The following is a 56336-nucleotide window of genomic DNA, read 5'->3' as shown; positions in this document are numbered from 1 at the left end:
GGCATCCGGTCGAGGTGGAACTGGGGCTGGAGCGCGTCGCCGCGGTCCATGCGCGACTCGACTGCGGTCGACCGGCCACGCACGTCATCACCGTGGCCGGGACCAACGGCAAGGGCTCGACGGTCGCCTTGATCGAGGCCGCGGCACGCGCGGCCGGTTGGCGCGTGGGCGCCTACACCTCGCCGCACCTGCTGGCCTACAACGAGCGCGTGCGCATCGACGGCACCGATGCCGACGATGCCGCGCTGGTGGCGGCGTTCGAGGCGATCGAGGCGGTGCGCGGCGACACGCCGCTGACCTACTTCGAGACCGGCACGCTGGCCGCACTGTGGCTGTTCGCGCGCGCGAAGCTGGACCTGGCGATCCTCGAAGTCGGGCTCGGCGGTCGCTTGGATGCGGTCAACCTGGTCGATGCCGATGTTGCGGTCGTCACCACGGTCGATCTCGATCATCAGGACTGGCTGGGTCACGACCGCGAGGCGATCGGCCTGGAGAAGGCCGGCATCGCGCGCCCTTGGCGGCCCCTGGTGCTCGGCGATGACGACCCGCCGGCGAGCGTACTGCGGCATGCCTACCGGATCGGCGCGGTCGCGATCCGCGCCGGCAGCGATTTCCTGTTCGCGCCTGCGAGCGAAGGGCGCTGGACCTGGCGCGAGGTCGGCTATGAAATCGACCTGCCGTTGCCGGCGCTGGCCGCGCCCGTGCAACTGCGCAACGCTGCCGTCGCGGTGGCGGCCCTGCGCGCGCTCGACGCTGACGTGCCCGATGCCGCGCTCGCGGCGGGGATCGCCGATGCGCACATCGCCGCGCGCTTGCAACGGTTCGAGCAGGCTGGGGTCGAGCTCGTCGTCGATGTCGCGCACAACCCGCAGGCCGCCCAGGCGCTGGCGCAGTGGCTGGGCGGCGCGCCCGTCGAAGGCCGGACGTGGGCGGTCTATGCCGCACTGGCCGACAAGGATGCGACCGGCGTCGTCGCGGCGCTGGCGCCCGCGGTCGACGGCTGGTGGCTGGCAGGGCTTGCCGACGCCGGTGCGCGCAGCCAATCGGCCGAGGCGCTGCGTGCGCGGCTGGCAGGCACCGCCGCCGAGCACGCCACGGTGGCTGCCGATGTGGGCGGCGCGCTGGCGGCGGTGCTGGCGCAGGCGCGGCCGGGCGATCGGGTCCTGGTGTTCGGCTCGTTCCATACCGCTGCGGCCGCGCTCGCGCGGTTGCAGGGCCCGGGTTAAGGCCCCGATGGCCCCGGTGCGTATAATCGCCGCGTTCCCTCCGCCTGCGCCCTCTGCATGACGCCTGGACTCAAACAGCGCCTGATCGGTGCCGCCGTGTTGATCGCGTTGGCGGTGATCTTCCTGCCGATGCTGGTCAAGGGCCCGGCGCCCGCGAGCGGCCTGCCCGACATGCCGCTCGAGCTGCCGGACGCGCCGAACGGGCAGTACAAGACCGTCGACCTGCCGCTGGTCGCGCCGTCGCCGGCCCCGGCAGGCGGCGTGCTCGCCGAGGGCGCCCCGCGGACGCCTGCCGCGCCGGCGACAGTCGCCGCGCCGAGCCCGGGCGACGCGCTGCCGACCGTGGAGACTGGCGCGCAGACCGAACCGCTGCCGCCGACCACCGCCGGTGGCGGTTACGCCGTGCATTACGGCGCGTTCGCCACCGAGGCCGATGCCGAGGCGATCCTGCGCCAGCTCCGTCAGTCGTCGCTGACCGGTTATCGCGAAGCGTTCACGCTCAACGGGCGGCCGGCGCAACGCGTGCGGCTGGGGCCGTACGCAAGCCGCGCCGAAGCCGAGATCGTGCGGTTGCGCGCGGCGCAGGTGCGCGACGACGTCAACCCGCGCGTGGTCGCGCTCGATGCCGCCGCTGCGGCGCCGGCGCCGGCGCAGACGCAGCCGCCTGCATCGACGCCGTCGCCGGCGCGCCCGACGCCTGCGACGCCGCCGCCGGCCGAGCCGACGCGCACCGCGCAGACGCCGCCCCCGGCCGCGAAGCCGGCGCCTGCCGCGACGCCTGCGCCGGCACCGGCTCCGGCGCGTACGGCCGATGTGGGCTTCGTGGTGCAGCTTGGCGCCTTCAGCCAGGCCGCCGAGGCCGAGCGTCTGCGCGATCGCCTGCGCAGCGCCGGCATCACCGCGTTCACTGACAGCGTCACCACCGACAAGGGACGGCTGACCCGGGTCAAGGCCGGTCCGGTCGCCAGCCGCGGCGAGGCCGACCAGCTCAAGGCGCAGGTGCGCGCCAAGGTGGGGATCGACGGCCTGGTGCGGTCGCACCCCTGAGGCCAGGGCCAAACGGGATCTTTCCCCTCTTCTTTCAATGGCGCGCGCCGCGCGCCCAGCAGGACTGGAATCGCCATGTGCGGGATCGTCGGGATCGTCGGAACCTCCGAAGTCGCGGGTGCGCTGTATGACGGCCTGACCGTGCTGCAGCATCGCGGGCAGGATGCGGCAGGCATCGCCACTGCCAATGGCACCGCGCTGCGTGTGCACAAGGGCAATGGCCTGGTGCGCGACGTGTTCGATGCCAAGACGATGGCGCTGTTGCGCGGTCGTGTCGGCATCGCCCACTGCCGCTATCCGACCGCGGGCAGCGAAGGCAGCGACGAGGCGCAGCCGTTCTACGTCAACTCGCCGTTCGGCATCGCGCTTGCGCACAACGGCAACCTGGTCAACACCGACCAGTTGCGCCAGCAGGTGTTCGAGACCGACCGCCGCAACGTCAATACCGAGTCCGACTCGGAAGTGCTGCTCAACGTGTTCGCGCACGAGCTCGACCGCGAGAAGGCATTGACCCCCGAGGCCGCGTTCCGCGCGATCGAAGGCGTCAATCGACGTGCGCGTGGCGGCTACGCGGTCGTGGCGACCGTGCTGGGTCTGGGCCTGGTCGCGTTCCGCGATCCGCACGGCATCCGTCCGCTGGTGCTCGGCCGCCGACAGAGCGAGGAGGGCACCGAGTACGCGGTGGCGTCCGAATCGGTCGCGCTCGACATCCTCGGCTTCGAGCGGCTGCGCGACGTCGAGCCCGGCGAGGGCATCGTCGTCACCGCGCGCGGCGAGTTGCACCATCGCCAGTGCGCGCCGCAGCAGGCGCACGCGCCGTGCATCTTCGAGTACGTGTATTTCGCACGCCCCGACTCGATGATCGAGAACATCTCGGTGCACAAGGCGCGCATGCGCATGGGCGTGACCCTGGGCGAGAAGATCCTGCGGCTTCGCCCCGATCACGACATCGACACCGTGATCCCGATCCCCGATACCTCGCGCGACTCCGCGCTGGAGATCGCCAACGTGCTCGGCGTGAAGTACCGCGAGGGCTTCATCAAGAACCGCTACGTCGGCCGCACCTTCATCATGCCGGGGCAGGGCGAACGCGCGAAGTCGGTCAAGCGCAAGCTCAACCCGATCCCGCTCGAATTCCGCAACCGCGTCGTGCTGCTGGTCGACGATTCGATCGTGCGCGGCACCACGTCCAAGCAGATCGTGCAGATGGCGCGCGATGCCGGCGCCAAGAAGGTCTACCTGGCCTCTGCGGCGCCGCCGGTCCGTTATCCCAACATCTACGGCATCGACATGCCGTCGGTCGACGAACTGGTCGCGCACAACCGCACTGAGGCCGAGATCGAGGCGTTCCTGGGCTGCGACTGGCTGATCTACCAGGATCTGGCCGATCTCGAGGCCGCCGTCGCCGGGCCCAAGTTCCCCGACTTGCGCTTCGACAGCTCGTGCTTCAGCGGCGAGTACGTCACCGGTATCGAGCCGGGCTATTTCGAGCGACTGCGCCAGCTGCGCTCCGACGAGGCCAAGAACAAGCGCCGCGCGTGAGCGCGGCGGTGTCCGATGCGCCCGACCTGCTGGCCGCAGCGCGCCAATGTCTGGACGCGTGTGATCCCGATACGAAGGTCGCGCTGACCCGGCACCATGCCGCGCGGCAGCGTGCCGGGCGATTGCCGCTGCCCGCCTCACCGCCGCCGCCCGAGCCGATCCGCATGCCCGGCCGGCCGCCGCGTCCGCGTCTGGTGCATCCGCGCGAATTGCCGCGGCGTGGGCTGGGCAGCGACGAGGGGCGCGCGGCGTTTGTCCATGCGATCGCGCACATCGAGCTCAACGCGATCGACCTGGCCTGGGATGCGGTCTACCGCTTCCGCGGCCTGCCCGTTGCGTTCTATGCCGACTGGGTGGCGATTGCCGACGACGAGGCCCGGCATTTCGTGCTGCTGCGCGACCGCTTGCGGGCGTTCGGCCGCGACTACGGCGATTTCGACGCGCACAACGGACTGTGGGAGATGTGCGAGAAGACCGCGCACGACGGTCTGGCGCGCATGGCGCTGGTGCCGCGCGTGCTCGAAGCCCGCGGCCTCGACGTGACCCCCGGCATGATCGTCAAGCTGCGCGCACTCGGCGACGATGCGACCGCCGACATCCTCGAGATCATCCTGCGCGAGGAGATCCCGCATGTCGCAGCCGGCAGCCGGTGGTTTCGCTGGTACTGCGCGCGCGACGGCATCGACCCCGAACCCAGATTCCGCGAACTGCTGACCGACTACGCGCGCAGCGTGCTGCATGGTCCGTTCAATCTCGACGCCCGCGCCGCCGCCGGATTCAGCGCCGAGGAGCTCGCGGCCTTGCAGGCGGTCGCGCAAGGCTAGGGCAGCACCGGCTGTCTACAGCGCCGAAAGCTCGAAGCGGCCGTCGGCGCTTGCGCGCAGCACCGAGCCCTGTTCGAACCAGTCGCCGAGGACGATGCGGCGGCAGGCGCGCTCGGCCACCTGGAGCTCGTGGATCGCGGGGCGGTGGGTGTGGCCGTGGATCATCGTGTCGATGCCGTAGCGGACGAACCATTCGGCGACCGTGGCCGGCGCGACGTCGGTGATGCTCTCCATCGTGCCGGCCTCGCGCAGCGCGGCCGCGCGGGCCTGACTGGCATTGCGCGCCTGCTGCGCGAAGGCCAGCCGCGCGGCCAGCGGCTGGGCCAGCATCTGCGCCTGCCAGCGGGGGTCGCGGGTCTGGGCACGGATCGCCTGGTACTCGACATCGTCGGTGCACAGCAGGTCGCCGTGGGTCAGCAGCACCGGGCGGTCGTACAGCAGGATCACCGCCGGGTCGGGCAGGATCCGCAGGCCCGCGCGCTGCGCCCAGGCGTCGCCGACGAGGAAGTCGCGATTGCCATGCATGAAGGCCACCGGCACGCCGGCGTCCGACAGCGCGCGCAGGCGATCGGCGACCAGCGCGCCGGCTTCGGACGGATCGTCGTCGCCGACCCACGACTCGAACAGATCACCGAGTACGTACAGCGCCTGTGCCTGTCGCGCCTCGCCGTCGAGGAACGCGGCAAACAGCTCGGTGATCGCCGGACGCGCCGGGTCGAGGTGGAGGTCGGACAGGAAGTAGGTCGTCATCGCGCCATTGTAGAAGCCCGCCCGCCCCGCGGCGCGTCCCGGCGGCGGGGGCGGCACGGGTAGAATGCGCGGTTTCCCCGTTTCGAGCGTTCCGCATGAGCTGCCGTACCCGCTTCGCGCCCAGTCCCACCGGCTATCTGCACATCGGCGGCGCCCGCACCGCGCTGTATTGCTGGCTGGAAGCGCGCCGCCGCGGCGGGCAGTTCGTGCTCCGCATCGAGGACACCGACCGCGAACGCAGCACGCAGGCCGCGATCGACGCGATCCTGGAGGCAATGGACTGGCTCGGCCTGGACTACGACGAAGGCCCGATCTACCAGACCCATCGCCTCGACCGCTATCGCGAGGTCGCCGAGCAACTCGTCGCCGACGACAAGGCCTACTACGCCTACGAGTCGAAGGACGAGCTCGATGCCATGCGCGAGGCAGCGATGGCCCGCGGCGACAAGCCGCGCTACGACGGTGCCTATCGCGAGCGCGGTGAGCCGCGGCGCGAGGACCCGAACCGGGTGATCCGCCTGAAGAATCCGCTCGAAGGCACGGTCGTCTGGGACGACAAGGTCAAGGGGCGAATCGAGATCGCCAACAGCGAGCTCGACGATCTGGTGCTGTTCCGTCCGGACGGCTACGCGACTTACAACTTCGCCGTCGTGGTCGATGACCTCGATATGGGCATCACTGATGTCGTACGCGGCGACGACCACGTCAACAACACCCCACGGCAGATCAATATCTATCGCGCGCTCGGCGCGCAGCCACCGGCGTTCTCGCACCTGCCGATGATCCTCGACGAGCAGGGTGCCAAGCTTTCCAAGCGCACCGGCGCGGCCGATGTCATGCAGTACCGCGATGCCGGCTACCTGCCGCATGCGCTGCTCAACTACCTGGTGCGGCTGGGCTGGTCGCATGGCGATCAGGAGATCTTCTCGATCGACGAGATGCGCGCGCTGTTCGACCTCAAGGACGTGAACGCCAAGGCCTCGCGTCTGGATCCGGCCAAGCTCGGCTGGCTCAACCAGCAGTACCTGAAGTCCGACGAGCCGGCCGCGGTCGCCGCGCATCTGGACTGGCACCTGCGCCGCGATGGCTACGACCTGTCGATGGGTCCCGCGCCGGCCGATGTGGTGGTCGCGCTGCGCGACCGGGTGCAGACGCTCAAGGAAATGTCCGAGCGCGCGGCGGTCTGGTACCGCCCGTTGACCGAGTACGATGACAAGGCCGTGGCCAAGCACCTCAAGGCCGACGCGCGGGCGCCGCTGACCGACGCGCGTGCGCGCCTGGTGGCGTTGCCGGACTGGACGGCCGAAGCGATTGGCGCGGCCTTGCACGAGACCGCCGAGGCGCTCGGCTTAGGCATGGGCAAGGTCGCCCAGCCGATGCGAGTGGCGATCACCGGCACCCAGGTCAGCCCCGACATCGGGCACACGGTGTATCTGGCCGGCCGCGATGAGGCCCTGCGCCGCATCGAGGCCGCGATTGCGATGACCCCCGACGCCTGAGGGCGTCGAGGCACTCATCACGAAGCTGCACGCAAGGCGAATCGCGTGCCAATGCGCGACGGGGGCCGCGCCATCGCTCCCCGCGCGCCCGACTTGAGTCCGCGTCGCGGCACCGCCATCATCTACCGATGGGACAGATCAACGCCTGCACGGATCCGCATCATCACGTTGACGACGCCGCCGGTTTCGTCCGTGCCGTCGAACGCGCCTGCAATGAGCGGGGGCTGCGGCTGACGCCGATCCGGGGCCACGTGCTGGGCCTGATCGCCAAGGCCGGCAAGCCGCTGAAGGCTTACGACCTGCTCGATCAGGTCCGTGATGGCGGGGGGCCGGGCGCCGCGGCGCCGCCGACCGTGTATCGCGCGTTGGATTTCCTGCTGGCCAACGGCTTCATCCATAAGCTGCAGTCGGTCAATGCCTTCGTCGCCTGCCACCATCCGAGCACCGCGCAGCATTCGGTGCCGTTTCTGATCTGCGACCAGTGCCACAGTGCGGTGGAACTGGAGGACGAAGCGGTGGTCGCCTCGCTCGATGCGCGTGCCCGCACGCTGGGTTTCATGCCGCAGGCGCAGACGCTGGAGGTGCACGGTCTGTGCGCCCAGTGCGTGAACGGCGGCGCCCACTGAGCCACGACGGCCGATAGGCTGCCTGCCTGCATGCGCGGGCGCGATGCAGGACTGGATGGGCTGCAGCGCGCCGACTTGATGTCCCGCCCCGGCGAGCCGGGACGGGATCTGGGCACACGGTGCCGAGTGGGTCAGGACCGCGTCAGAAGTACACGCGGATGCCGCCGGCGATCGTGCGGCCGGGGAGCGGGGCGTAGTCGCGCAATAGCGAGGTGTGCGCACGCGCTTCCTGGTCGGTCAGGTTGCGACCGTCGAGGAACAGCTCCCACTGCGTCCCGTCGGCCTCGCCGACGCGCCAGGCGACGCCGGCGTTGACCAGGGTGTAGCCCGGGCTCGGATCCTCCAGTGCGGCCACGCGATCCTGCTTCTGATAGCGCACCGCGCCGACATTCGCGCGCCAGCCGCCAAGGCTCCAGTTGAGGTCGGCACCGATGCGCGCCGGTGCGATGCGCGGCAGGTTGCCGCCGAGCGGGATGTCGGCGTGGTAGTGGTGCGCATGGTCGCCGTGGGGCACATCGAAGTGCACGTGCCGGGTCCCGCTGCCGTCCAGCTCGGCGCGCACGACATCACCGAACACACGCAGGTCGAAGTCGCCCGCGTCCGATTCGACCAGGTGGAATTTCGCCTCGGCTTCGGCGCCGCGGAACGTCGCATCGCCCTGGGTCCACAGGCGCACCGGGAAGCCCTGCTCGGCGACGCCGGTGTCGGCCAGATAGGTGTAGCGGTCGAACCGCGTCTGGTAGACCGCGGCCTTGAGCTCGACCCCGCCGGTATGCGCATGCAGGCCCACCTCCAGACGCTGCCCGCGCTCGGTGCCCAGGTCCGCATCGCCGATCTCGATCGACCGGGTGGCGATATGCGGGCCGGCGGCGAACAGTTCCTCGTTGGTGGGCGCGCGTTCGGACATGTCGGCGCCCAGGCGCAGGTCGAAGACCTCCGACAGGTGCCAGATCGCCGCGCCCGACAGGCTGCTGGCGTCGAACTTGCGCGATGTCCCTGCCGCAGGGTCGATCTCGACCCGTTCGTGGCGGCCGCCGAACTCGAGCTTCACCGGCCCGAACTCCTTCTCCTGCACGACGAACAGCCCGAGTGTGTCGGTGACGCTCGGCGGCACGAATGCCTCTTCGCCGACGGCGCCGAAATCGACGTGGCCGACCTGGAGCCCGAATGCACCACGCCAGCCGGCGATCTCGTTCTGCACCGCTTCCAGCCGGGCCTCGGTGCCCTTGTTGGTGAAGCGCGTGGCCGCCAGGCCGCCCTCGAGCTCGACGTGTTCGTAATCGTTGTAGGCCGCGCGCAGGTTCACTGCGCTCAGGAACGGCAGCGGATCGTAGATGCCGCCCTTCAGGTCGAGACGGTTCTGCACCATGTCGATGCGCACCGAGCCGTGGTCGTGGCCTTCTTCGCCGTGGTCGTGATCGTGGTCGTCATGACCATGGTCGTGGTCGTGGCCATCGTCGTCGTGCCCATGCCCATGGTCGTCCTCGGCATGCACGTGCGCGCCGTCAGGCAGCCCGTAGTTGGTGCGATAGGTGCTGACCGCGAGCCCCAGATGGCCGCGCGTGCCGAACCAGGTCGCGCCGAGCGCGCCGGCGCGCGTGCGGATCGAGCTGTTGGGCAGGCGCCCGTAGGCGTTCTCGGCCTCGTGGTCGTGATCATGGTCGTCGTGGTCGCCGTGATCGTGGTCGCCCGGCACCTGCGCGTAGCCCGGGATGTCGAAGTCGCCGGTGTTGCGGACCAGGCCGTCGACATGCAGCACCAGGTTGTCGCCGTTGACGCCGTCGAGCCGGAACATGCCGCTGCGCTCGCCATTGCCGCTGGCCGCGCGCAGTTCCGCCCGGCCGCTGACCGGCCGGTCGGGCACCGCGCGGGCGATGCGGCCGTCGACGACATTGACCGCGCCGCCGACCGCGCCGCTGCCGTAGAGCAGGTTGGCCGGCCCCTTGAGCACCTCGATCTGGTCGGCGAGGAAGGGCTCGATGCTGACCGCATGGTCGGCGCTGACGGTCGAGGCATCCATGCTGCCGATGCCGCCGGACAGGATCTGCACGCGCGGGCCTTCCTGGCCGCGGATGATCGGGCGGCCGACACCGGTGCCGAAGAAGCCGCTCTGCACGCCGGGCAGGGCGGACACGGTGTCGCCCAGGTTGCCGGCCTTGCGGTCGTCCAGCGCGTCGCCATACAACACTTCAATGGGGTGCGCGAGATCCTCGGCGTCGCCGCCGAGCGGGGTTGCGGTGACCTGGACACGGTCAAGCGTGGTCGGGTGGGCATGGGTCTGGTTCTGCGCGAACGCCGCGGTGGCGGGCAGCAACAGGGCGATCGCGACGGTCAGACGGGCGCGGCGGGGCAGGCGGGGCGAGATGGGGAGGTCGTTCATGCGGATGGGGTACACTGGTGGCCAAGACACGGATGTTATAATGTTACATCGTCCTTCGTATCCCCCAAAAGACATGCCTGCACACGATTCCGCCCTGCGACGGGCCGACCGCGTCGGTTTCGCTGCCTCGTTCCTCTGCGCAATCCATTGCGCCTTGTTGCCGCTGGCGCTTGCGTTGCTGCCTGCGCTGGGTTTGAACCTGGGCGGCTGGGTGGACATCGACCAGGCGTTCGTCGTGTTCGCGACGCTGCTGGGCCTGACCACGCTGACACTGGGGTATCGCCGGCATCGCGTGTTCCGCGCCTGGTTCCTGCTGCTGCCGGGCCTGGCGCTGGTGTGGGCGGGTGCGTTCACCCACCTGCACGACCACACGTTCACCCATGCGGTGGTGATGACGATCGGTGGGCTGCTGCTGGCCGGCGCGCACCTGCTGAACCTGCGGCTGACCCATCTTCACGGCGCGCGCTGACGCGTCGCCGCAGCGTCGGCCGCGTGCTAGAATCCGCGGTCTTGTGCGCCCGTCGGGCGCACATTCGCGTCTACCGCATTCAATACTCGCAGGACATCAGGAGCAGATTCATGGGCAAGGGCGATCGCAGAACCCTCAAGGGCAAGCGCTACAACGCGAGCTACGGCAATTCCCGTTCGAAGGGCGTCGTCAAGGCCGCTGGCACCGCGACCGCACCGGTCGCGAAGAAGACCGGCACCAAGACCGTGGCCAAGGCCCCGGCCAAGAAGGCCGTCGCCAAGAAGGCCTCCTGACGTCGGGCCCCAGGTCCGGCGCTTGGCGCCCGGACCGGGCCGACTGCAGGACGCGACCGGCGGCGACGCCGGTCATGCCGAAAGCCCCGCCCAGGCGGGGCTTTCGCGTGTCACGGGCCGGGCTGCCGCTTCAGCGGCCGGCGCCGGCCTCGACCTCGGTCCAGACCCGCAGCAGGTTGCCGCCGAGGATCTTGCGGATGTCGGCGTCGGTATAGCCGCGCGCCTGTAGGCCGGCCACGAGGTTGGGGAAGTCGGACACGTCGCGCAGGCCCTGCGCCAGCGCACCGTCTACGCCATCGAAGTCCGAGCCCAGGCCCACATGGTCGACGCCGAGCAGGCGTACGCCATGGTCGATCTGCTGCAGCACAGATTCGAGCGGCGTCTGGCGCGTGGGATGCGCGGCGGCCCAGTCGTGCTGGAACTGGGCGGCATCGAGCGCCGGTTGTCCGGCAGCGACGCGCTTGGCGTTGTCCGCGTCGAAGGCCGCGACCGCATCGAACCAGGCCTGGGTGTCGGCGGCGGTCTGCGCATCGACGAACGCGGTGCCGAACGGGATCTGTACCACACCGCCCTTGGCGGCGATGGCGCGGGCGAGCGCATCGCTGATGTTGCGCTCGAAGCCCGGCGTGAAGTGCCGGAATGCCGAGTGGCTGGCGATCACCGGCACCGTGCTCAGCGCGATCGCCTGCTCGGCCGCCGCGTCGGAGACATGCGAGACATCGACCATGATCCCGAGCCGGTTCATCTCGGCGACGACTTGGCGCCCGAATGGGCTCAGCCCGTTCCAGCGGCGCGCTTTGCCGTAGGACGAATCGGCGACCCGGTTGGCCGCACTGTGCGCGAGCGTGATGTAGCGCACGCCGCGGTCGAAGAAGGTCGTGAGCTGCGCCAGGTCGTCGCCGATCGGCGCGGCGTTCTCCATCCCCAACGGCAGCAGCACGCGTTGGCTGCCGTCCGCTGCGGTGCGCAGGCGGTCGACATCGCGGGGCGAGCGCAGGATCGCGAAGCGGTCGGGATGGCGCGCGGTCAGTGCCTCGACCGCGTCGATCTGCCGGTGGGCGATCTCGCGTGCGGTGCCGGCAGCGTCCTGCCCGGCCGAGGTATAGATCGACATGAAGGCCACATCCAGACCGCCGGCGCGTGCGCGTGGGTAGTCGAACTCGCGGTCGGGCGCGGCCTCGCCGAGGTCGGCCCAGCGCTCGAGCAGCACACCGGGTGCGTCGATGTGGGTGTCGACGATGATCGCGTCCTGGGCCAGCCGGCGTGCGGCCTCATCGGCCTGGGCATGCGCCTGGGCAGCGGCCACGGTCAGCAGCGGGGCCAGGGCGAGGGCGAGTGGAAGCAGGCGCATACGGATGGGTCCTTGAGGTGGGTCAGGGCAGACGGCGGCCGGCGGCGAAGGCCATCTCGAGCATCGGGCCGCCGAGCCAATAGACGAGTTCGGCTGGCTGCGCGAGGCGCCAGCAGGCGAAGTCTGCGCGCAGGCCCGGCACCAGGCGTCCGCGATCGGACAGTCCCAGCGCACGCGCCGCGTGCACGGTCGCCCCGCGCAGGGCTTCTTCGGGGGTGAGCCGGAAGTGGGTGACCGCCAACTGCATGGCCTGGCGCAGCGACAGCAGCGGCGAGGTGCCGGGATTGCAGTCGGTCGCCACGGCCATCGGCACGCCGGCGGCGCGGAATGCATCGAGCGGCGGCAGCCGGGTTTCGCGCAGCACGTGGAACGCGCCGGGCAACAGCACCGCGACCGTGCCGGCAGCCGCCATCGCCTCGACGCCGGCCTGCGAGGTGTGCTCGACATGGTCGGCCGACAGACCGCCGAACGCGGCCACCAGCGCGGCGCCGTCGCCGTCGCTGAGCTGGTCGGCGTGCAGTTTGACCGGCACGCCGAGCGCGCGCGCGACCTCGAACACCCGGCGCGTCTGCGCCGCATCGAAGGCGATGCGCTCGGCGAACGCATCGACCGCGTCCACCAGGCCCTCCTGGTGCAGGCGCGGCAGCCACGCGCAGACCGCGTCGATGTAGGCGTCGCCGCGCCCGGCGTACTCAGGCGGCAGGGCATGCGCGCCGAGGAACGTCGTGCGTACGGTGATGCCCAGCGCCTGGCCGATGCGCCGGGCGGCGCGCAGCATCTTGCGTTCGTGGTCGAAGTCCAGGCCATAGCCCGACTTGATCTCCAGCGTCGTTGCGCCGTCGGCGAGCAGCGCACGCGCACGCGGCAACGACTGCACGAGCAGCGCATCCTCGTCGGCGGCGCGGGTTGCGCGCACGGTGGAGACGATGCCCCCGCCGCTGCGCGCGATGGCTTCGTAACTCACGCCCTGCAGCCGTTGCTCGAACTCCGCAGCGCGGTCGCCGCCGAACACCAGGTGGGTGTGGCAGTCGACGAGCCCCGGGGTCAGCAGGCCCTCGGCCTCGATCACCCGCTCGGCCAACTGCGCCGCCGGCGCGGGCAGCGCGGCGCGCGGGCCGACGTGCACGATCGTGCCGTCGTGCCAACCCAGCGCGCCGTCCTCGATCAACCCATAGCCGGCGTCGTCGGCCAGCGTGACCAGCGTCGGCCCGACGATCAGCCCATCCCAGCGTTCAGTCGCCCCCATCGTCGCCTCCGTCGTTGTCGTCGCGCCCGTCGAAGCCATCGCCGTTGTCCAAGCCGCCACCGCCGCGTTGCTTGTGGCGCCGGGCGCGCCTGCGCGACCACCACGAGAACGTGCCGTATGCGGCGAGCACCCGCAGCAGAACACCCCACGCGTCGGGCACGCGATGCTCCCCCCGGGCAGACAGGCTAGCCTAGCGCACTCGCTTCCGGAGTCGCCCCGATGTCACACCTTCCGCCGGTCCCGATCCAGCGCACGTCCGCAGGCTGGCGCCTGCCGGGCATCGCCAATCTGCACTCGCATGCGTTCCAGCGCGCGATGGCGGGCCTGGCCGAGGTCCAGACCGATCCGGCCGATTCGTTCTGGACCTGGCGCGAGACGATGTACCGGATGGCCGCGCGCTTCGATCCCGACACACTGCGCGCAGTCGCCACCCAGCTCTACGTGGAGATGCTCGAAGCCGGCTATACCACGGTCTGCGAGTTCCACTATGTGCACCATGCGCCCGACGGCCGACCGTATGCGCCGGCATCGGCGATGGCCGATGCGCTGATCGAGGCGGCCGAGACGACCGGCATCCGGCTGACACTGTTGCCGGTGCTGTACATGACGGGCGGTTTCGACGGGCGGCCGCTGGGTCCGCGTCAGCAGCGCTTCGGCCACGATGTCGATGGCTATCTGCGGTTGTTCGCCGATCTGCATGCACGCCAGGGCGCGGGCCTGCGCGTGGGCTGCGCGCTGCACAGCCTGCGTGCGGTCCCGCGCGATGCGATGACGGCGGTGCTGGCGGCACTACCGCCGGAGGCGCGCGTGCACATCCATATCGCCGAGCAGACCGCCGAGGTCGACGACTGCATCGCGGTGCGCGGGGCGCGTCCTGTGGCCTGGCTGCTCGACCATGCGCCAGTCGATGCACGCTGGACGCTGGTCCATGCGACCCACCTGGACGCGGACGAGATCGCCGGCATCGCGCGCAGCGGTGCGACCGTCGCGCTGTGTCCGACGACCGAGGCCAATCTCGGCGACGGCCTGTTCCCGCTGCGCGCCTATTTCGATGCGGGCGGTGCCTGGGGCATCGGTTCGGACTCCCATATCTCGGTGTCGCCGGTCGAGGAACTGCGTTGGCTGGAGTATGGCCAGCGCCTGGTCGGGCGTCGGCGCAACATCGCGGTCGGGCCGGCCTCGGCAAGCGTCGGTGCGACCCTGCTCGCCGGCGTGGCCGCCAGCGCCTCGTCCGCGACCGGGTTCGCGCAGCGCGACGATGCCGTCGTGCTCGATGCCGATACGCCGCTGCTCGCCGGTGCGACGCCGGCCGACGTCGCCGATCGCTGGCTGTTTGCCGGCAACCGGCCGCTGGTACGCGAGGTCGAGGTCGCCGGTCAGCGGCTGGTCGTCGACGGACGCCACCGGCTGCATGCGCAAGCGGCGCAGGGTTACGCCGAAGCGATGCGCCGGCTGCTGGCGCAGTGACAGCGAGGTGCCGCCTCGCAGCTTGATTCAGGTCAACGCGGGGCGCTGGCCGGCGTCGGTATCCTGCCGGCATTGTTCGTTGCTGGAGTTGTGCGCATGCAGGTCGATATCGCCATCGTCGGAGCCGGGCCGGCCGGCTTGTGCTTCGCCCGCGCGCTGGCCGGTACGGGGCTGAAGATCGCGCTGATCGAGCGCCAGTCGCGCGAGGCGATCGCCAAGCCTGCATTCGATGGCCGCGAGATCGCGTTGACCCATGGCTCCCGCCGGATCATGGAGACCCTGGGGCTGTGGGCCCGGCTCGATCCGGCGCAGATCTTCGACCTGCGCGATGCCCGCATCCTCAACGGCGACGCCGACACCGGCCTGACGATCACTGCCGGCGACGGCAACGGCCGCCAGCTCGGCTGGCTGGTGCCCAATCACCAGATCCGGCAGGCGGCGTTCGATGCGGTCGACGGCCTGGCGAATGTGGAATTGATCTGCGACACCGCGGTGCGCGGCGTCACCCACCGCAGCGACAGCGTCGAGCTCGCCCTCGATGGCGGCAAGACCGTGGCGGCGCGCCTGCTGGTCGCCGCCGACAGCCGGTTCTCGGACGTGCGCCGCATGCTCGGCATCGGCGCGCGCATGCGCGACTTCGGCAAGCGCATGCTGGTGTGCCGCGTCGCGCACGAACGCCCGCACGACCACGTTGCCTGGGAATGGTTCGGGCATGGCCAGACGATGGCGCTGCTGCCGCTCGATGCGGGCAAGGCGTCGGTGGTGCTGACCCTGCCGCCGGAGGCGATGGCGCAGGTCGAAGCGATGGACGATGCCGCGTTCGCGGCCGACATCCAGCGCCGGTTCCTCGACCGGCTGGGCACGATGACCACGGTCGGCACGCGCCATGTCTATCCGCTGGTCGGCGTTTATGCCGATCGCTTCGTCGCCGAGCGCGCGGCGTTGATCGGCGATGCCGCCGTCGGCATGCATCCGGTCACCGCGCACGGCTTCAACCTCGGCCTGCAGGGCGCCGAACGCCTGGCCGACGGTATCCGCCGGGCGCAGGACGCCGGGCGCGACATCGCCGGACGCGCGGTGCTCGCACGCTTCCAGCGCCAGCATCGGGTGGCGACGTGGCCACTGTTCGCCGCGACCGGCATCGTCGCCAGCCTCTACACCGACGACCGCGCGCCGGCGCGCCTGGTCCGCAGCGCCACGCTGCGCATCGCGCAGCAGCTCACCCCGTTCCGGCGTCTGATTGCCGCGCACCTCACCCAGGAACGGCCGGCGCTGCGCTGAGACGCGTGCGGCCGCGGGCCCGCGATCGTCGCGCGCAGCGCTGGGTCGATTCCAGGCAGGCCGGTTACGCGGCCGGCGCTGTCGCTTGCGCGGCGAACAGACCTTCGGCGGTCGGTAGCGCACCTTCGAGCTCGAGCAGGAACTGTTTCGTCGGCACGCCGCCGGCGAAGCCGGTCAGCGCACCACTGGCGCCGATCACCCGGTGGCAGGGCACGACGATCGGGATCGGATTGCGCCCGTTCGCGGCGCCGACCGCACGACTGGCGGTCGGCCGGCCGAGCTCGCGTGCCAGTCCCACGTAGCTGGTCGTGGTGCCGTAGGGGATGCGCGCGAGCGCCTGCCAGACCTCGCGCTGGAACGCGGTGCCGTCGGCGGCCAGCGGCAGATCGAAGCGCCGCAGCCGCCTGGCGAAGTAGGCGCGCAGTTGTGCCGCCGTCTCGCGCAGCAGCGCGTGGTCGCCGGCCTGCCAGTGCGCGCGCCCGCGCAGCGGCGGCCGTGATTGCGGGAAGTCGATCGCGTGCAGGCCGGCATCGGAGGCGGCGAGCTGCAACGGACCGATCGGGGTGTCGAGCACGGTGGTGAAGACGGGCGGGATGGTCATCGGGGGCTCCGGGAGCGGGTGGCGGCGGGCGGGGCCGACAGCGCGGCATCGCGCCACAGGTGGAAGACCGCGTAGCCGCGCCAGGGCCGCCAGGCCTGTGCGCGTGCCTGCAGTGCGCGCGCGTCGAGCCGGCTGCCATCGGTGGGTACGGCCTTCTGCAGCACGAGATCCTGTGCGGGAAACGCGTCGGGATGGCCGAGCGCGCGCAGCGCGATGTACTGCGCCGTCCAGGGGCCGATACCGGGCAGCGCAGTCCAGCGGGCGACGGTCTCGTCGAGCGTGCGCGCCGGGTCGAAATCCACGCGGCCGTCGAGCAGCGCCGCGGCGATCGCGCGGATCGTCGCGATGCGGCTGCCGATCAGGCCGAGGCCGTCGAAATCGCCATCGACCAGTGCCTCGGGCGTCGGGAACAGATGGGCGAATCCCTGGGCGGCCAGCATCTCGGGCAGGGGGTGGCCGAAGCGCTGCGACAGCCGTGCGGTCAGCGTGCGCGCGGCGGCCACGCTGACCTGCTGGCCGATCACCGAACGGACCGCGATCTCGAACCCGTCCCAGCCGCTGGGCAGGCGCAGGCCCGGCCGGGCGCGCAGCAGCGGCGCCAGCCGGGGATCCTGCGCCAGGTGCGCGGCGATTGCAGTCGGCTCGGCATCGAGATCGAACATCCGCCGCACGCGCCGCACGGTGTCCTGCAGCCGCGTCGGCGCGATGCCGTGCAGTTCGAGCCGCAAGGCATGCGCCGGGCCGGCCGCCGTGGCCGGCCAGTGCGACACGCGCAGCCAACCTGCCGCCGCCGCGTCGCCGACGACCCGGGTGTAGCGGGCCTCGTCGATGCGCTCGATGCCGGGCAGCGCGCGGCTGCGCAGGAAGTCCAGCATCGCGGCGAAGTTGTACGGCGGCCGGTAGCCGAGCCGGAGCACCAGTCCGTCGCTCGCAGCGGCCACCCCGGGCTGCCGGCGCAGATCGCGCGGCGCCATGCGATAGGCCTCGCGGAATGCGGTGTTGAACCGGCGCAGGCTGGCAAAGCCGGCGGCCAGCGCGACTTCGGTGACCGGCAAGGCGGTCTCGGTCAGTAGTTGCTTGGCGAACAGCAGACGGCGCGTGCCGCGTACGCCGATCGGCGCTGCGCCCAGGCGCTCGACGAACAACCGCCGTAACTGGCGTTCGCCCAGGTGCAACTGCGCCGCCAGCGCCGCCAGCGGCGCGTCGTCGAGCACGCCGCGATCGATCAGCGCCAGTGCGCGCGCCACGACATCGTCGCCGCGGTGCCAATGCCCGTCGCCTGGTGCCAGTTCCGGGCGGCAGCGCAGACAGGGCCGGAAGCCATCGGCCTGGGCCGCGGCCGCATTGGCGTAATAGGTCACGTTCTCGGCCCGCGGCGGCGGCGCCGGACACACCGGGCGGCAGTAGATGCCGGTGGTGCGCACCGCGGTGAAGAACACCCCGTCGAAGCGCGCGTCGCGGCTCAGGCGCGCCTGTTCGCAGACGGCGGGATCGGGCAGGGGGGGAGGCGACGACATGCCCGCAGGCTAGCACTGCGCCCGACGCAGAACTGGCCGTTTTCGGACACGAATGTGGGGCGCGCGGCCCGCCCCAGCAGGAGGCGCCGCCGCCGCGTTCAGCGGGGATTGCCGGGCCGCAGCGCGGGCAGCAATGTCGCGGCGTTGCCATCGTGATCGGCCGGTGCCACGCCGATCAGCCGGGCCAACAACGGGTAGACGTCGACGTTGTCGAAGCCGTCCAGGACGACGCCGTCGCCGAATGCCGGGCCGTGCGCGATGAACACCGCGCGCATCGACGGCAGCGCCGGATCGAAGCCATGCGAGCCACGTGGCCCGGCATCGCGCGTGGCGACGGTCTCGCGCGGCAGCGCGTCCCAGCCCTCGTGCATCTGGCAGACGATGGGCGGCACGCGCGGATGGCGGCCGTAGGCCCAGCGCGCCGGCAACGCCTCCTTGCGCCAGCAGTCGTAGCGCGGGTGCACGCCGAGCAGGCGCGCGGCGACCGCGGCCTCGTGACCGGGAAGGGGCGCGATGCCCACGACCTGGCCGACCGAGACCACGCGCGCCTCCTCGGGCGCCACCATGTCCTCGACCGCGATGACGTGACCGGGCGCGACCTCGGCCATGCCGTGGTCGGAGACGACGACGATGTTCGTGCGATCGAACACGCCGTGCGCGCGCAGGCCGGCGACGAGCCGGCCGATCGCTGCGTCGACCTGGCGCAACGCCGCATGCGTCTGCGGGGCGTTGGGGCCGTCGTGGTGGCCGGCCGAGTCCACATGCTCGAAGTACAGCGTCGCCAGCCGTGGGCGGGTGGCATCGGGTTCGGACAGCCAACCGAGCACCGTGTCCACGCGCGTGTCGAGCGGGCGGGCCTTGTCGAACGGCAGCCAGCGTGTCGGTCGCACGCCACGTACCGGCGCCTCGCTGCCGGGCCACGACAGCGTGGCGGTCGCCAGCCCGGCGTTCTCGGCGGTCACCCACAGCGGCTCGCCCTCGTTCCACCAGGCCGCGTTCTCGACGGCGGTGCGGTCGGACAGCTTGAAGTCGCCCAACACGGCGTCATGCATCGAGTTGTGCACGATGCCATGGCGGTCGGGGCGCAGCCCGGTCACCAGCGTGTAATGGTTGGGGAAGGTCAGCGACGGATATGACGGCCGCATCCAGCCATGCACACCGCCGCGCGCGAGCGTGTCGAGATGCGGCGTCTCACCGCGCCCCAGATAGTCGGGGCGCACGCCGTCGAGCGAAATCAGCAGCAGCGTGGGCCGCGGATCTGCGGCAGCGGGCGACGCGGCGCGGGTCGCGCAGCCCACCAGCACGAGCACGCTGCAAAGCACCACGGAGACAAGAACAGACGGCGCCATCCGGCGCGCAAGCGCAACATCGATCATCCCCACAGGATACCGAGCCCAGATGACAGCCCAAAGCCAGAACCGGGGTCAGAGTGCAATTTCAGTGGGCACGCACTGGGATCCCGTTGGCTGGGAAATTGCACTCTGACTCCGGTTTTCGTGTTTCGGGGAAACTGAACGTTCAGCGGACGCAGACCACGCGGTGGGGCGGGGCGCGTATCGTGCGCAACAGGATCAGCAACCGGGAGTGCGCGATGAACAGCAAATGGTGGATGGCGGCGCTGTGCGCCGGTCTGGCGCTTGGTGCGGTGTCGCATGGCGCCCTGGCGCAGCAGCAGGAGGAAGAGGAAGAAGCGATGCGCGAGCGCGGTCAGCGTGCCAGCCCGTCGGATCGTTTCTGCGTGCGTGAGACCGGCTCGCGCGTGACCGCGGCGCGCAATGCGCGCTCCAAGCGCGCCGAGCAGGAATGCGTCGACGGTGGCGGTCGGGTCTATACGCGCAGCGACATCGAGCGCACCGGCTCGGTGGACGTCAAGGATGCCCTGCGCCGGCTGGACCCGTCGGTGTTCTGAGCGCCATCCAAGTGCGTGATCGCGAAACGCCCGGCATGTCCGGGCGTTTCCCTGTCCGGGCTCAGCAGGCGTCGGCCTGACCGGTCGTCCAGCGCAGCCCCTGCAGCAGATGCGCGCCGAATACCGGGTCGGCGTACAGCGCCGGGTCGTGGCCAAGCCCGGTGTACCAGGCGCGGCCACCGGCGCGCGTGTGACACCACGCGATGGGGTGGTCGTCGCCCATACCACCGCTCGCATGCGAGTGCGGGTCGATGGATGCAATCACCCGCACGTCCGCACGGGGATTGCGGCGGTAATCGTAGATCTCATCGACGACCTGCCAGTCGCGCAGGCCCAGGGGCGCAGGCGTCTGCTCGAACACCACGCGCACCGCCTGCAGTCCCTCGGGGTGGCGCGCGAACCAGGCGCCGACCAGGTCGCCGTACCACGGCCAGGTGTAGCCGCTGTCGGCGGCGGCATGGATGCCGAGGTAGCCGCCGCCGTGGCCGACATAGCGTTCGAAGGCCGCCTGCTGGTCCGCATCGAGCACCTCGCCCGTGGTGTGCGCGAACACGACTGCGCGGTAGCCGGCCAGCGTCGCGTCATCGAAATGCATCGGGTCCTCGCTCGCCTCGATCTCGACGCCGGCCTGCGCGCCGAGTGCGCGCAGGGTCGCGATCGTCGTGGGGATCGCCTCGTGGCGATAGCCCGCAGTGCGGGTGAACACCAGCACGCGCGGGACGTCGGTCTTGGCGGGAGACGCCGCGGGGGCAGGCAAGGGCGACGCGTCGACGGTGGTGGACGCAGCAAGCACGGCGGCGATGGCGAGCGAGACGGGGCGCATGCGCGCGAGCATAGCGGCCGACGGCCGCGGCGTTCACGCCGCAGCGCGTCAGGCCGTCCGGTGTGCCGGTGCGATAATCGCGCCATCGCCCTATCGAGTGCCGCCATGACCGACGCCTCGCGCCACGACCCCTCCCGCACGATCCGCGCGCCCCGCGGCAGCGCCCTGACCTGCCGTTCGTGGCTGACCGAAGCGCCGTTCCGCATGCTGCAGAACAATCTCGATCCCGAGGTCGCCGAACGCCCGGAGGATCTTGTGGTCTACGGCGGCATCGGCCGTGCCGCGCGCGACTGGGCCTGCTTCGATGCGATTCTCGAGACGCTCAAGACGCTCGAGGACGACCAGACCCTGCTGGTGCAGTCGGGCAAGCCGGTCGGTGTGTTCCGCACCCATGTCGATGCGCCGCGCGTGCTGATCGCCAATTCCAATCTCGTGCCGCACTGGGCGACGTGGGAACACTTCCACGAACTCGACCGCAAGGGCCTGGCGATGTACGGCCAGATGACCGCCGGCAGCTGGATCTACATCGGCAGCCAGGGCATCGTGCAGGGCACGTACGAGACCTTCGTCGAGATGGGCCGCCAGCACTACGGCGGCGACCTGACCGGCAGGTGGATCCTGACCGCGGGCCTGGGCGGCATGGGCGGGGCGCAGCCGCTGGCTGCGAGCTTGGCCGGCGCGTGCTCGCTGACGATCGAGTGCCAGCAGAGCCGGATCGACTTCCGACTCAAGACCCGCTACGTCGACGAGCAGGCCACCGACCTCGACGACGCGCTGGCGCGCATCGCGCGCTATACCCAGGCAGGCGAGGCGAAATCGATCGCGCTGCTCGGCAATGCCGCCGAGGTCCTGCCCGAACTGGTGCGGCGCGGCGTGCGTCCAGATTGCGTGACCGACCAGACCAGTGCGCACGACCCGGTGCACGGCTATCTGCCGATCGGCTGGACGGTCGAGCGCTGGATGGCTGAGCAGGCCGCCCATCCCGACGCGGTGCGCGACGCGGCCAAGGCCTCCATGCGCGTCCATGTCGAGGCGATGCTGGCCTTCCACGCGCAGGGCATCCCGACCGTCGACTACGGCAACAACATCCGTCAGATGGCCAAGGACGAGGGGCTGGACAACGCCTTCGATTTCCCCGGCTTCGTGCCGGCCTACGTGCGTCCGCTGTTCTGCCGCGGGATCGGCCCGTTCCGCTGGGTCGCGCTGAGCGGCGATCCGGAGGACATCGCCAGGACCGACGCCAAGGTCAAGGCGTTGATCCCCGACGACCCGCACCTGCATCGCTGGCTGGACATGGCCGCCGAGCGCATCGCCTTCCAGGGCCTGCCGGCGCGAATCTGCTGGGTCGGGCTGGGCCTGCGCCACAAGCTGGGCCTGGCGTTCAACGAGATGGTGCGCAATGGCGAACTCAAGGCGCCGATCGTGATCGGCCGCGATCACCTCGATTCGGGCTCGGTGGCCTCCCCGAACCGCGAGACCGAGGCGATGCGCGATGGCAGCGACGCGGTCAGCGACTGGCCGCTGCTCAATGCGATGCTCAACGTCGCCGGCGGCGCGACCTGGGTGTCGCTGCACCACGGCGGCGGCGTCGGTATGGGCTACTCGCAGCATTCGGGTGTGGTGATCGTCTGCGACGGCAGCGAGGCCGCCGACCGGCGCATCGAGCGCGTGCTGTGGAACGACCCGGCGACCGGCGTGATGCGGCATGCGGATGCCGGCTACGCCATCGCCGCCGATTGCGCGAAGGCGCAGGGTCTCGATCTGCCGATGCTCGGCTGACTGTGGCCCCCTGACGCGCGGCGCGCGCGGTCGGGCAGGGGCTGCGCCCGGATGGAAGGAAGCATGCGCCGGGCGTATCGTGCGTGCGGCGGCTCTGAACACCAGGTCAGAGGCAAGGTCCGACAATGGGGAGCGCGGCAATGAAGCGAATCGAGTGTCTGGCCGCATGCGCGGTGTGGCTCGTGGGCGTGGTGCCGGTGGCCCTGGCGGCGCCGGTCGAACGCGGGACGGTCGTGCAGGTCTGCAATGCCGCCAGCCCCTACACCCACCTGCGCGACGGGCCGAGCGCACGCCAGTATCCGGCGACGGCACGGATGCCCAACGGGCAACGCCTGCGCGTCGAGGACACCACCACCACGCCGGAGGGGTATGGCTACCATCGCGTGAGTCTGCTGGACGCGCGCGGCGGCACGTTGCGCAGCGGCTATGTGCACGATCAGACGGTGCGTGCGCGATGTGACCTGCCGACAGCGCCGGATGCGGCGCTCGCGCGCCTCGCAGCCGCCCTGGCAGCCGACAATCCCGGCATCGCCGCCGCCGACATCATGGCGGTCAATGCCGGCTTCGACGGCAAGACGCTGGATCTGATGCAGCTGCCGCAGTTGCACGATCTGTCCGCGCTGGCGGCCCTGGACGGACTCGAGTCGATCGACCTCAGCCGGTCCGGCGTGGTCGATGTCGCGCCGCTGGCGGGCCTGCGCTCGCTCAAGACCCTCAGTCTGTACGAGACCGCGGTGCACGACATCGCGCCGCTCTCGGCGCTGCGCACCCTGGAAACGCTCAACCTCCATGGCACGCGGATCGGCGACCTGGACGCGCTGTCGGGTCTGCCCGCGCTGCGCACGCTGTACCTGACGAGCAGTCTGGTGCGCGACATCTCCGCACTCGGCACATTGCCCGATCTGCGGGTGCTGACGCTGTCGGAGACCGAAGTCCAGGATCTCTCGCCGATTGCCGCGCTCGGCGAACTGCGCCTGCTCAACCTCGCCAGCGCAGGTGTGCGCGATATCGGGTTCCTGCGCGGCAAGCCCGTGCTCAGGACGCTGGATCTGGGGAACAACGCGATCGATGACCTGTCGCCGATCGCTGGACTTCCCGCGCTCGAAAGCGCTTTGCTCAACAGCAATCCGTTTACTGACATCGCGCCGTTGGCGCGGCTCACGACGCTCAAGGTCTTGTCGCTGGCCAACAGCCAGGTCGTGGATTACCGGCCGCTGGCCGGACTGACGGGGCTGACCGAACTCGGGCTTGCCGGCAGCACGATCGCCGACCTGACGCCGCTGGCCGGCCTGCGGCAGCTCGAATGGCTGGCGCTGGGGTCGACCCGGGTCGCGCGCATCGATGTCGTCGCCGGGATGCCGGCCCTGCGGCTGTTGCATCTGCACGATACCCAGGTCGCCGCGCTCACGCCGGTCGCGGGCCTGCGCCGGCTCGAACGGCTGTCGCTGAGCAATGCACCGGTGCAGGACATCTCGGCGCTGACCGACCATGCCCACCTCATCGACCTGGGCCTGCGCGGAACGTCGGTGACCGACTTCTCGGTGATCGCGGAATTGACCGCGCTCCAGACCCTGGACCTGGCCGACACCACGTTCGACGACATGGCCGCGCTCGCCCCGTTGCGGCTGCTCGAAACGCTGGACCTGTCACGGACCCCCGTCGACGATGTCTCGGTGCTGGCCGGGCTGCCCAGCCTGCGCTGGCTGACGATGGAGGAGACGCGGGTGCGCGATGTGTCGCCGCTGCGCGCGATGCACGGCCTGCGCACATTGCGACTGGCGAAGTCGCCGGTCGAGGATGTCGGGGTGCTGACACCGCTGGTGGATGCAGGACTCGACCTGCGGACGAAGTAGCCAGCGCCATCTGGGAGCGCCAGGCGGCGGGAGGCGGGCTGGCCGGGGCTTGCAATGCGATCGGTGCATCGCCAGCTTGTGGAAGGTCGATCTCCATCGGAGCATGCCGTGTCCTCGTTTGATCTGCGTCCGCCCAGCGCCGCCGAGCGCACCGCCCTGGAAGCGGGCCTGTCCGCCGACGAGCGTCGCGTGCTGCTGCAACACGGCACCGAAGCGCCGTTCTGCGGCGTGTTTCTCGACAACAAGCGCGAAGGCACCTATTGCTGCCGGCTGTGCGGCCTGCCGCTGTTCCGCTCCAGCGCCAAGTTCGACTCGGGTACCGGCTGGCCCAGCTTCTTCGCGCCGATCGACGAAGCGCATATCGGCCGCATCCGCGACACCAGCCACGGCATGATCCGGGTCGAGGAGGTCTGCGCGCGCTGCGGTAGCCACCTGGGTCACGTGTTCCCCGACGGACCGCCGCCGACCTATGAGCGGCACTGCCTCAACTCGGTATCGCTGTCGTTCGTCGCGACCGGCGCGCCGCTGCCCGACCCGCTGGCGCGCGGCGGTGCGGAGGCAGCGCCGGCCTGATCGCCCACGTGTAGGCGAGGGCGGCTGCCGCCAGATCACGCGATTGCGTGGTCCACGGACGCGTCGCGTTTGCCGACATGGTCTTGCGGTCCGCGTTCCTATACTCGCCCGCCCCGACTCGGCGAGCCTGCCCCATGCGTGTGTCCAGCGATCCTGCGTCTTCCGCCGCGCCCAGCGCGACCCGTCCCGCCAGCCTGCGCCGGTCGGTGTCGAACACGCTCAAGGGCTCGGCCGGCAATCTTGTCGAATGGTTCGACGTCTACGTCTACTCGGTGTTCGCGGCGTACTTCGAGTCGCAGTTCTTCTCACCCGAGGACAAGAACGCCACGCTCTACGTCTGGGGCATCTTTGCGATGACCTTCCTGATGCGCCCGATCGGCGCTTGGTACTTCGGCCGCTTCGCCGACCGTTACGGCCGGCGCCTGGCGCTGACGGTTTCGGTGTCGATGATGGCGGGCTGTTCGTTCGTCATCGCGATCACCCCGACCGTCGCCACGATCGGCATCGCCGCGCCCATCATCCTGCTGCTTGCGCGTCTGGTGCAGGGCTTCGCGACAGGCGGCGAGTACGGCGCCAGCGCGACCTACATGTCCGAGGCCGCGATTCCCGGCCGCCGCGGTTTCCTGTCCTCGTTCCACTACGTGACCCTGGTCGGCGGCCATGTGCTGGCGCAGGCCACGTTGCTGGCGATGCTGTTGCTGCTCGACACCTCGCAGATCTCCGAGTGGGGCTGGCGCCTGGCCTTCGCGCTGGGCGGCGTCGCGGCGATCGTGGTGTTCTGGCTGCGGCGCACGATGGACGAGTCGCTGGAGACCGAATCGATCGAGGCCGCCAAGACCGGCGGCGCGCGCGCCTCGGGGTCGCTGCGCGAGTTGTTCGTCAACCAGTGGCGTCCGCTGCTGCTGTGCTTCTTGATCACCGCCGGCGGCACGATCGCGTTCTACACGTATTCGGTCAACGGCCCGAAGATGATCCAAAGCGCGTTCGCCGGCGGCGATGCGATCACCGGCACCTGGATCAACCTGGCCCTGCTGGCCTTCCTGATGGTGCTCCAGCCGGTCGGCGGCTGGCTGTCGGATAGCATCGGTCGCAAGTCGCTGCTGGTGTTCTTCGGCATCGGTGGGGTGCTCTACACCGGCTACATGGTGACCGCGCTGCCGCAGCAGACCGATGCGCTGTCGGCGTTCCTGATCCTGGGCGTCGGCTTCGTGATCCTGACTGGCTATACGTCGATCAACGCGGTGGTGAAGGCCGAACTGTTCCCCATCCACGTGCGTGCGCTGGGGGTCGGCCTGGGTTACGCGCTGGCCAACTCGGCCTTCGGCGGGACCGCCCCGGTGCTCTACCAGGCTGCGCTCAAGTCTGACCAGGTCACCGCGTTCGTGATCTACGCCACGTCGGTGATCGCCGTGTCGCTGGTGGTCTACGTGTTCTTCCTCAAGAACAAGGGCGCGAACTGGCTCGACGACGCGCAGGCCATGCGCGAGCGCGGGCAGGGCGGGCGCTGAGCGCGATGCGCTGAGGCGATGGCACACCCCCGCCCCAGCCCTCCCCCGCAGGCGGGGAGGGTGCCAAGCCGGGGGGCGGGCGCATGACGAGGCGGCCGGCGCGCGCTCTGCTGCCGGATTCACATCGTCGGTTCTAGACTCGCCCTTCCTTCGTCTGGCGAGAGCCCACCCATGTTCAAGCGCATCGTTCCCGTCCTGCTCATCGCCCTGCTGGCTGCCTGCAGCGCGCCGGCCGAGCGCGACACCGTCCAGCCCAAGGCCGGTCCCGAGGTCGCATCGGTGACCAACGAGGCCGACTGCCTGCAACGCGGCGGCGAGTGGAAGCAACTGGGGCGGGCGCCGGTGCCGCAGTGCCTGCTGCAGACCGTCGATGCCGGCAAGGCGTGCACCGACAGCCAGCAGTGCCAGGGCCAGTGCCTGGCGCCGGAAGGCACCGTCGACAGCGCGCGAGTGCAGGGCCAGTGCAGCGTCGACACCAATCCGTTCGGCTGCCAGCAGCGGGTGCGCGACGGCGTGGCCTGGACGATCTGCGTCGACTGACCCGGCGCGGCCGGCGCGGCGCCATGTGACCAACGGGGACGGCGGACGCCGTCCCCGTTTGCATGCCAGGCCCCGAGACCGGGGAGGACGGCAGACTGTCGATCCGCACGTTCGGTCGGCCATGCGCTGCCTGCATGTCGCGCCGCCTGGCATGGAATGATCGGCGCCCACAGGACCCTTCGAGACGTGCGCGCCCTTTCCAGCAGCACGGCGCGCGTCGGGGGCAAGGCGCAGCGCGCGCCATCACCGCGGCCAGACCCGCCGCGCGCTAGCGTCCTGCGCACATCCCCTCACGGAGTGCCCCGATGCCGACCGCGACCTGCGTCGTTCGTCCTGCTGCCGCTGGAGGCCATGTGCGATGAGCGTGCTCGATCAAGTGCTCGATGCCGTGGCGCGCGAACTGGCGCTGCCTGATCCCGACACCTTGACCACCATCGTGGTGCGCGTGCTGGTGGCCGCGCTGCTGGGTGGCATGGTCGGCTGGGAGCGCGAACACAAGGGCCGCGCCGCGGGCTTGAAGACGCACATCCTGGTCTCGATCGGCTCGGCGCTGTTCGTCCTCGCGCCGCTGCTGTCGGATATCGACGGCGCCGAGGTGACCCGTGTGATGCAGGGCATCGTCTCGGGCATCGGCTTTCTCGGCGCGGGCGCGATCCTCAAGCTGGACAAGGGCGAGCGGATCGAGGGCCTGACGACGGCGGCCGGGGTGTGGATGACCGCGGCGATCGGCATGGCGGCTGGCATGGGCCAGGAGATGGTGGCGCTGGCGACCACGCTCGTCGCGTTGCTGGTGGTCGGCGCGCTGCCGCGGCTGCAGCGCCCGCGTGCTGGTGCGGGCCGACGCAATGTCGATATGGCCGGGCGCGACAGCTGAACGCAACGGGCGCGCATTCCCGATTTCGCCACGGCGGCTTCATCGCCCGACCCGCACGGTGCTTGTTCATTCGAGCAACGGAGCCAAGCACATGACCAAGCACGACGATATCCGCGATGGCGGACGCGATCTCAACCGCGATCCGATCACCAAGACGCCCGGCGCCCATCCGGTCGGCGTGGGTGTGGGCGGCACCGCGGGCGGCATGGCGGCCGGCGCCGCTACCGGAACCGTATTCGGGCCGGTCGGCACGTTGATCGGTGCGGCGGTCGGCGTGGTCGCCGGGGCGGCGATCGGCAAGGGCGTGGCCGAGCGGATCGATCCGACCGGCGAAGTGGAGTACTGGCGGCAGGCGCATCGCGACCGCCCTTACGTCAAGCCGGGGCATGACTACGACCGCGATTACGCGCCCGCCTACGGCTTCGGCCTGCAGGCCCGCGAGGCGGACCGGACCCGCGGTTGGGACGAATCGGAGGCACAGCTGCGCCGAGATTGGGAGTCGGCCAAGGCCGAGTCGAAGCTGGCGTGGGAAGACGCGCAGCCGGCCGTCCGCGATGCCTGGGAACGGACGGATCGGACCTACGATCTGTACCGGCGCAGCGACGACTACTACGCGAAGGCATTCGAGAACGCGCCGTATCGCAACGCCGACGACCGCTACGAGGATTACCAGCCGGCATATCGCTACGGTGCCTATGCGCGTTCGCGGCATGCCGATCGCGGCTGGGACGACACGCTTGCAGGCGAATTGGAACGCGACTGGGCGACACGTCGCGGCACGTCGCGCCTGGAATGGGACCGCGCCAAGGCCGCGGTGGAGGACGCCTACGTGTCGCATGACCGCTACACCAGCGGCGAGTACACCGGCAGCGGCCGCGACGACAACGATCGCTTCCGGGTCCGCTGACGTTCCAGCTCCCCCAAGCACCACCAGTTCCGCAGACACCAAGCAACGGGCGCATTCTTGGCGGAATGCGTCCGTTGTTTGTTGCAGAATCCGAGTCCGGGCCAGGGTATCGGCTTGGGGATGTCACACGATGTCATCGTCGCTCCGCCCGCAGGTGCGCGTCGCGGGCGGGTGCCAGCCTTAATGACGACAGCGACCTCCCGTGGCCGGAAACGCGTATTCACATCGCGCCGCGCGCGCCTCGTGGACCATCGCGTCATTCCAACGTGCAGGAGATGGCTTCATGAGTGGACAGGGTTCGGCCGGCAATGTCATCGCCGCCATCTGCAGTTTCATCGTGCCCGGCCTCGGGCAACTGGTTCAGGGCCGGCTGCTGTCGGCGGTGCTGTGGTTCCTGGCCGGCTGCATCGCATTCGCGATCACCTGGCTGCTGACGGTCTCGCTGCTGCCCTTTGGCTGGTTCATCGTCAGCGTGTTCTCGTGCATCAACGCGGCCCTGTATCGCCGACCTGGGATCTGACCACGCGCCATGCACGGTGCCCGGGGCCGAGGACGGCACCGGGCACACGTGCATTCACTTCGGCTCGCCGTTCTCCACGCCGGTATCGCTGCGGACGTCGTCGGCGAACGAATGACCGTCGGCATCGCGATCGCCGATCTGGTCGTCGAGTTCCGGGTCGAGCAAGTCGGCCTGGTCGTCGAGCCCGATGTTGTCGATCGCCGACTGTGAACGCGGGTCCTTCAGTGCCGGCCCACGCGTTGCAGGCAGATCTTCGCGGTCGCGCAGCGACGATTCCTCGCTCGGGGCATTGGGGCGGGTGGGGTTGGCCTTGCTCATGAGGGTCTCCGGTCTGCGGTGGAGACACTATCGACGCGACCACGTCATGCGCGCGGCAAGAGGGTGTGTGCGCCACGTGGTGACCGGTCTGTGGTGATCGGTCACGCCGGCATCGTGCGTGATCGCGTACCGCGACGCCTTGTCGTCGAGGCGATGCCGCGCAGGCATCAGACGGCGCGGCTGACCTGGCCGGTTGCGGATGTGCGACGACGTTCGCGACGCGGGCGCGCGTCGTGCGCATGCCAGGCCGCCTGCACGTCGGCGCGAACGTCGTGCCAGGCACGCAGGCGGCCATCGAACTCCCAGACCCGCCGCAGCACCGGCTCGATCTCTTCCCAGGGACGCTCGGGGTACGACGCGCGTCCATTGCGACCCAGCGAAAGCACGAGCATGTGATCGGATTCGGAACGGGCCATCTGCGTGTTGCCGGGAACTTGGGAGCGCGCAGGCTAAGGTGCGGATCGTCTGTTTTCCGTGAATCCAATGTTGGATTTCGATGACAGCGCGGACGCGTTCAGAACAGCCCCGCCAGCACCATCACCAACCCCACGATCGCGACCGTCCAGATGGCGCTGCGCAGGTAAGGAATGCCGATGCCGTAGACCGGCAGATAGGCCACGCGCGCCCACAGGTAGAGCTGCGCGCCCAGTGCGGTGGTGGCGTCGGCGCGACCGGCCAGCACCACCGCCAGCACCGCGGCCGCGAAGAACGGAAAGGTCTCGAAAAAGTTGCGGCTCGCGGCCGACAGCCGCTGCGCGGCGCCAGTCAGCGGCGGCACTGCGCCATCGCGGTTGCCTGCGTTCCAGGCCAGGCCGCGTTGCGCAGTCGAAAATCCGGCCGCGACCAGGACGTGAACCAGGCCGAGGACGATCGACCCGGCCAGCATCTGCAATTCGATCGTCATCGGCGTGGTCTCCAGCTTAGTGTTCAGAGCCGGGCGATCAGAGCCCGGCATTCAGGCATGGCCTCGAGGATCAGCCTGCGACGGCCTTGACGATCGCGGCGTTGAACGCCGGGATGTCGTCGGGCTTGCGGCTGGTGATCAGGTTGCCGTCGACGATGACCTCCGCGTCCTGCCAGTCCGCGCCGGCGTTGACCAGGTCGGTCTTGATCGACGCCCACGAGGTGACCTTGCGGCCCTTCGCCAGGCCGCTTTCGACCAGCAGCCAGGGGCCGTGGCAGATCGCGGCGACCGGCTTGCCGCTCTGGCCGAAATTGCGCACGAACGCGACCGCATCGGCGTCCTTGCGCAGGTTGTCGGGGTTGATCTGCCCGCCGGGCAGCACCAGCGCGTCGTAGCGGCCGGGATCGGCCTTGGACAGCGATACGTCGACATCGACGCTGCGGCCCCAGTCCTTCTGGTCCCAGCCCTTGATCGACTTGGCATCGCCGGGCGATACGACGTCGACGCGGGCGCCGGCCTCGCGCAACGCCTGCAGGGGTTTTTCGAGCTCCGACTGTTCGAAGCCGTCGGTAGCGAGAATGGCGATCGTCTTGCCGTCCAGGGTCTGCATCGGGGGTCTCCAACGGGGGATCAGGAGCGCCCGATGCTAGGGCGCGGGCGGTCCTGCGCCCGTGAACGGTGGGGCCTGCGGCCGCAGTCTCGCGTCGTGAGACGGGGCGCGGGCACGCTCGCGCCCCGCCTGCCGCCCGGAGCGTGCTGTCTGAACGCGATTCTCAAACCCGACACGCTGCCCGCGACCCCGGCCGGCACCGCGCCCGGCACGGCGCTTGCGACCAAGTTGTCGGCCAAATATCCCGGGCGCATCACCGGCAGCCTGTTGCTGCCCGGCCAACCGGGCCGCTACGCGCCAATGCCTGCCGACGTGCCTGAGGCGCTGGCGCGCGCGCTGCGCAGCCGTGGCATCGACCGGCTCTACAGTCACCAGGCCCAGGCCTGGGCCGCGACCCAGGCCGGCCGGCACGTCGTCGTCGCCACGCCAACCGCATCAGGCAAGTCGCTGTGCTACACGCTGCCGGTGCTGTCGGCGACGATCACCGCGCGCAGCAAGGCGCTGTACCTGTTCCCGACCAAGGCGCTGGCGCAGGACCAGGTTGCCGAACTGCTGGAACTCAATGCCGCCGGCGAGCTCGGCCTGCGCGCGGCGACCTTCGACGGCGACACGCCCGGGGACGCGCGCCAGGCGATCCGCATCAACGGCGACATCGTCGTCAGCAACCCCGACATGCTGCACCAGGCGATCCTGCCGCATCACACCAAGTGGGCGCAGTTCTTCGAGAACCTGCGCTATGTGGTGATCGACGAGATCCACACCTACCGCGGTGTGTTCGGTTCGCATGTGGCCAACGTGATCCGCCGGCTCAAGCGGGTGTGCGCGTTCTACGGCGTGACACCGCAGTTCATCCTGTGCTCGGCGACGATCGGCAATGCCCGCGAGCATGGGCGCGCGCTGATCGAGGTCGACGATGCACAGTTCGAGGCGATCGACGACGGCGGGGCGCCGCGCGGCGACAAGCACGTGCTGCTGTGGAACCCGCCGGTGGTCAATCCGGACCTGGGCCTGCGCGCGTCGGCGCGCTCGCAGTCCAACCGCATCGCGCGGCTGGCGATCCGCTCCGGCCTCAAGACGCTGGTGTTCTGTCAGACCCGGCTGATGGTCGAGGTGCTGACCAAGTACCTCAAGGAGGTCTTCGACCACGACCCGCGCAAGCCGCGCCGCATCCGCGCCTACCGCGGCGGCTACCTGCCGACCGAGCGCCGCGCGGCCGAGCGCGAGATGCGTGCCGGCAGCATCGACGGCATCGTCAGCACCTCGGCGCTGGAGCTGGGGGTCGATATCGGCAGCCTCGATGTGGTCGTGCTCAACGGGTATCCGGGCAGCATCTCGGCGACCTGGCAGCGCTTCGGTCGCGCCGGCCGGCGCCAGCAGCCTTCGGTTGGCGTGCTGGTCGCCAGTTCCGAGCCGATGGACCAGTACGTGGTGCGGCATCCGGAGTTCTTCGCGCAGGCCAATCCCGAGCACGCGCGCATCGAACCCGACCAGCCGCTGATCCTGCTCGACCACATCCGCTGCGCCGCGTTCGAGCTGCCGTTCGTCGACGGCGACATGTTCGGACCCGTCGCGCCGCTGCCGTGGCTGGAGGTGCTGGCCGAGTCGGGCGTGCTGCACCACGAGGGTGATCGCTGGGAATGGATCGCCGACAGCTATCCGGCGCAGGCGGTGAATCTGCGCTCGGTCGCCGACGGCAACTTCGTCGTCGTCGACCGCACCGACGGTCGGCAGACGATCATCGCCGAGGTCGATTACTCGGCCGCCGCGCTCACGCTCTACGAGGGCGCGATCCACATGATCCAGTCCGAGCCGTTCCAGGTCGAACGCCTGGACTGGGAAGGTCGCAAGGCCTATGTGCAGCGCACCCATGTCGACTACTACACCGACGCGATCGACTACACCAAGCTCAAGGTGCTCGACGATGCCGAGCAGGCCGAGGCCGGGCAGGGCAGCGCGCACCTGGGCGAGGTGCACGTGGTGCGGCGGGTGTCGGGCTACAAGAAGATCCGCTTCCACACCCACGAGAACATCGGCTACGGGCCGGTCAACCTGCCCGATCAGGAATTGCACACCAGCGCGGTGTGGTGGCAGTTGCCGCAGCGCGCGCTCGATGCGGCGTTCGACGCGCGCCACGAGGCGCTCGACGGCTTCCTCGGCGCTTCGTACGCGCTGCACCTGGTGGCCCAGGTCGCGGTGATGGCCGAGAGCCGCGACCTGCAGAAAGCCGTGGGCAGCGGCGACGGCACGTGGTTCGCGACCGCCGACCAGCGCGGGCGCGGGCAGTTGCGCGACGGCGAGGGCGCGGCGCTCGACATCGACCACATCGGCCGCTTCGCACCGACGCTGTACCTCTACGACAACTACCCCGGCGGTGTCGGCCTGTCCTCGCCGTTGTTCGAACGCCGCGACGAGCTGCTGGCGCAGGCCGCGGCGCTGATCGGCGGCTGCGGCTGTCGCGCCGGCTGCCCGGCCTGCGTCGGGCCGATCCTGGCGTCCGAAGAAGACGCCGAGCGCACGCCGCGGCAACTGGCCGCGCGTGTGCTCGACCTGCTGGTGGCCGCATGAGCGCGTGCCCATGAGCGCGCTGGCCAAGCGGCTGGGATTGCTGCGCAGCCAGGCCGGCACGGTGCTTCCGAGCGTCGCGCCGGCCCGGCCGATGGCGCCTGCGCTGCCGCCGCGCGCGCAGTGGCCACGCGCCGATGCGCAGCGTTCGCCGGAGGTCGTGGCCGAGCAACTGCGCAAGCTGATGAAGCTGCGTACGCCGGCGATGGCGCCGCGCCCAGCCGCGCCGGTCGATCGCGTGCTGCCGGGCGAGGAGATCGCGCCTGGCCTGCGCTATCTCGAGCAGGTCGCGGCCTGGCCGCACGACGATGCCGAGCTGGCGCTGCACGAGATCCGCCACGACACCGCACAGCGCGGCGACCTGCTCGCGTTCGACACCGAGACCACCGGCCTGGCTGGCGGCACCGGCACCCGCGCCTTCATGATCGGCGCGGCGGACTTCGTCGACGGCCGGCTGCGGATCCGCCAGCTGTGTATCACCACGCTCGGTGCCGAGCGCCAGATGCTGAAGGTCTTCGCCAGCTGGCTACGACCCGAGACCGTGCTGGTGAGCTACAACGGGCGCTGCTATGACCGTCCGCTGTTGACCACGCGCTACCGCCTGGCACGGATGCGCGACCCGCTGATCGACCTGCGTCACGTCGACCTGCTGCATCCGGTGCGGCGGCGCTATCGCGGCATCTGGGCGAACTGCCGGCTGGCGACCGTCGAGCGCGAACTGCTGGGCGTGCTGCGCGAGGACGACCTGCCGGGCAGCGAGGCGCCGGCGGCGTGGCTGGCCTATCTGCGCGGCGGCAGTGCCGACAAGCTGCGCCGCGTCGGCCTGCACAACGCGCAGGATCTGCGCAGCCTGTTCGGCGTGCTCGAGGCGATGCGCGACCGCTGACGCCACGCGCGCGGTTGGCGGCTCGCCCCCACCCCGGCCCTCCCCCGCAAGCGGGGGAGGGAGCGATGCGCGACCCGACTTGGAAGCGGTCCTCAGCCCGTCGCCGCAGTGCGCGAGTCTGCCGCCACAGTGCGTGTCGCGCGCCACAGGGCGCGGCGCCGCCGCCGTGCGCGGCTGCCTGTGCGTCGGATCGTGCGTCGCTCTTCGATGTGCACGCGGGCGTGCTGCGGACGCGTTCACATGCCTGCCATCACCACAGTGATTGAATCGGACGGCCCAGCAGTCCCGCGCCGTCGGCTTGCCGTCGGTGACCTTCCGTCACTCTGGACCCTCATGGACGCAAGCGAATGCCGGCCCGCGATGGCCGACCCTGCGCCCCCGCGTGCCACCTTGCGTGCGCGCGATGCGTTCGCGATCACGATCGGTATCGTCGTCGGCGCCGGCATCTTCCGGACCCCCTCGCTGGTGGCCGGCGCCTCCAGCAGCGAACTGATGCTGCTGCTCGCCTGGGTCGCCGGCGGTGCGCTGTCGGTCGTCGGTGCGCTGTGCTACGCCGAACTGGCCACCACCTACCCGCAGGCGGGCGGCGACTACGCCTACCTGCGCCGCGCCTTTGGGCCACGCATGGCCTTCCTGTTCGCCTGGGCGCGGATGGCGGTGATCCAGACCGGATCGATCGCGTTGCTGTGCTTCATCGTCGGCGACTACATGGCGCAGCTGTTCGACCTGGGCACCGGCGCATCGGCGCTGGTTGCGGCTGCGGCGGTGATCGCGCTGTCGGCGATCAACTGGATCGGCACGCGTCAGAGTGCGGCGGTGCAGACGTGGCTGACGATCGTCGAGATCGCCGGCGTGCTGGTGATCGTCGTGGCGGGGTTGGCGTTCGCGCCGACCGGCATCGCGCCGGTGCCCGGCAGCGGCGGCGACAGCGCGATCGGTCTGGTGCTGGTGTTCGTGCTGCTGACCTACGGCGGCTGGAACGAGGCGGTCTACATCACCGCCGAAGTCCGCGACGCGCGCCGCTGGATGCCGCGCGTGCTGGTGCTCAGCCTGATCGCGATCGCCGCGCTGTACGTGCTGGTCAACCTGGCCTATCTGCGCGTGCTCGGCCTGGGCGGCATGGCCGAGCACAACGCCGTCGCGGCCGAGGTGATGGGCCGGGTGTTCGGACCGAGCGGCGCGGCCTTGATGAGTGCGATCGTGGTTGCCGCGGCCCTGACCTCGGCCAACGCGACGCTGATCACCGGCGCGCGCAGCGTGTATGCGGTCGGGCGCGATTTCCCGGCGCTGGCCGTCATCGGCCGCTGGGATGCGCGCAGCGGCGCGCCGCGCGCGGCGATCCTGGTCCAGGGCGTGCTGGCACTGGCGCTGGTGGTGCTGGGCGCCTTTGCGCGCGATGGTTTCGAGGTCGCGGTGGAATACACAGCGCCGGTGTTCTGGCTGTTCTTCCTGCTGGTGGGCATCGCGCTGTTCGTGCTGCGCCGGCGCGACCCCGATCGCCCGCGCCCGTTCCGGGTGCCGCTGTATCCCGCGCTGCCGTTGCTGTTCTGCGCGACCAGCGCCTACCTGCTGTACGCGAGCCTGGCCTATACCGGGCGCGGCGCGCTGGTCGGCGTGGTCGTGCTCGCCATCGGCGGGCTGCTGTTGCGCCGGCTTCGACCGTCCACCTGTCCCGAGGAGACCTCGTCATGATCCGATCGACTCCATCCCGCGCCACGCTCGCACTGTGCGTGCTGGTGCCCGCCTTGATGACCGCCTGCGCGCAGGATCCGCAGCCGCCGCAGGTCAGCGCCGATACCGCGATGCCCGCAGCGGCGAGCGCAGACGGCGCGCCGACCGCGGTGCCGACGGTCACCGCGCAGATCGGCCCGGACTCGCCGTTCGCCGAAGGCGCGCCGCCGCCGTCGCGCGAGCCCGACGTGATCTATGTGCCGACGCCAGAGCCGGTGGTCGATGCGATGCTCAACCTGGCCAAGGTCGGCGAGGGCGACGTGCTCTACGACCTGGGTTCGGGCGATGGCCGCATCCCGATCGCGGCGGCGCAACGCTTCGGCGTGCGTGCGGTCGGCATCGACATCAACCCGGTGCGCGTGCGCGAGGCGAACGCCAATGCCGAGGCGGCCGGTGTCACCGACCTCGTCACATTCAAGGAGGCCGACCTGTTCCAGGAGGACATCAGTGAGGCCAGCGTGGTCACGCTGTATCTGCTGCAGAGCCTCAATGTGAAACTGCGCCCCAAGCTGCTCGCCGAGCTCAAGCCCGGCACGCGGATCGTCAGCCACGCCTTCGACATGGCCGACCAGTGGACGCCCGAGGTCACCCAGGAGGTCGACGGCACGCGCATCTACCTGTGGACGGTGCCCGCGCATTGAGCCGGTCGCACTGCCGGCAGCCGGTGGCATCATCGTCGACACACGCCCGTACGAGGTTTCCCATGCCGCGCCTGTGTTCGCTCGTCCTGTTGCTCGCCGCATTGTCGGCCGGGTCGGCCTGCGCATCGTCCGACGGCGGCGAGTTGCAGGGCTTGGAGTCCCCGTATCCACGCCAGGCGCATGCGCTGACCTCCCAGGGCCAGGCGCTGTCGATGGCCTACCTGGACGTGCGGCCGGCGGGCTCGGGCAACGGTCGCACGGCCGTGCTGCTGCACGGCAAGAACTTCTGCGCCGCGACCTGGGAAGACACGATCGCGGTGCTGGTCGCCGACGGCTGGCGAGTCGTCGCGCCCGACCAGATCGGGTTCTGCGCATCGAGCAAGCCGCGCGGCTACCAGTTCTCGTTCGCCCAGCTCGCCGCCAACACCCACGGGCTGCTGCAGGCACTGGGCGTCGAGCGCCCGGTGCTGATCGGCCATTCCATGGGCGGCATGCTGGCGACCCGCTACGCGCTGCAGTATCCCGATGCGGTCGCGCAGCTGGTGCTGGTCAATCCGATCGGGCTCGAGGACTGGCAGGCCGAGGGCGTGCCGTACGCGACCGTCGATCAGTTGATGGAAGGCGAGCGCAGGACCACCGCCGAGAGCATCCGCGCCTATCAGCGCAAGTTCTATTACGACGGCCACTGGGACCCGCGCTATGACCGCTGGGTCGAGATGCTGGCCGGCCTCTACGCCGGCCCCGACGGCGAGATCGTGGCCTGGAACCAGGCCCAGACCTCGGAGATGCTGTTCACGCAGCCGGTGGTGCACGAGTTCGCGACGCTGCGCGTGCCGACGCTGTTGATGATCGGCGGCAAGGACCGGACCGCGCCGGGCGCCCAACGCGCGCCGCCGCAGATCGCCGCGCGGCTGGGCGACTACCCGGCGCTCGGTCGGCGCGCGGCCCAGGTCATTCCCGATGCCGAACTGGTCGAGTTTCCGGCACTGGGGCACTCGCCGCAGGTCGAGGCGCCCGAGCAGTTCCACGCGGCGCTGCTGCCGCGGCTGGCCCGCTGAGCGTGCCCTGGGCGCCGGTGCTCCGGTTGCATTCACATCGCATTCGGACGGTCGTCGGCCAAGTCCCTACACTGGACGGATCATTTCGCGTCCCCTAGCCGGAGTCCGTTGCGTCCATGTCGTCCTGGCGTTCGTGCCTGCCGTTGATCCTGTGCCTGGCCGTGGTCGGCTGCCAGCGCGCGCCTGCGCCCGTCGACCAGGCGGTGGAGACCGTCGAGGTGTCCAGTCCGGAGGAGGGCGGCGCGGTCAGTACCGCGCCGCTCGCAACCGAGGACCTGCCCGAGGTGGCGCCACTGCCTGCCGAAACCGCCAATCCGGCCGAGGTCGACTGGTCGCCGATGACGCTCGAGGGTGCGACCGCGTCGCTGAGCTGCGAACTGGACTATGCCAATGCCGGCGACGGCGATGTGCTCAAGGCGTTCGACCGCGCAGCGCTGCGCGAGGCGATGGCGCCGTGCGCCGAGCGCGGGGTGTTCCGGCTGCGCTTCAAGGGCCGTGTGACCCAGGACTTCACCCGGCTGATGCAGCGCCTGGCCGCGGTCGCCGACGAGTTGAAGATCGACAAGCGGGTGCTCGATCTGGATTCGAGCGGCGGCATGGTCGAAGAAGCGATCCGCGCCGGCGACGTGATCGCCGAGTCGCGCTGGACGATCTGGGTGCGCGAAGGCGCGGCCTGCCACAGTTCCTGCGTGTTCCTGCTCGCCGGCGGCGACACCCGGCTGATCGGCGGGCGGGTCGGCATCCACCGGATCATCCGCATGAGCTCGAGCGCGTCGACGCGGGCCGAACTCAACCGTGAACTGCGGGCGGTCTACGGCCGGGTGCGCGATTACCTGGAGCGCAACGGCGCCGCCGTCGCGGTCGCCGATCTGATGATGGCCGTGCCCAACCGCAGCCTGCGCATCCTCACTCCCGAAGAGCTCAAGCTCTATGGCCTGGACGGGGTGAATCCAGCGCAGGACGATCTCGACCGGCTGCGGCTGATGCGCAAGTGCGGCCAGGACTTCGTTGCGCGCCGCGACTCCTACATCCGCGCCTTCGACGCGACCTGCAATGCACCCGACCGCGACGTCGAGGCGATGACCGCCTGCGGCCTGGAACTGCGCGGGCGCTTCGGCTTTCCGGACGCGCAGTGCCCGTCGGAGAGCCCGCTGTCGGAATTCGACCTCGTCGGGGAGATGACCGCGGCCGCTGGCATCGCCAGCCGGCTGCGCATTCTTGGCGTGCCCACCGGGACGGCCCGGCGCGCCGCCGAGCAGGCCCCCGCCGCGCCGGCGCCGCGCGATACGCGCACGCCGACCGCCCAGGGCGGCGACACGCCCGCCCGGCCGTCCGAGGCCTCGGCCGACGACAGCGAGGCGGCCGCGCCGACGGACGGCGCAGATCGCACCGAGATCCCGGCGCCGACGCCGGGTTGAGCGACGGGCACGGGCCCGTCGCGGCGTGAACTCAGGGCGCGTCGTCCTGCAGGAAACCGCCCGACTGCCGCCGCCATAGCTGCGCGTAGATGCCGTCGGCCGCGATCAGCGCCTCGTGCGTGCCCTGTTCGACGATCCGGCCACGCTCCATGACGATCAGCCGGTCCATCGCCGCGATCGTCGACAGTCGGTGCGCGATCGCGATCACCGTCTTGCCTTCCATCAGCCGGTACAGGTTCTCCTGGATCGCGGCCTCGGCCTCGGAGTCGAGCGCCGAGGTGGCCTCGTCGAGGACCAGGATCGGGGCGTTCTTCAGCAACACGCGCGCGATCGCGATGCGCTGGCGCTGGCCGCCCGACAGCTTGACGCCGCGTTCGCCGACCTGGGCGTCGTAACCGGTGCGGCCCTTGGCATCGCTGAGGCCGAGGATGAACTCGTGCGCCTCGGCGCGCCGCGCGGCCTCGATCATCTCCGCCTCGCTCGCGTCCGGGCGACCGTAGAGGATGTTCTCGCGCACCGAGCGGTGCAGCAGCGAGGTGTCCTGGGTCACCATGCCGATCTGCGCGCGCAGCGAATCCTGGGTGACGGTGGCGATGTCGACGCCGTCGATGCGGATCGTCCCGGCCTCACGGTCATAGAAGCGCAGCAACAGGTTGACCAGGGTCGACTTGCCCGCGCCCGAGCGTCCGACCAGGCCGATCTTCTCGCCGGGTCGCACGTGCAGGTCCAGGCCTTCGATGACGCTGCGCTCGGCCTGGCCGTAGTGGAAGTCGACGCCCTCGAAGCGGATGTCGCCGCGCACCGGCGGCAGCACCTGCGCGGCCGGCGCATCGTCGACGGTGGGCGCCAGCGAGATCGAGTTGATGCCGTCGCGCACCGTGCCGATGTTCTCGAACAGCGCCGAAAGCTCCCACATGATCCATTGCGACATGCCCAGCATGCGCAGCGCCAGTGCGATCGCCACTGCGATCGCGCCGGTGCTGATCGCACCGCCATGCCACAGCCACAGGCCGAGCCCGCCGACCGAGGCGACCAGCAGCATGTTGAGCACGTAGTTGCAGACGTTGATGATCGTCACCAGGCGCATCTGCCGATGCACGGTGTCGAGGAAGCCATCCATCGCCTCGTAGGCGTAGGACTGCTCGCGCGAGGAATGCGAGAACAGCTTGACCGTGGCGATGTTGGTGTAGCTGTCGACGATGCGCCCGGTCATTACCGCGCGCGCATCGGCCTGCTTTTCGGAGATCTTGCTCAGCCGCGGCACGAAGACGCGCATCAGCGCTGCGTAGCACAGCACCCAGCCCAGGAACGGCAGCATCATCCGCCAATCGGCCGAAGCGGCGACCACCAGCGCGCCGGTCAGGTAGACCAGCACGTAGTTGCCGACATCCAGCAGCTTGATGACCGTCTCGCGTACCGCCAGCGAGGTCTGCATCAGCTTGGTCGCGATGCGGCCGGCGAACTCTTCCTGGAAGTAGGTCATCGACTGCCGCAGCAGGTAGCGATGCACGTTCCAGCGGATCCGCATCGGGAAGTTGCCGAGCAGTGTCTGGTGGATGATCAGCGAGCTGAACAGCGTCATCACCGGCAGGCCGATGAGCACCAGTACCGCCATCGCCGCGAGCCGGCCGCCCTCGGCATCGAGGAACGAGGCCGGCGTGTGGGCGGCCAGGCGATCGACCAGCGAGCCGACGTAGGCGTAGAGCACGACCTCGGCGATGGCGATGGCCGCGGTGAACAGCGCCATCAGCAGCAGCCAGCGGCCGCTGCCGCGCACGTAGTGCATGCAGAACGCGAACAGCGTGCGTGGCGGCTGTTCGGGCGGGGCGGACGGGAACGGGGCGATGCGGTTTTCGAACCAGCGGAGCATGGGCGATCCAGTGCGGCGCGCGAGCGCGCGCGGGGCGTCGTCGGGGGAGAGGGGCATTGTCGGCGATGCGCCTGCGGCTGTCGCGGCGCACGCGGCTGCTTGCGTTCAGCCGGTGCGCGGCGGCCCGGGCGCGCCGCTAGGGAATGTCGAGCACGACACGGCCCAGGTGATGGGCGTTGAGTGCACGCTCGGCATCGGCGATCCGCGACAGCGGCAGGCGGGCGCCGACGTGCAGATGGAATGGCCCGCGCTCGATCGCGCGGCAGGCCGCCTGCACTGAAGTCGCGCCGGCATGCGCGCCGAAGCCGGTCGCGGCGATGTCCGCGCGCGCCGGCGGCGGCGTCACACCATGCGGCCAGGCGATCCGGCCGCCGGGCTGCAGGGCATCGACCACCCGCCGGGCCAGTGCGGCATCGCTCGCGGTCAGCAAGGCCGCGGTCGGGCGCTCGGGGGCGAAGATGCGCAGCGCCGCAGCGAGGTCGTGGCGCCGGCCATCGATCGCCATGTCCGCGCCGAGCCGCTCGGCCAGCGCGATGCCATCGGCGCCGGAGACCACCGCCAGCACCCGCGCGCCGCGTTGGCGGGCAAACTGCAGCGCCATGTGCCCGATGCCGCCGCTGGCGCCCAGCAGCACCAAGGTGTCGCCAGCGCCCAGACCCAGGACCTGGGCGACGGCGTGCATCGCCAGGCCGCCATCGACCGGCAGGGCGGCGGCATGTGGCAGCGGCAGGCGCGCGGGAATGCGCCAGACACGGTCGGCATCGACGAGTGCGAACTGGGCGTGGAAGCCGTGGCGCGGGGCGCCCGGCAGCGCCAGGCCGCAGACCCGATCGCCCTCGCGTAGCCGTTGCACGCCCGTGCCGACCTCGACCACGGTCCCGGCGCCTTCCGCGCCGCCGATCCAGGGCCCAGGTGTTCGCAATTTGGCACCGGGCAGGTGGCCGTCGCGTTCGAGGATGTCCCAGTGGCCGAAGCCTGCCGACAGCACGCGGATCAGCACCTGGTCGGGTCCGGGCAATGGAATCGGCGTCTCCACCGGCATCCAACTGCCGCGCGGGCCCGGTGCGCAGGCGATTGCCTGCATCGTCTCCTGCTCGGCTTGGGCCGGCGACCAGGCGCAGAGCGAACCTTGGATCGAGGGCGAGGCGAGAGTCTCGAGTGTCATGCGGGCTCCTGTCGGATTGCGGGGGCGATGCCGGGCAGGGTAAAACCTCAACAAATGTTGAGGTCAAGAGGGCGAGGCGATGGGACAGGACAGGATGGGGACGCACGAGACGCTGTCGGTCGGCGAACTGGCCGCGCGCAGCGGTGTGGCCGTCTCGGCGCTGCATTTCTACGAACGCCAGGGCTTGCTGTGCAGCTCGCGCAATGCTGGCAACCAGCGCCGTTATCGGCGCGACGCGTTGCGGCGGGTGGCGGTGATCCGGGTCGCGCAGCGGGCCGGGATCCCGCTGGCCGCGATCGGCGAGGCACTGGCGACCCTGCCCGATGGGCGGACGCCGACCCAGGCCGACTGGGCGCGCCTGTCGCGGCACTGGCGGGCCGACCTCGATGCCCGCATCGCCCAGCTCACGCGATTGCGCGACCAGCTCGATGGCTGCATCGGCTGCGGATGCCTGTCGCTGCGCGACTGTCCATTGCGCAACCCGGGTGATGTCGCCGGCGCGCGCGGCCCTGGGGCGCCGTATCTCGAACCGTGAACCGGTGGCCGGGGCGCGCTTTCCCTGCGTCGGACGCGCGGCCGGCAGGCGCCGCTGCGCTCAACGCGTTGCGTCGTCCTTGGCATCACGGCGACGCCGCTTGGTCCGGCGCGCGCCGCGCCTGCGCGCAGCGACGATGCGCCGCGCCAGGCCCTGGCCCACGGAGCGGCAGAAGCGCTCTAGGTCGGTGACGGTCACGCCGCGGTACCAGGGCAGACCGGCGACCGACGCGCTCGCGGCCGCAGGCCCGGCCGCTGCGACGAACCGGCGGGTCCAGGCCGCCTCGACGTCGAGCGCGACGGCGTAGGGCAACAGGTGCTCGTAGTGGTGGACATCGAGTGGCGGCGGCGCAGCCTCGCCCCCCAACGTTCCGGGGTCGCCGGCCAGATAGCGGCGCAGGCCCTGGATGTGCGCGAGCAGGCGCTCGCCCTCGGCCGTGAGCGAGCGCGCCCGGATTGCGCAGGCGACCAGGATCAGGCCCATCGCCGCGACGATTGCGAGCGTCGGCGCCCAGAGGCCGGCCTCGGCGGACAGCCACAGCGCGGTCGCCCCTGAAAGCAGGGCGATCGCGAGCGCTGCCAGCAGGCCGCCGCCCCGGACGCCGAACAACGCCGGCTGGAAGCGGCGGCGCAGCGCGCGCTCATGGGCCCGCCAGGTCGCAACGACGGCCTCGGCCTGCGCCGGCGCGAGCACGACCGCGTCCTGCGTGCCGGGGCCGGGCAGCAGTGCGGTCAGCAGCGCGCGCTGCTCCAGGGTGGGCAGGCGATGCGCGCCGGGGCGGGTGCGCAGCACGCGCCATTGCATGCCTTCGCTCGTGCGCTCGCGCAGCAGGTGGACATGGTCGTCGACCGCGGCGGCCAGCAGGTCCGACGACAGACAGCGCGCGTCGTAGCGCATGCGCAGCAGGTAGCGCAGCCCGCCCGGCGAGAACCCCGGTGGGGGCACATCGCGCAGCGTCGTGTCGTCGCGGGCATGGCCCTGGCGGTGCCGGCGTCTTTGCAGGACGTACAGCACGAGCAGGGCGACCAGTCCGGCGAGCGCGACCAGCGGGCCGCGGTGATCGTGCAGCCACCAGGCCAGGCGCTGCTGCCGGCTGGGCGGCGCGATCAGGCCCTTGGGAAAGGCCAGTGAGACCGTCCAGCCCGCCTCCGGCGGCAGTGGCCGCGCCAGCGTCCAGCGCGTGGTCCCGGCAGCCGACAGTGCCAGGTGGAAGTCCCGGCCCGGTGCGTCCACGGTGCCAGTGGCGCCATCGGCATGCAGCGTCTCGACCGGCACCGCGTCCGGCAGCGCGATGGCGATGCTGCCGCGCGCGATCTCCACATCCCGGGCAGGCGCGAACGCCGGCAGATACACCGCGTCGTGATCGTCGAAGAAGCCGAGTTGGCGCGTGGTCCGGTAGCGCAGGGTGTAGACCGGCGTGGATGGGGTCGGCAGGCGGCGGGCATCGCCGACGCGTACGCGCATGCGGTTGCCGCTGCGCTCGGCCGTCCAGGGCGCCGGTCGGCCGTCGCGCAGCACCTCGTACACGTCCAGGTCGACGACGACGCGGGTGCCCGTCGGATCGCGGTAGCGGACCGGAATGTCGCGCACGATGCCGTGGCGGAAGATCCGGCCTTCGGCACGGATCGCGATGCGTTCGGTGACGTCGAGACGGCCATCGGCGAGGACCCGGACCTCGATGTCGTCGGACAGGATGCGCTCCTGCGCCCAGGCCGTCGGCACCGCGAGCAACCACGCCAGCAGTTGCCATCGCAGCGCCCAGCCCCGTTTGCGCCTGCGTGGGCCAGTGGCAGGCCGTGCCCATCGCCGCGCAGATCCCACCGTCCGGTCGCCGGCGCAGGTCGCGTCCCGATGCGCGCGGACAGGCGGCATCGGGTCGTCGGCAGGGCACGGTCGGCGGGGGCTGCAGGGCATGGCGGGCCGGGTGGTCAAACCCCGAGCATACCCGCGCCGGGCGTCGCCCCGCCCAGTTGCCGGCCCCGGTCCGAGGCGTACACTCGAGCCCTTCGACCCGTCTGCCGCCTGGAGCGTCACGCCCATGAACAAGCTGCGCCTGTCCCTGTCGATCGCCATGCTCGCCGCGGCCGTGTCCGCCGCCCATGCCCAGCAGCCCGCCCCGGCGGCGCAGCCGGCAGCGGCGCAACAGCCCGCGCAGCAGCCGGCGCTCACCGCCGAGCAGCAGGCGCAGATCGCGCGGCAGGATGCCGAAATCAGCGCCGCCGCGCTGCAGATCATGCAGATGATCGATGCCAACCGCGCCGGCGAGGTCTGGGACGGCGCCTCGGCGACGATGAAGGGTCTGGTCTCGCGCGAGGACTTCGTGCGCCAGGTTGCCGCCGATCGCAGCCGGCTGGGCGCACCGGCCTCGCGCGACCGTCCGGTGGTGAGCCGGTCGAGGTTCGGTGCCGGCGAGTCCGTGCCCGAAGGGATCTATCTCAACGTCGCCTCGCCGACGAAGTTCGCCAACCATGCGCAGCCGATCCGCGAACTGGTGTCGTTCCGCTTCGACGATGACCGCACCTGGCGCGTGTCGGGCTACAGCGTGCGCTGAAGCCCCCGACCCGCGATGAGGCGGGCGGCTGCTTGAAACGCGGCGCCCGCTTGCTCGCCGACGGCGCGATCGAAGGCCGTCGGCGGTCGCGCGCCGCCGTTCGGTACCCGCGCCTGTCCCAGCTCGCACCGCCCGGTGGCGCGTCGATCCGCAGTGACGTTGCGCCCGCCTGGTCGCTGTGGCCGACGGTGTGCGTTCGGCCTCTTCGCTGCTCCGATCCAAGATCTGACTCGACCCAGTGACAAGGCTGTGAGCGCTATGGAACGTGCGTTCTGGAGTACCCCGTACCTCGCCAACCTGGATGCCGAGGTGCTCGCCATCGACGGACGCGAGGTGGTGATCAGCCCGACGATCTTCTTCGCCGAATCCGGCGGCCAGGAGTCGGACCGGGGCACCATCGGCGGCATCGAGGTCGAACAGGCGCGCATCGTCGACGACCGGATCGTCTATCGCCTCGCCGCCGAGCCGGATTTTTCAGTCGGCGACCAGGTCGCCGTGGCGATCGACTGGCCACGCCGCTACGCGCTGATGCGGCTGCATTTCGCCGCCGAGATCGTGCTCGAACTGTTCTACAAGAAGTTTCCGGCCATGGAGAAGGTCGGCGCCCACATCGGCCAGAGCAAGGCACGGATCGACTTTGCCTTCCAGGGCAACATCAGCCGCCACTTTCCCGAGATCGAGCGGGACGTGGCGCAACTGGTTGCCGCCGACCTGCCGATCGAAAGCCGGTTCACCGATGCGGCGCGTCTGCGTCGCTGCTGGTCCATCGCAGGCTTTGCCCAGGTGCCCTGTGGCGGTACGCATCTGCGCAGCACGGCCGAAGTCGGGCGGATCCGGCTCAAGCGCAACAACATCGGCGCCCACAAGGAGCGCGTCGAGATCTACTTGATGGATTGACGCGACCGCCCGGCCCAGGCAGCGCCCACGCAGCAGTTGGCCGCGTGCGTGCTGGCTGGCCAATGCGCTGGCGCGTTCTGCGGTCCTGTTATGCCTGGCCTGGTCCGCGTGCCGGCGGCTTGCGGCATCGCACGCTCAGGCGGCGACCACGCGGATCGTGTGATCGCCGACTTGCACCGTCTGGCCCGCGCGGATCTTGCAGGTCTTGCGCAGTTCGACCGCGCCATCCACGCGCACCGCACCGCTGGCGACCAGCACCTTGCCCGCGCCGCCGCTCTCGCACAGCCCCTCGAGCTTGAGCAACTGGTTGAGTTCGACATGCTCGCCTTCGAGCTGGAATTCGACGGGTGCGGGCATCGGGATCCTCCGGACGGGCGGTCATTATCGTCATGCGCGGGTGGCCATGCGAGCAGCGATTGCCGTGCGCGAGCGCCCATCGTCCGCGGCCGTCGACATCGGCTTGCACGGGCTGCGCTAGGGTGCCAGCAACGGAATGCTCGGGAGTCCTCGATGTTCGATTCTCTCGCCACTGTGGTCAGGATTGCGGCGGCATGATCCGCCCCGACCGGCCGGCGAACGAAGCCGAGCGCCAGGCCGCGCTCGACGCCTATCGCATCCTCGACACGCCGCGCGAGGCCGCCTACGACGACCTGGTGCGGATCGCCGCCGCGATCTGCAATGCCCCGATCGCCGCGATCACCCTGGTCGACCGCGACCGGCAGTGGGTCAAGGCGGTGACCGGCATCGAGGCAGTCGAGACGCCACGCGACGACTCGTTCTGCGCGCAGACGATCCTGACGCCCGATGAGACCCTGGTGGTGGAGGACGCGAGGCGCGATCCGCGGTTCCGCGACCTGCCGATGGTCACCGGGGCGCCGGGGGTGCGCTTCTATGCCGGCGCGCCCCTGCGCTCGGCCGACGGACATGCACTGGGGGCACTGTGCATCGTCGATGCCCATCCGCGCGCGCTCGATGCGCCCCAGCGCGAGGCGCTCGAGGCGCTGTCGCGCCAGGCCTCGCGCCTGATGGAACTGCACCGCGTCAGCGGCGCGCTGCATCTGCAACTCGAGGAGCGGGCCTGGTACGAGCAGCAGTTGCTGCAGTACCAGCAGGCGCTGGAGCTGCAGAACGCCGACCTCGCCGAGCAATCGGCCACCGATCCGCTCACTGGGCTGGCCAACCGGCGCGGCTTTGCCTGCACGCTCGAGCAGGCGATCGCGCAGGCGCATGCGCAGGGCGCGCCCTTGTCGATCGCGGTCGTGGACATCGACCACTTCAAGGCGATCAACGATGCCTACGGCCATGCCGAGGGCGACCGGGTGCTGCAACTGCTCGGCGGGCTGCTGCGGCAAACCGAGGCCGCGCGCGGTCGCATCGCTCGGCTCGGCGGCGAGGAGTTCGTTCGCCTGCTGCCCGGGTGCACTCTGGCGCAGGCGGTCGAGGTCTGTGACGCGATGCGTGTCTCGGTCGCGGCGATGCCATCGCCCTTCGCCCTGACGGTCAGCATCGGCGTGGCCGATCTCGCCGACGACGATAATGCGGCTGCGCTGCTGTCGCGCGCCGATGCCGCGCTGTATCAGGCCAAGCGCAGCGGCCGCAACCGGGTCTGCGCGCTGCCCAGCGGCGCGGCCGCGCTCAGCGGGTGATCGACTTCGCCTCGCCGGTGCCGATGTTCTCGGCATGCACGATCCGGCGCGGGCGCGCCAGCATCGGATACACCAGCACCGCTGCGAGGATGATCGCAACCCCGGCATAGAAGCCCGGTGCGAGCTCGCGCTGCTCGCCCAGCAGCACGATGGCCAGCGCGATCGCATAGACCGGTTCGAGATTGACCGCCAGTTGCGCGGCGAATGCGCTCATATGGCGCAGCGCGACCAGCGACAGCGCGAACGGCAACAGCGTGCAGGCAAACGCGAGCAGCAGCAGCCAGGCGCCGTCCTGGGCGCTGGGCAGGGTCAGCAGGCTGCCCGCGAACGCCGGGAACAGCAGCGGCATCAGCGGCGCGAGCAGGGTCAGCGTCAAGGTGCCAGCCCCCAGTTCAAGCGCGGTGACCGTGAGCGGGTCGGCGCGCTCGACCAGGCGCTTGTTCATCGCGCCGAAACACGCCACGAACAGCGCCGACAGGGCGCCAACCGCGATCCCCATCCGCATGCCGTCCGGCACGCCGCCCACGACCAGCGCCACGCCCGGCAGTACCGCCAGGCCCAGGGCCAGCTCGCGCCAGGAAAAGCGGCTGCGCGCGACCAGCGGCTCGATCAGCGCCACGAACACCGTCGCCAGCGCCATGCAGGTTGCCGCGACCGAGGCATTGGCCAGCTTGACCGCGCCGTAGAAGGTCAGCCAATGCAGCGCAACCAGCGCGCCGACCCCCGAATAGGCCAGCAGCAGACGACCAGGCAGCGCGCGCAGCCCGCGCCAGACGCGGGGCAGCAACAGCAAGGTGCCCGCCACCAGCAGCATCCGCCACCACACCAGCGGCAACGCGGGCAGGGTGATCAGCTTGCCGAGGATTGCAGTGAAGCCCCACAGCAGCACACACAGGTGGATCTGCCACTGGGCTCTGGCGGTGGGCGTCATCGGGGCATCTCGGCAGGGAGGCGCATTATCCGCAAGCGGACGGCGCCGGCGTCATCGTCTTGTGGCTAGCCGCGCAACCGTGCCGCGACACTGTCCCAACTGACGAGTTGCCAGAACGCGTCGAGGTAGCGCTGGCGGTTGTCGCGGTAATCGAGATACCAGGCGTGCTCCCACAGCGAGGCGGCCAGCAGCGGGGTGTCCTCGCCGGTGAGCGGCGTTGCCGCATTGGCGGTGACCGCCAGGCCCAGGCGGCCGTCGCGACGCTGCAGCAACCATGCCCAGCCGGCGCCGAAGTGGCGCTGGGCCAACGTGTCGAAGCGACTGCGCAGCGTGGCGACATCGCCGAAGTCGCGCGCGATCGCCTCCGCCAGCTTGCCCTTCGGCGCGCCGCCGCCGGCCGCCGCGGGCTTGAGCGAATGCCAATAGAAGGCGTTGTTCCAGGCCTGCGCGGCATGGTCGAACAGCTCACCATGCGCCTTGCGCACGATCGCCTCCAACGGCGCCTCGGCCAGATCGGTGCCCGCCACCAGCGCGTTGACGCGCTCGATGTGCGCGAGCTGATGCCGGCCGTGATGCTGGTCCAGCGTCTCGCCGGACAGGTGCGGTTCGAGCGCGGTGCGATCGTAGGGCAGGGCGGCGAATTCGACAGGCATGGGGCGCGGACAGCTCCGTGGGGCGATGGCGTCGGGTGCGACGCGATAGAATGGGCGGATTCTAACCCCGACCGTCGCCGCCACTGCTGGCGACGCGCCCCTTTCGGAGTCGCCTCGTGTCGATCCTCGAACGCATCCAGGCCGAAATCGACGGCCATGCCGTCGTGCTGTTCATGAAAGGGACCCCGCAGTTCCCGATGTGCGGCCATTCTGCGCGCACGGCCGACGCCCTGGCCGCGGCCGGGGCGCATGATTTCCGCACCGTCAACGTGCTCGAGGAGCCGGAGATCCGCGCCAATCTGCCCCGGTTCTCGAACTGGCCGACCTTCCCGCAGTTGTTCGTCCGCGGCGAGCTGATCGGCGGCTGCGACATCACGCTTGAGCTGCACGAATCGGGCGAGCTGGCCCGCATCCTGGCCGAGGTGCTCAAGCCGTGAGCGCGCCGGTGCTGGACATTCCCGTGCGCCCTGCCGCGCTCGCCGGGCGCACGATCCTGATCGTCGGCGCCCATGGCGGCCTGGGCGAGGCTGCGGCGATGGCGTGTGCCCAGGCCGGTGCCTCGCTGGTGCTGCTCGGCCGCAAGGTGCCGCGCCTGAACCGGCTGCACGACCGGCTGCAGGGGCACGGCCCGGCGCCGGCGCTGTATCCGCTCGATCTCGAAGGTGCGGGGCCCGACGACTACGCGCAGATGGCCGAGCGCATCGAGGCCGACACCGGCCGCCTGGACGGGGTGCTGCACGTGGCGGCCCAATTCTCCGGGCTGACCCCGCTCGAGCACACCGATCCGGCGGCGTTCGCGCGTGCGCTGCACGTCAACCTTACTGCGCGCTGGTGGCTGACCCAGGCTTGCCTGCCGTTGCTGCGCCGGGCGGCCGACAGCGCGGTGGTGTTCGCGATCGATTCGCCGGCCCGCACCGGCGGCGCCTACTGGGGCGGCTATGGCGTCGCCCAAGCGGGCCTGGAAACGCTGGTGCGCATGCTCCATGCCGAGCTCGCCAATTCGCCGGTGCGCGTGAGCGGCCTGTCTCCGCCGCCGATGCGCACTGGCTTGCGCAGCCGCGCGCATGTGGAAGAGGACGATCGGCTGGCGCAGGACCCGGCGCGCGTCGCGCCGCATTGCGTCACCTTGCTGTCGGCGGCCGGCGCCGCCCATCGCGGCCAGGTCTGGTCGCCCGACGGAGCTGCCGCATGACCGTCGCCTCGGCCGCACTGCTGCTGTTCCTGATCCTCGATCCGCTGGGCAACATCCCGGTGTTTCTGAGCATGCTGCGGCGACTCACGCCGCAGCGCCAGCGCGTGGTGCTCGCGCGCGAACTGCTGATCGCGCTGCTGGTGCTGATGCTGTTCCTGTGGGGCGGCAAGTACGCGCTGGAGATCATGCATCTGCGCCAGGAGTCGGTCGCGATCGCCGGTGGCATCGTGCTGTTCCTGATCGGCATCCGCATGATCTTTCCGCCGACCGGCGGGTTGATGGGCGAGATCCCCGACGGTGAACCTTTCATCGTGCCGATGGCGATCCCACTGGTCGCCGGCCCCTCGGGCATGGCCGCGGTGATGCTGATGGGCAGCAACGAGCCCGACCGGCTGGGCGAGTGGAGCCTGGCGCTGCTGATCGCCTGGGGCGCGACCGCCGCGATCCTGTTCTCGGCCACCTATCTCTACAAGCTGCTCGGCGCCCGCGCGCTGACCGCCCTGGAGCGGCTGATGGGCATGCTGCTGGTGGCGATCTCGGTGCAGATGCTGCTCGACGGCATCGTCGGCTTCCTGCGCGACGCACCCGCCGTCTGAAGCGCCTGCGATGTGACCGGATCGCGACGGGCGGTCCGGCCCGTCGCGCTGTATCCGGGAAAAGCCAACGGATTCAGCCGTTTGCGGGATCGGTCCAGTGTCATGGCACTGTCACTGAGCCCCGCTACCGTGTTAACCTGTTCTTAACCACTCGCGCGGTAGCGCGCGCCGTGGCAGGGGACCCCACTCGCTTACCGACCTGACCGTCGCCGCGCCGCAAGGCGCGCGCCGCTATCCACGCATCGAGGCTAACCACCCATGAAACACCCGAATCGCGCCCGACTTTCCAAATTGTCGCTGGGCCTGATCGTCGCACTCGCCGCCGCCCCTGCCTTCGCGCAGAGCACCTCCGCCGGCGTCGGCGGCCAGGTCACGGGCGCTGGCGGCCAGCCCGTCACGGGCGCCGAAGTGACCATCGTCCATACCGAGTCGGGCACGGTCAGCCGCGCCACCACCGATGCCAGCGGCCGCTACAACGCCCGCGGCCTGCGCGTGGGCGGTCCGTACACGATCACGATCACCAAGGCGGGCGAGGGCACCAAGACCGAAGAGAATGTCTACCTGTCGCTGAGCCAGATCAGCACAGTCAACGCCGCGCTGGACAACGACATGACGACGCTCGGTACCGTGGTCGCCACGGCGATCGGCGGCGGCTCGGAAGTCTTCAGCGCCACCAAGATGGGCACCGGCACCAACGTCAACCGCGACGTCATCGAGGCGCTGCCCTCGGTCGGCGGCAACATCCAGGACTACATCCGTCTCGATCCCCGCGTCGCCCAGGTCAACAAGGCGGACGGCCAGATCTCGGTGGGCGGTCAGAACCCGCGCTACAACGCGATCCGCGTCGACGGTGTGTCGGTCAGCGACACCTTCGGCCTGGAAGACAACAACCTGCCGACGCGCCGCCAGCCCGTCGCCATGGATGCGCTCGAAGCGATCAACGTCGACATCTCCAACTACGACGTGACCATCGCCGGCGCAACCGGCGCGGTGATCGATGCAGTCACCAAGTCGGGCACCAACGAGTTCAGCGGTTCGGTCTACGGCGCCTATCGCGACGGCGACTGGTTCGGCAAGGATCCCGAGGGCTTCGAGTTCGACGGCTTCGAGAAGGAGCAGACCTACGGCGTGACGTTCGGCGGCCCGATCCTGAAGGATCGCCTGTTCTTCTTCGCCAACTACGAGAAGCAGGAATGGAAGGCGCCGGGCTCGAGCCTGGCCGACAGCGCCGTGGGCACCGGTGCGATCTCGCAGGCGCAGGTCGACGAGGCGGTCCGGATCGCCCGTGACGTCCACGGCTTCGACGCCGGCGGCCTGGGCGACACCGACGGCAGCACGACGATGGAAGAGCGTGCGGTCAAGATCGACTGGAACATCACCGACAACCATCGCGCCAGCTTCCGCTACAGCGAGGTCGACCAGAGCCAGCTGCGGACCCCGTCCACCAGCGGCACGATCGTCAACCTGAGCTCGACGCACTACCAGCAGGAAAAGTCGATCAAGAACTACGTCGCGCAGATGTTCAGCGACTGGAGCGAGAATTTCTCGACCGAGTTCAAGGTGTCCTACCGCGACTACGCGTCCGAGCGCGTGAGCCCGAACACGCTCGCCAACATCAAGATCTACTTCGAGGGTGACGAGGCCAACCCGACCGGGCGCTTCATCCAGATGGGCCAGGACGTCAGCACCCCGCTGAACCTGCTCACGACCGAGACCTGGACCGGCTACGGCGCCGGCGTGCTCTCGTTCGCCGATCACGAACTGAAGTTCGGCGTCGACTACAGCACCAACGACGTCTACAACATGTTCGTCCAGAACGCCTACGGCACCTACGAGTTCTACGAGAGCGGTCTGCTCGAAGAGGGCAACTTTGCCAGTGGGCGCTGGAGCACCTACCAGCTGCACGCCCCGCAGCCGGGCGCGAGCATCGACTCGGTCGGCGCGGCGTTCAAGTACAAGGAACTGGGCCTGTTCGTGCAGGACACCTGGTTCGTCAACAACAACCTGACCCTGACCTTCGGCCTGCGCGCCGACAAGCCCAGCGTCGGCGGCCGTCCGGGCTTCAACCAGGCCGCGCTCGACGCCTTCGGCTACGACAACAGCTACGCGCTGGGCAAGGACGAGTGGCTGGTCCAGCCGCGCTTCGGCTTCAACTACACCTTCGACAGCGAGCGTCCGACGCAGTTGCGCGGCGGCATCGGCCTGTTCCGCGGCACCTCGCCGCAGGTGTGGTTCGGCAACGCCTACAGCAACACCGGCCTGAACTACGTCCGCTACGACCTCGAGCTCGGCGACGATGTCGACTGGCGCACGCTGCCGTTCGAGCCCAACGGCCTCGACCAGACGCGTCCGACCGGCGCGGGCGCCGGCGGCGAGATGAACGTCAACTTCGTCGGCCCCGACTTCGAGCAGCCCTCGGTGTGGAAGGCCAACCTCGCCATCGACCACGAACTGCCGTGGTACGGGCTGGTCGCGTCGGCCGAACTGCTGGCCACCCAGGTCAAGAGCGCGCTGTTCTACCGCAGCATCAACATCGGTGAGTCGGTCTTCAAGGGCCCCGATGGGCGCGACATGTACTACGACCCGGCGCGCATCGGCCGCAGCTGGACCTCGGGCTCGAACCGCTATCGCCGCAACACCGATTTCGGTCAGGTGTTCTTCCTGGACAACACCGACAAGGGCGAGAGCCAGCAGTTCACGCTGTCGCTGGAAAAGCCCTGGTCGCCTGACGGCCACTGGTCCTGGAACGTGGGCTACACGTTCACCAACTCGAACTCGGTCAGCGACATGACCAGCTCGACCGCGAGCTCGACCTGGAACTACAACTACATCTTCAACGCCAACGAAGACGTGGCCTCGACCTCGCGCTACGAGATCCGCGATCGTTTCTCGGCGTCGTTGAACTGGCGTCACAACTTCTTCGGTGATTACAAGACCTCGGTCGGCGTGTTCTACGAGGGCCGCACCGGTCGTCCCTTCAGCTACGTCTTCACCAACGACGCCAACGGCGACGGCCGCAGCGGCAACGACCTGTTCTACGTCCCCAACGCACCGGGCGACGTGCTGTTCGGCAGCCTGAGCTCGTCGGGCGTGTTCACGCCGGATCCGGCGATGGAAAACCGGTTCTTCGAGTGGCTGGAGCAGAACCAGGACCTGCAGCGCTACCGTGGCGGTCACGTCGACAAGAACGGCGGTCGCGCCAGCTGGGTCAACAGCTTCGACATCCGTGTGAGCCAGGAACTGCCCGGCTTCTTCAACGGCCACAAGTCGGAGATCTGGCTGGACATCATGAACGTCGGCAACCTGATCAATTCCGATTGGGGTCACATCTACGACTACGGCTTCTTCGCCAACCGTCGTGTGCTGACCGCCGCCGGGATCTACGACGGCAAGTACGTCTACAGCAACTTCGATCCCAGCCGCGTCGAGCCGCCGACCATCGCCAACAACTCCAACAGCATCGGCAACACCGGTGTGTCGCAGTGGTCGCTGCAGTTGGGCTTCCGCTACAAGTTCTGATCCAACGCGCCGTCAGGCGTTCAGGGAAACGGCCGGGGAAACCCGGCCGTTTCCGTTTGTGCGGGCGGCTGCGCTACAGTGCCGCACCTGTGAAAACAAGCCGAAGAAGAAGCAGATGAGCGAGACAAGCGTGGCGGCGACGGGGCTGCCGGTGGTGAATGCCTACGTGTACCCGCGCGGCGGGCTGGATGTGCTGTCCCGGGACGAGGTCGCGCGCCTGAAGGACGCCTCCAGTGGCGGCATGCACGACCTGCTGCGGCGCTGCGCCCTGGCGGTGCTGACCAGCGGCAGCGCCTCCGACGACCCGCGCGCGGCGCAGGAGCTCTACCCCGATTTCGACATCCAGGTGCTGCAGCAGGACCGCGGCATCCGGATCGAACTGATCAATGCGCCCGGCATGGCCTTCGTCGACGGCCAGATTATCCTCGGCGTGGCCGAGCTGCTGTTCGCGGTGGTCCGTGACCTGGCCTATACCGCGATCGAACTCGGGCCGGAGTACGCGGCCGACCTCGAGTCGTCGTCGGGTATCACCAATGCGGTGTTCGGCCTGCTGCGCAATGCGCGCCTGCTGCAGCCCGGCGACCCGAACATGGTGGTGTGCTGGGGTGGCCACTCGATCAGCCGCGCCGAGTACGACTACACCAAGCTGGTCGGCTACCAGCTCGGCCTGCGCGGCATGGACATCTGCACCGGCTGCGGCCCGGGGGCGATGAAGGGGCCGATGAAGGGCGCCAACGTCGCGCACGCCAAGCAGCGCCAGTACCCGGCGCGCTACATCGGCATCACCGAGCCGGGCATCATCGCCGCCGAGTCGCCCAATCCGATCGTCAACCAGCTGGTGATCATGCCCGACATCGAGAAGCGCCTCGAGTCGTTCGTGCGCCTGGGGCACGGCATCATCGTGTTCCCCGGCGGCGTGGGCACCGCCGAGGAGATCCTCTATCTGCTGGGCCTGTTGCTGCAGGAGGAAAACCGCGACATCCCGTTCCCGTTCATCCTGACCGGGCCGACGGCGTCGGCGCCGTACTTCGAGCAGATCGACCAGTTCATCCGCCTGACGCTGGGCGAAGAGGCCGCGTCGCGCTACGAGATCATCGTCGCCGACCCGGAGAAGGTGGCCAAGCGCATGTCGGCCGGCATCCGCAAGGTCAAGGAATACCGGGTCGCGCACAAGGACTCGTTCTACTTCAACTGGTCGCTGACGATCCCGCTGGACCTGCAGCGCCCGTTCGTGCCGACCCACGAGGC

53 protein-coding genes (2 of these 53 only partly in view) are annotated in these 56336 nt (G+C 70.1%); 34 read left to right on the top strand and 19 right to left on the bottom strand.

Annotation, left to right across the window (positions count from 1 at the left end; all coding sequences use genetic code 11):
- The 4 genes from folC to FHW73_RS08180 form a co-directional block, all read left to right on the top strand.
- Positions 1-1226, top strand: the 3' portion of a protein-coding gene (folC, locus tag FHW73_RS08195; RefSeq protein ID WP_183426212.1) for a bifunctional tetrahydrofolate synthase/dihydrofolate synthase. 49 nt of this gene lie to the left of the window's left edge; only the last 1226 of its 1275 coding nucleotides appear in the window; its start codon lies off the left edge, out of view; its stop codon occupies positions 1224-1226.
- A 57-nt stretch (positions 1227-1283) separates the two neighbouring features.
- Positions 1284-2273, top strand: coding sequence for an SPOR domain-containing protein (locus FHW73_RS08190; protein ID WP_183426211.1), 990 nt, complete (start codon positions 1284-1286; stop codon positions 2271-2273).
- Positions 2274-2348: 75 nt separating this feature from the next.
- On the top strand, positions 2349-3815 hold the full coding sequence (gene purF, locus FHW73_RS08185; RefSeq protein WP_183426210.1) for an amidophosphoribosyltransferase: 1467 nt from the start codon (positions 2349-2351) through the stop codon (positions 3813-3815).
- Positions 3816-3823: 8 nt separating this feature from the next.
- Positions 3824-4639: a ferritin-like domain-containing protein gene (locus tag FHW73_RS08180; protein WP_183426284.1), complete on the top strand. Its 816-nt coding sequence runs from the start codon at positions 3824-3826 to the stop codon at positions 4637-4639.
- Positions 4640-4654: 15 nt separating this feature from the next.
- Here the strand turns inward: FHW73_RS08180 and lpxH are convergent, their stop codons facing one another.
- Positions 4655-5389 carry a UDP-2,3-diacylglucosamine diphosphatase gene (gene lpxH, locus FHW73_RS08175; protein ID WP_183426209.1) on the bottom strand — a complete coding sequence of 245 codons (735 nt, stop codon included), beginning with the start codon at positions 5387-5389 and terminating at the stop codon, positions 4655-4657.
- Positions 5390-5484: 95 nt separating this feature from the next.
- Here lpxH and gltX point away from each other — a divergent pair, with 95 nt between their 5' ends.
- Both gltX and FHW73_RS08165 read left to right on the top strand, forming a co-directional pair.
- The gene (gene gltX / locus FHW73_RS08170) at positions 5485-6888 is read left to right on the top strand and encodes a glutamate--tRNA ligase (RefSeq protein ID WP_183426208.1); all 1404 of its coding nucleotides are present in this window, start codon (positions 5485-5487) and stop codon (positions 6886-6888) included.
- 128 nt (positions 6889-7016) lie between these two features.
- On the top strand, positions 7017-7514 hold the full coding sequence (locus tag FHW73_RS08165; RefSeq protein ID WP_183426207.1) for a transcriptional repressor: 498 nt from the start codon (positions 7017-7019) through the stop codon (positions 7512-7514).
- A 142-nt stretch (positions 7515-7656) separates the two neighbouring features.
- Here FHW73_RS08165 and FHW73_RS08160 read toward each other — a convergent pair whose 3' ends face one another.
- Positions 7657-9894, bottom strand: coding sequence for a TonB-dependent receptor (locus tag FHW73_RS08160; protein WP_183426206.1), 2238 nt, complete (start codon positions 9892-9894; stop codon positions 7657-7659).
- Between the two features lie 73 nt (positions 9895-9967).
- Here FHW73_RS08160 and FHW73_RS08155 point away from each other — a divergent pair, with 73 nt between their 5' ends.
- Together FHW73_RS08155 and FHW73_RS08150 are read left to right on the top strand one after the other, a co-directional pair.
- Positions 9968-10363: a MerC family mercury resistance protein gene (locus FHW73_RS08155; protein ID WP_183426205.1), complete on the top strand. Its 396-nt coding sequence runs from the start codon at positions 9968-9970 to the stop codon at positions 10361-10363.
- 110 nt (positions 10364-10473) lie between these two features.
- Positions 10474-10656 (top strand): 30S ribosomal protein THX, encoded by a 183-nt coding sequence (locus tag FHW73_RS08150; RefSeq protein ID WP_047137582.1) that lies wholly within the window; start codon positions 10474-10476, stop codon positions 10654-10656.
- 130 nt (positions 10657-10786) lie between these two features.
- Here the strand turns inward: FHW73_RS08150 and FHW73_RS08145 are convergent, their stop codons facing one another.
- Genes FHW73_RS08145 through FHW73_RS08135 form a run of 3 tightly spaced genes read right to left on the bottom strand, consistent with a single transcriptional unit; the run spans position 10787 to position 13413 of the window.
- Entirely contained in the window at positions 10787-12007 is a 1221-nt protein-coding gene (locus FHW73_RS08145) for a dipeptidase (protein WP_183426204.1), read from the bottom strand.
- A 22-nt stretch (positions 12008-12029) separates the two neighbouring features.
- Complete coding sequence (gene hutI / locus FHW73_RS08140) at positions 12030-13253, bottom strand: imidazolonepropionase (protein WP_183426203.1); 1224 nt, start codon at positions 13251-13253, stop codon at positions 12030-12032.
- Positions 13240-13413, bottom strand: a complete 174-nt coding sequence (locus FHW73_RS08135) for a hypothetical protein (protein ID WP_183426202.1) — start codon at positions 13411-13413, stop codon at positions 13240-13242. Before FHW73_RS08135 ends, hutI begins: the two co-directional genes overlap by 14 nt.
- A gap of 59 nt (positions 13414-13472) precedes the next feature.
- On the opposite strand from FHW73_RS08135, the gene FHW73_RS08130 reads away from it, so the two are divergent.
- Together FHW73_RS08130 and ubiM are read left to right on the top strand one after the other, a co-directional pair.
- The gene (locus tag FHW73_RS08130) at positions 13473-14720 is read left to right on the top strand and encodes a formimidoylglutamate deiminase (RefSeq protein ID WP_183426201.1); all 1248 of its coding nucleotides are present in this window, start codon (positions 13473-13475) and stop codon (positions 14718-14720) included.
- Positions 14721-14816: 96 nt separating this feature from the next.
- Complete coding sequence (gene ubiM, locus FHW73_RS08125; RefSeq protein WP_183426200.1) at positions 14817-16001, top strand: 5-demethoxyubiquinol-8 5-hydroxylase UbiM; 1185 nt, start codon at positions 14817-14819, stop codon at positions 15999-16001.
- 64 nt (positions 16002-16065) lie between these two features.
- Here the strand turns inward: ubiM and FHW73_RS08120 are convergent, their stop codons facing one another.
- The 3 genes from FHW73_RS08120 to FHW73_RS08110 all read right to left on the bottom strand — a co-directional run bounded on the left by FHW73_RS08120 (position 16066) and on the right by FHW73_RS08110 (position 19468).
- Positions 16066-16602, bottom strand: coding sequence for a methylated-DNA--[protein]-cysteine S-methyltransferase (locus FHW73_RS08120; RefSeq protein ID WP_183426199.1), 537 nt, complete (start codon positions 16600-16602; stop codon positions 16066-16068).
- Positions 16599-18119, bottom strand: coding sequence for an AlkA N-terminal domain-containing protein (locus FHW73_RS08115; protein WP_183426198.1), 1521 nt, complete (start codon positions 18117-18119; stop codon positions 16599-16601). Before FHW73_RS08115 ends, FHW73_RS08120 begins: the two co-directional genes overlap by 4 nt.
- 98 nt (positions 18120-18217) lie before the next feature.
- Complete coding sequence (locus tag FHW73_RS08110; RefSeq protein ID WP_183426283.1) at positions 18218-19468, bottom strand: ectonucleotide pyrophosphatase/phosphodiesterase; 1251 nt, start codon at positions 19466-19468, stop codon at positions 18218-18220.
- A gap of 242 nt (positions 19469-19710) precedes the next feature.
- On the opposite strand from FHW73_RS08110, the gene FHW73_RS08105 reads away from it, so the two are divergent.
- Entirely contained in the window at positions 19711-20028 is a 318-nt protein-coding gene (locus tag FHW73_RS08105; protein WP_183426197.1) for a hypothetical protein, read from the top strand.
- 61 nt (positions 20029-20089) lie between these two features.
- On the opposite strand, the gene FHW73_RS08100 is transcribed toward FHW73_RS08105, so the two are convergent.
- Complete coding sequence (locus FHW73_RS08100) at positions 20090-20851, bottom strand: ThuA domain-containing protein (RefSeq protein ID WP_183426196.1); 762 nt, start codon at positions 20849-20851, stop codon at positions 20090-20092.
- A gap of 105 nt (positions 20852-20956) precedes the next feature.
- Between FHW73_RS08100 and hutU the strand changes: the two genes are divergently transcribed.
- The 8 genes from hutU to FHW73_RS08060 all read left to right on the top strand — a co-directional run bounded on the left by hutU (position 20957) and on the right by FHW73_RS08060 (position 29405).
- Entirely contained in the window at positions 20957-22630 is a 1674-nt protein-coding gene (gene hutU / locus FHW73_RS08095) for a urocanate hydratase (RefSeq protein WP_183426195.1), read from the top strand.
- 140 nt (positions 22631-22770) lie between these two features.
- Positions 22771-24483, top strand: coding sequence for a leucine-rich repeat domain-containing protein (locus tag FHW73_RS08090; protein WP_183426194.1), 1713 nt, complete (start codon positions 22771-22773; stop codon positions 24481-24483).
- 108 nt (positions 24484-24591) lie between these two features.
- Positions 24592-25056, top strand: a complete 465-nt coding sequence (msrB, locus tag FHW73_RS08085) for a peptide-methionine (R)-S-oxide reductase MsrB (protein ID WP_183426193.1) — start codon at positions 24592-24594, stop codon at positions 25054-25056.
- Positions 25057-25196: 140 nt separating this feature from the next.
- Entirely contained in the window at positions 25197-26564 is a 1368-nt protein-coding gene (locus FHW73_RS08080) for an MFS transporter (protein WP_183426282.1), read from the top strand.
- A gap of 171 nt (positions 26565-26735) precedes the next feature.
- On the top strand, positions 26736-27104 hold the full coding sequence (locus FHW73_RS08075) for a hypothetical protein (protein ID WP_183426192.1): 369 nt from the start codon (positions 26736-26738) through the stop codon (positions 27102-27104).
- Positions 27105-27462: 358 nt separating this feature from the next.
- Positions 27463-27978, top strand: a complete 516-nt coding sequence (locus FHW73_RS08070; protein ID WP_183426191.1) for an MgtC/SapB family protein — start codon at positions 27463-27465, stop codon at positions 27976-27978.
- Positions 27979-28069: 91 nt separating this feature from the next.
- Entirely contained in the window at positions 28070-28885 is an 816-nt protein-coding gene (locus tag FHW73_RS08065; protein WP_183426190.1) for a hypothetical protein, read from the top strand.
- A 283-nt stretch (positions 28886-29168) separates the two neighbouring features.
- A complete protein-coding gene (locus FHW73_RS08060; RefSeq protein WP_183426189.1) occupies positions 29169-29405 on the top strand; it encodes a hypothetical protein in 237 nt (78 codons plus the stop codon).
- A 54-nt stretch (positions 29406-29459) separates the two neighbouring features.
- On the opposite strand, the gene FHW73_RS08055 is transcribed toward FHW73_RS08060, so the two are convergent.
- From FHW73_RS08055 to FHW73_RS08040, 4 genes are all read right to left on the bottom strand, one after another.
- Entirely contained in the window at positions 29460-29723 is a 264-nt protein-coding gene (locus FHW73_RS08055) for a hypothetical protein (protein ID WP_183426188.1), read from the bottom strand.
- 167 nt (positions 29724-29890) lie between these two features.
- Positions 29891-30139, bottom strand: coding sequence for a hypothetical protein (locus tag FHW73_RS08050; RefSeq protein ID WP_183426187.1), 249 nt, complete (start codon positions 30137-30139; stop codon positions 29891-29893).
- Positions 30140-30237: 98 nt separating this feature from the next.
- Positions 30238-30627 carry an MAPEG family protein gene (locus FHW73_RS08045; RefSeq protein ID WP_183426186.1) on the bottom strand — a complete coding sequence of 130 codons (390 nt, stop codon included), beginning with the start codon at positions 30625-30627 and terminating at the stop codon, positions 30238-30240.
- 70 nt (positions 30628-30697) lie between these two features.
- A complete protein-coding gene (locus FHW73_RS08040) occupies positions 30698-31237 on the bottom strand; it encodes a type 1 glutamine amidotransferase domain-containing protein (RefSeq protein ID WP_183426185.1) in 540 nt (179 codons plus the stop codon).
- Between the two features lie 177 nt (positions 31238-31414).
- Here FHW73_RS08040 and FHW73_RS08035 point away from each other — a divergent pair, with 177 nt between their 5' ends.
- The 6 genes from FHW73_RS08035 (at position 31415) to FHW73_RS08010 (ending at position 39533) form a co-directional block, all read left to right on the top strand.
- Positions 31415-33802, top strand: coding sequence for a DEAD/DEAH box helicase (locus FHW73_RS08035; protein ID WP_255492861.1), 2388 nt, complete (start codon positions 31415-31417; stop codon positions 33800-33802).
- A gap of 10 nt (positions 33803-33812) precedes the next feature.
- Positions 33813-34685, top strand: coding sequence for a ribonuclease H-like domain-containing protein (locus FHW73_RS08030; RefSeq protein ID WP_183426183.1), 873 nt, complete (start codon positions 33813-33815; stop codon positions 34683-34685).
- Between the two features lie 333 nt (positions 34686-35018).
- Positions 35019-36377, top strand: coding sequence for an amino acid permease (locus FHW73_RS08025; protein ID WP_183426182.1), 1359 nt, complete (start codon positions 35019-35021; stop codon positions 36375-36377).
- Positions 36374-37057, top strand: coding sequence for a class I SAM-dependent methyltransferase (locus FHW73_RS08020; RefSeq protein ID WP_221187479.1), 684 nt, complete (start codon positions 36374-36376; stop codon positions 37055-37057). The genes FHW73_RS08025 and FHW73_RS08020 overlap by 4 nt, the downstream gene beginning before the upstream one ends.
- 62 nt (positions 37058-37119) lie before the next feature.
- Positions 37120-38115 carry an alpha/beta hydrolase gene (locus FHW73_RS08015; protein ID WP_183426181.1) on the top strand — a complete coding sequence of 332 codons (996 nt, stop codon included), beginning with the start codon at positions 37120-37122 and terminating at the stop codon, positions 38113-38115.
- A 116-nt stretch (positions 38116-38231) separates the two neighbouring features.
- A complete protein-coding gene (locus FHW73_RS08010; RefSeq protein WP_183426180.1) occupies positions 38232-39533 on the top strand; it encodes a hypothetical protein in 1302 nt (433 codons plus the stop codon).
- 31 nt (positions 39534-39564) lie between these two features.
- Here the strand turns inward: FHW73_RS08010 and FHW73_RS08005 are convergent, their stop codons facing one another.
- Together FHW73_RS08005 and FHW73_RS08000 are read right to left on the bottom strand one after the other, a co-directional pair.
- On the bottom strand, positions 39565-41403 hold the full coding sequence (locus tag FHW73_RS08005; RefSeq protein ID WP_183426179.1) for an ABC transporter ATP-binding protein: 1839 nt from the start codon (positions 41401-41403) through the stop codon (positions 39565-39567).
- 136 nt (positions 41404-41539) lie between these two features.
- Positions 41540-42568, bottom strand: a complete 1029-nt coding sequence (locus FHW73_RS08000) for a zinc-binding alcohol dehydrogenase family protein (protein ID WP_183426178.1) — start codon at positions 42566-42568, stop codon at positions 41540-41542.
- Between the two features lie 94 nt (positions 42569-42662).
- Here FHW73_RS08000 and soxR point away from each other — a divergent pair, with 94 nt between their 5' ends.
- A complete protein-coding gene (gene soxR / locus FHW73_RS07995) occupies positions 42663-43103 on the top strand; it encodes a redox-sensitive transcriptional activator SoxR (RefSeq protein WP_183426280.1) in 441 nt (146 codons plus the stop codon).
- Positions 43104-43163: 60 nt separating this feature from the next.
- Here the strand turns inward: soxR and FHW73_RS07990 are convergent, their stop codons facing one another.
- Positions 43164-44825 (bottom strand): DUF2207 domain-containing protein, encoded by a 1662-nt coding sequence (locus FHW73_RS07990; protein WP_183426177.1) that lies wholly within the window; start codon positions 44823-44825, stop codon positions 43164-43166.
- A gap of 316 nt (positions 44826-45141) precedes the next feature.
- Here FHW73_RS07990 and FHW73_RS07985 point away from each other — a divergent pair, with 316 nt between their 5' ends.
- Together FHW73_RS07985 and FHW73_RS07980 are read left to right on the top strand one after the other, a co-directional pair.
- Complete coding sequence (locus tag FHW73_RS07985) at positions 45142-45654, top strand: DUF4019 domain-containing protein (RefSeq protein WP_183426176.1); 513 nt, start codon at positions 45142-45144, stop codon at positions 45652-45654.
- Positions 45655-45807: 153 nt separating this feature from the next.
- A complete protein-coding gene (locus FHW73_RS07980; protein WP_221187478.1) occupies positions 45808-46551 on the top strand; it encodes an alanyl-tRNA editing protein in 744 nt (247 codons plus the stop codon).
- Between the two features lie 135 nt (positions 46552-46686).
- On the opposite strand, the gene FHW73_RS07975 is transcribed toward FHW73_RS07980, so the two are convergent.
- Complete coding sequence (locus FHW73_RS07975) at positions 46687-46908, bottom strand: RNA-binding S4 domain-containing protein (protein WP_183426175.1); 222 nt, start codon at positions 46906-46908, stop codon at positions 46687-46689.
- A gap of 194 nt (positions 46909-47102) precedes the next feature.
- Between FHW73_RS07975 and FHW73_RS07970 the strand changes: the two genes are divergently transcribed.
- Positions 47103-48197, top strand: coding sequence for a sensor domain-containing diguanylate cyclase (locus FHW73_RS07970; protein ID WP_183426174.1), 1095 nt, complete (start codon positions 47103-47105; stop codon positions 48195-48197).
- On the opposite strand, the gene FHW73_RS07965 is transcribed toward FHW73_RS07970, so the two are convergent.
- Together FHW73_RS07965 and FHW73_RS07960 are read right to left on the bottom strand one after the other, a co-directional pair.
- Complete coding sequence (locus tag FHW73_RS07965) at positions 48187-49128, bottom strand: DMT family transporter (protein ID WP_183426173.1); 942 nt, start codon at positions 49126-49128, stop codon at positions 48187-48189. The genes FHW73_RS07970 and FHW73_RS07965 overlap by 11 nt on opposite strands.
- Positions 49129-49193: 65 nt before the next feature.
- Positions 49194-49781: a Fe-Mn family superoxide dismutase gene (locus FHW73_RS07960; protein WP_183426172.1), complete on the bottom strand. Its 588-nt coding sequence runs from the start codon at positions 49779-49781 to the stop codon at positions 49194-49196.
- 116 nt (positions 49782-49897) lie between these two features.
- On the opposite strand from FHW73_RS07960, the gene grxD reads away from it, so the two are divergent.
- The 5 genes from grxD to ppnN all read left to right on the top strand — a co-directional run.
- On the top strand, positions 49898-50218 hold the full coding sequence (gene grxD, locus FHW73_RS07955; protein WP_183426171.1) for a Grx4 family monothiol glutaredoxin: 321 nt from the start codon (positions 49898-49900) through the stop codon (positions 50216-50218).
- A complete protein-coding gene (locus FHW73_RS07950) occupies positions 50215-50973 on the top strand; it encodes an SDR family NAD(P)-dependent oxidoreductase (RefSeq protein ID WP_345776163.1) in 759 nt (252 codons plus the stop codon). Before grxD ends, FHW73_RS07950 begins: the two co-directional genes overlap by 4 nt.
- A complete protein-coding gene (locus tag FHW73_RS07945; protein WP_183426170.1) occupies positions 50970-51569 on the top strand; it encodes a YhgN family NAAT transporter in 600 nt (199 codons plus the stop codon). Before FHW73_RS07950 ends, FHW73_RS07945 begins: the two co-directional genes overlap by 4 nt.
- A gap of 258 nt (positions 51570-51827) precedes the next feature.
- Entirely contained in the window at positions 51828-55088 is a 3261-nt protein-coding gene (locus FHW73_RS07940; RefSeq protein WP_183426169.1) for a TonB-dependent receptor, read from the top strand.
- 115 nt (positions 55089-55203) lie between these two features.
- Positions 55204-56336 carry the 5' portion of a nucleotide 5'-monophosphate nucleosidase PpnN gene (ppnN, locus tag FHW73_RS07935; RefSeq protein ID WP_183426168.1) on the top strand. 256 nt of this gene lie beyond the right edge of the window, so 1133 of the gene's 1389 nt are visible here — the first part of the coding sequence; it begins with the start codon at positions 55204-55206; its stop codon lies off the right edge, out of view.

Origin of the sequence: Luteimonas sp. RC10 (assembly GCF_014192745.1) — a bacterium.
Taxonomy (GTDB): Bacteria; Pseudomonadota; Gammaproteobacteria; order Xanthomonadales; family Xanthomonadaceae; genus Luteimonas.
Note: the sequence above shows the minus strand (reverse complement) of the source record. Positions and strands in the feature narration are given on the sequence as shown.

Coding starts and splice junctions, on each gene's coding strand:
- FHW73_RS08190 (WP_183426211.1), top strand. CDS start 1,284: ATGACGCCTGGACTCAAACAGCGCCTGATCGGTGCCGCCGTGTTGATC.
- purF (WP_183426210.1), top strand. CDS start 2,349: ATGTGCGGGATCGTCGGGATCGTCGGAACCTCCGAAGTCGCGGGTGCG.
- lpxH (WP_183426209.1), bottom strand. CDS start 5,389: ATGACGACCTACTTCCTGTCCGACCTCCACCTCGACCCGGCGCGTCCG.
- gltX (WP_183426208.1), top strand. CDS start 5,485: ATGAGCTGCCGTACCCGCTTCGCGCCCAGTCCCACCGGCTATCTGCAC.
- FHW73_RS08165 (WP_183426207.1), top strand. CDS start 7,017: ATGGGACAGATCAACGCCTGCACGGATCCGCATCATCACGTTGACGAC.
- FHW73_RS08160 (WP_183426206.1), bottom strand. CDS start 9,894: ATGAACGACCTCCCCATCTCGCCCCGCCTGCCCCGCCGCGCCCGTCTG.
- FHW73_RS08155 (WP_183426205.1), top strand. CDS start 9,968: ATGCCTGCACACGATTCCGCCCTGCGACGGGCCGACCGCGTCGGTTTC.
- FHW73_RS08150 (WP_047137582.1), top strand. CDS start 10,474: ATGGGCAAGGGCGATCGCAGAACCCTCAAGGGCAAGCGCTACAACGCG.
- FHW73_RS08145 (WP_183426204.1), bottom strand. CDS start 12,007: ATGCGCCTGCTTCCACTCGCCCTCGCCCTGGCCCCGCTGCTGACCGTG.
- hutI (WP_183426203.1), bottom strand. CDS start 13,253: ATGGGGGCGACTGAACGCTGGGATGGGCTGATCGTCGGGCCGACGCTG.
- FHW73_RS08130 (WP_183426201.1), top strand. CDS start 13,473: ATGTCACACCTTCCGCCGGTCCCGATCCAGCGCACGTCCGCAGGCTGG.
- ubiM (WP_183426200.1), top strand. CDS start 14,817: ATGCAGGTCGATATCGCCATCGTCGGAGCCGGGCCGGCCGGCTTGTGC.
- FHW73_RS08120 (WP_183426199.1), bottom strand. CDS start 16,602: ATGACCATCCCGCCCGTCTTCACCACCGTGCTCGACACCCCGATCGGT.
- FHW73_RS08115 (WP_183426198.1), bottom strand. CDS start 18,119: ATGTCGTCGCCTCCCCCCCTGCCCGATCCCGCCGTCTGCGAACAGGCG.
- FHW73_RS08110 (WP_183426283.1), bottom strand. CDS start 19,468: ATGGCGCCGTCTGTTCTTGTCTCCGTGGTGCTTTGCAGCGTGCTCGTG.
- FHW73_RS08105 (WP_183426197.1), top strand. CDS start 19,711: ATGAACAGCAAATGGTGGATGGCGGCGCTGTGCGCCGGTCTGGCGCTT.
- FHW73_RS08100 (WP_183426196.1), bottom strand. CDS start 20,851: ATGCGCCCCGTCTCGCTCGCCATCGCCGCCGTGCTTGCTGCGTCCACC.
- hutU (WP_183426195.1), top strand. CDS start 20,957: ATGACCGACGCCTCGCGCCACGACCCCTCCCGCACGATCCGCGCGCCC.
- FHW73_RS08090 (WP_183426194.1), top strand. CDS start 22,771: ATGAAGCGAATCGAGTGTCTGGCCGCATGCGCGGTGTGGCTCGTGGGC.
- FHW73_RS08075 (WP_183426192.1), top strand. CDS start 26,736: ATGTTCAAGCGCATCGTTCCCGTCCTGCTCATCGCCCTGCTGGCTGCC.
- FHW73_RS08070 (WP_183426191.1), top strand. CDS start 27,463: ATGAGCGTGCTCGATCAAGTGCTCGATGCCGTGGCGCGCGAACTGGCG.
- FHW73_RS08065 (WP_183426190.1), top strand. CDS start 28,070: ATGACCAAGCACGACGATATCCGCGATGGCGGACGCGATCTCAACCGC.
- FHW73_RS08060 (WP_183426189.1), top strand. CDS start 29,169: ATGAGTGGACAGGGTTCGGCCGGCAATGTCATCGCCGCCATCTGCAGT.
- FHW73_RS08055 (WP_183426188.1), bottom strand. CDS start 29,723: ATGAGCAAGGCCAACCCCACCCGCCCCAATGCCCCGAGCGAGGAATCG.
- FHW73_RS08050 (WP_183426187.1), bottom strand. CDS start 30,139: ATGGCCCGTTCCGAATCCGATCACATGCTCGTGCTTTCGCTGGGTCGC.
- FHW73_RS08045 (WP_183426186.1), bottom strand. CDS start 30,627: ATGACGATCGAATTGCAGATGCTGGCCGGGTCGATCGTCCTCGGCCTG.
- FHW73_RS08040 (WP_183426185.1), bottom strand. CDS start 31,237: ATGCAGACCCTGGACGGCAAGACGATCGCCATTCTCGCTACCGACGGC.
- FHW73_RS08030 (WP_183426183.1), top strand. CDS start 33,813: ATGAGCGCGCTGGCCAAGCGGCTGGGATTGCTGCGCAGCCAGGCCGGC.
- FHW73_RS08025 (WP_183426182.1), top strand. CDS start 35,019: ATGGACGCAAGCGAATGCCGGCCCGCGATGGCCGACCCTGCGCCCCCG.
- FHW73_RS08020 (WP_221187479.1), top strand. CDS start 36,374: ATGATCCGATCGACTCCATCCCGCGCCACGCTCGCACTGTGCGTGCTG.
- FHW73_RS08015 (WP_183426181.1), top strand. CDS start 37,120: ATGCCGCGCCTGTGTTCGCTCGTCCTGTTGCTCGCCGCATTGTCGGCC.
- FHW73_RS08010 (WP_183426180.1), top strand. CDS start 38,232: ATGTCGTCCTGGCGTTCGTGCCTGCCGTTGATCCTGTGCCTGGCCGTG.
- FHW73_RS08005 (WP_183426179.1), bottom strand. CDS start 41,403: ATGCTCCGCTGGTTCGAAAACCGCATCGCCCCGTTCCCGTCCGCCCCG.
- FHW73_RS08000 (WP_183426178.1), bottom strand. CDS start 42,568: ATGACACTCGAGACTCTCGCCTCGCCCTCGATCCAAGGTTCGCTCTGC.
- soxR (WP_183426280.1), top strand. CDS start 42,663: ATGGGGACGCACGAGACGCTGTCGGTCGGCGAACTGGCCGCGCGCAGC.
- FHW73_RS07985 (WP_183426176.1), top strand. CDS start 45,142: ATGAACAAGCTGCGCCTGTCCCTGTCGATCGCCATGCTCGCCGCGGCC.
- FHW73_RS07975 (WP_183426175.1), bottom strand. CDS start 46,908: ATGCCCGCACCCGTCGAATTCCAGCTCGAAGGCGAGCATGTCGAACTC.
- FHW73_RS07970 (WP_183426174.1), top strand. CDS start 47,103: ATGATCCGCCCCGACCGGCCGGCGAACGAAGCCGAGCGCCAGGCCGCG.
- FHW73_RS07965 (WP_183426173.1), bottom strand. CDS start 49,128: ATGACGCCCACCGCCAGAGCCCAGTGGCAGATCCACCTGTGTGTGCTG.
- FHW73_RS07960 (WP_183426172.1), bottom strand. CDS start 49,781: ATGCCTGTCGAATTCGCCGCCCTGCCCTACGATCGCACCGCGCTCGAA.
- FHW73_RS07945 (WP_183426170.1), top strand. CDS start 50,970: ATGACCGTCGCCTCGGCCGCACTGCTGCTGTTCCTGATCCTCGATCCG.
- FHW73_RS07940 (WP_183426169.1), top strand. CDS start 51,828: ATGAAACACCCGAATCGCGCCCGACTTTCCAAATTGTCGCTGGGCCTG.